Origin of the sequence: Variovorax ginsengisoli (assembly GCF_030811835.1) — a bacterium.
Taxonomy (GTDB): Bacteria; Pseudomonadota; Gammaproteobacteria; order Burkholderiales; family Burkholderiaceae_C; genus Variovorax; species Variovorax ginsengisoli_C.
Genome location: NZ_JAUSRO010000002.1, coordinates 337,502 through 392,494 on the forward strand (window position 1 = coordinate 337,502; position 54,993 = coordinate 392,494).

The 54,993-nt window shown below is 65.8% G+C and carries 59 protein-coding genes, 1 tRNA gene and 1 pseudogene (2 of these 61 only partly in view); 54 read left to right on the forward strand and 7 right to left on the reverse strand.

Annotated features, from left to right (window positions below; translation table 11 throughout):
* Positions 1–612 carry the 3' portion of a protein-methionine-sulfoxide reductase heme-binding subunit MsrQ gene (gene msrQ / locus J2W36_RS03755; RefSeq protein WP_307688324.1) on the forward strand. Its footprint begins 33 nt before the window's first position, so 612 of the gene's 645 nt are visible here — the last part of the coding sequence; its start codon lies beyond the left edge, outside the window; the stop codon is at positions 610–612.
* 55 nt (positions 613–667) lie between these two features.
* Here msrQ and lysA read toward each other — a convergent pair whose 3' ends face one another.
* On the reverse strand, positions 668–1,954 hold the full coding sequence (gene lysA, locus J2W36_RS03760; protein WP_307688325.1) for a diaminopimelate decarboxylase: 1,287 nt from the start codon (positions 1,952–1,954) through the stop codon (positions 668–670).
* Positions 1,951–2,235 (reverse strand): LPS translocon maturation chaperone LptM, encoded by a 285-nt coding sequence (gene lptM / locus J2W36_RS03765; RefSeq protein ID WP_307688326.1) that lies wholly within the window; start codon positions 2,233–2,235, stop codon positions 1,951–1,953. The genes lysA and lptM overlap by 4 nt, the downstream gene beginning before the upstream one ends.
* A gap of 11 nt (positions 2,236–2,246) precedes the next feature.
* Between lptM and cyaY the strand changes: the two genes are divergently transcribed.
* Entirely contained in the window at positions 2,247–2,579 is a 333-nt protein-coding gene (cyaY, locus tag J2W36_RS03770; protein ID WP_307688327.1) for an iron donor protein CyaY, read from the forward strand.
* Positions 2,580–2,603: 24 nt separating this feature from the next.
* Here cyaY and J2W36_RS03775 read toward each other — a convergent pair whose 3' ends face one another.
* Positions 2,604–5,015, reverse strand: a complete 2,412-nt coding sequence (locus J2W36_RS03775; protein WP_307688328.1) for a penicillin-binding protein 1A — start codon at positions 5,013–5,015, stop codon at positions 2,604–2,606.
* A gap of 287 nt (positions 5,016–5,302) precedes the next feature.
* Between J2W36_RS03775 and pilM the strand changes: the two genes are divergently transcribed.
* The 39 genes and pseudogenes from pilM (at position 5,303) to tatC (ending at position 40,207) form a co-directional block, all read left to right on the forward strand.
* Positions 5,303–6,283: a type IV pilus assembly protein PilM gene (gene pilM / locus J2W36_RS03780; RefSeq protein WP_307688329.1), complete on the forward strand. Its 981-nt coding sequence runs from the start codon at positions 5,303–5,305 to the stop codon at positions 6,281–6,283.
* Positions 6,280–6,885 (forward strand): PilN domain-containing protein, encoded by a 606-nt coding sequence (locus J2W36_RS03785; protein ID WP_307688330.1) that lies wholly within the window; start codon positions 6,280–6,282, stop codon positions 6,883–6,885. The genes pilM and J2W36_RS03785 overlap by 4 nt, the downstream gene beginning before the upstream one ends.
* Entirely contained in the window at positions 6,882–7,997 is a 1,116-nt protein-coding gene (locus J2W36_RS03790; protein WP_307688331.1) for a pilus assembly protein PilP, read from the forward strand. The genes J2W36_RS03785 and J2W36_RS03790 overlap by 4 nt, the downstream gene beginning before the upstream one ends.
* Before the next feature lie 188 nt (positions 7,998–8,185).
* A pseudogene (locus J2W36_RS03795) lies at positions 8,186–9,544 on the forward strand (type IV pilus secretin PilQ); the annotation flags it as partial.
* A gap of 22 nt (positions 9,545–9,566) precedes the next feature.
* Positions 9,567–10,115, forward strand: a complete 549-nt coding sequence (locus J2W36_RS03800; RefSeq protein WP_307688332.1) for a shikimate kinase — start codon at positions 9,567–9,569, stop codon at positions 10,113–10,115.
* Between the two features lie 60 nt (positions 10,116–10,175).
* Positions 10,176–11,312 (forward strand): 3-dehydroquinate synthase, encoded by a 1,137-nt coding sequence (gene aroB / locus J2W36_RS03805; protein ID WP_370869248.1) that lies wholly within the window; start codon positions 10,176–10,178, stop codon positions 11,310–11,312.
* Positions 11,313–11,340: 28 nt separating this feature from the next.
* Positions 11,341–12,471 (forward strand): deoxyguanosinetriphosphate triphosphohydrolase, encoded by a 1,131-nt coding sequence (locus J2W36_RS03810; RefSeq protein ID WP_307688334.1) that lies wholly within the window; start codon positions 11,341–11,343, stop codon positions 12,469–12,471.
* Positions 12,468–13,754 carry an MFS transporter gene (locus tag J2W36_RS03815; protein WP_307688335.1) on the forward strand — a complete coding sequence of 429 codons (1,287 nt, stop codon included), beginning with the start codon at positions 12,468–12,470 and terminating at the stop codon, positions 13,752–13,754. The genes J2W36_RS03810 and J2W36_RS03815 overlap by 4 nt, the downstream gene beginning before the upstream one ends.
* Positions 13,755–13,758: 4 nt before the next feature.
* Positions 13,759–14,349: a DUF1415 domain-containing protein gene (locus J2W36_RS03820; protein WP_307688336.1), complete on the forward strand. Its 591-nt coding sequence runs from the start codon at positions 13,759–13,761 to the stop codon at positions 14,347–14,349.
* Positions 14,346–15,203 carry a class I SAM-dependent methyltransferase gene (locus J2W36_RS03825; protein WP_307688337.1) on the forward strand — a complete coding sequence of 286 codons (858 nt, stop codon included), beginning with the start codon at positions 14,346–14,348 and terminating at the stop codon, positions 15,201–15,203. The genes J2W36_RS03820 and J2W36_RS03825 overlap by 4 nt, the downstream gene beginning before the upstream one ends.
* Before the next feature lie 27 nt (positions 15,204–15,230).
* The gene (locus J2W36_RS03830) at positions 15,231–15,926 is read left to right on the forward strand and encodes a transposase (RefSeq protein WP_307688338.1); all 696 of its coding nucleotides are present in this window, start codon (positions 15,231–15,233) and stop codon (positions 15,924–15,926) included.
* 184 nt (positions 15,927–16,110) lie between these two features.
* Positions 16,111–20,850, forward strand: coding sequence for a glutamate synthase-related protein (locus J2W36_RS03835; RefSeq protein WP_307688339.1), 4,740 nt, complete (start codon positions 16,111–16,113; stop codon positions 20,848–20,850).
* A 36-nt stretch (positions 20,851–20,886) separates the two neighbouring features.
* The gene (locus J2W36_RS03840) at positions 20,887–22,380 is read left to right on the forward strand and encodes a glutamate synthase subunit beta (protein ID WP_307688340.1); all 1,494 of its coding nucleotides are present in this window, start codon (positions 20,887–20,889) and stop codon (positions 22,378–22,380) included.
* A 59-nt stretch (positions 22,381–22,439) separates the two neighbouring features.
* A complete protein-coding gene (locus J2W36_RS03845; protein ID WP_307688341.1) occupies positions 22,440–23,294 on the forward strand; it encodes an ABC transporter ATP-binding protein in 855 nt (284 codons plus the stop codon).
* A complete protein-coding gene (gene mlaE / locus J2W36_RS03850; RefSeq protein ID WP_307688342.1) occupies positions 23,291–24,073 on the forward strand; it encodes a lipid asymmetry maintenance ABC transporter permease subunit MlaE in 783 nt (260 codons plus the stop codon). The genes J2W36_RS03845 and mlaE overlap by 4 nt, the downstream gene beginning before the upstream one ends.
* A gap of 11 nt (positions 24,074–24,084) precedes the next feature.
* Entirely contained in the window at positions 24,085–24,579 is a 495-nt protein-coding gene (mlaD, locus tag J2W36_RS03855; protein WP_307688343.1) for an outer membrane lipid asymmetry maintenance protein MlaD, read from the forward strand.
* On the forward strand, positions 24,576–25,319 hold the full coding sequence (locus J2W36_RS03860) for an MlaA family lipoprotein (protein WP_370869249.1): 744 nt from the start codon (positions 24,576–24,578) through the stop codon (positions 25,317–25,319). The genes mlaD and J2W36_RS03860 overlap by 4 nt, the downstream gene beginning before the upstream one ends.
* A 127-nt stretch (positions 25,320–25,446) precedes the next feature.
* Complete coding sequence (locus J2W36_RS03865) at positions 25,447–26,106, forward strand: MlaC/ttg2D family ABC transporter substrate-binding protein (protein WP_307688344.1); 660 nt, start codon at positions 25,447–25,449, stop codon at positions 26,104–26,106.
* A gap of 2 nt (positions 26,107–26,108) precedes the next feature.
* Complete coding sequence (locus tag J2W36_RS03870; protein WP_307688436.1) at positions 26,109–26,381, forward strand: STAS domain-containing protein; 273 nt, start codon at positions 26,109–26,111, stop codon at positions 26,379–26,381.
* A 33-nt stretch (positions 26,382–26,414) separates the two neighbouring features.
* Positions 26,415–27,362, forward strand: coding sequence for an ABC transporter ATP-binding protein (locus J2W36_RS03875; protein WP_307688345.1), 948 nt, complete (start codon positions 26,415–26,417; stop codon positions 27,360–27,362).
* Complete coding sequence (locus J2W36_RS03880) at positions 27,362–28,126, forward strand: ABC transporter permease (protein ID WP_307688437.1); 765 nt, start codon at positions 27,362–27,364, stop codon at positions 28,124–28,126. Before J2W36_RS03875 ends, J2W36_RS03880 begins: the two co-directional genes overlap by 1 nt.
* 13 nt (positions 28,127–28,139) lie before the next feature.
* Positions 28,140–28,382, forward strand: a complete 243-nt coding sequence (locus J2W36_RS03885) for a BolA family protein (protein ID WP_307688346.1) — start codon at positions 28,140–28,142, stop codon at positions 28,380–28,382.
* A gap of 30 nt (positions 28,383–28,412) precedes the next feature.
* Entirely contained in the window at positions 28,413–29,696 is a 1,284-nt protein-coding gene (gene murA / locus J2W36_RS03890; RefSeq protein WP_307688347.1) for a UDP-N-acetylglucosamine 1-carboxyvinyltransferase, read from the forward strand.
* Positions 29,693–30,334 carry an ATP phosphoribosyltransferase gene (hisG, locus tag J2W36_RS03895; protein ID WP_307688348.1) on the forward strand — a complete coding sequence of 214 codons (642 nt, stop codon included), beginning with the start codon at positions 29,693–29,695 and terminating at the stop codon, positions 30,332–30,334. The genes murA and hisG overlap by 4 nt, the downstream gene beginning before the upstream one ends.
* Before the next feature lie 19 nt (positions 30,335–30,353).
* Entirely contained in the window at positions 30,354–31,733 is a 1,380-nt protein-coding gene (gene hisD, locus J2W36_RS03900; RefSeq protein ID WP_307688349.1) for a histidinol dehydrogenase, read from the forward strand.
* Positions 31,734–31,775: 42 nt separating this feature from the next.
* Positions 31,776–32,135: a hypothetical protein gene (locus J2W36_RS03905; protein WP_307688350.1), complete on the forward strand. Its 360-nt coding sequence runs from the start codon at positions 31,776–31,778 to the stop codon at positions 32,133–32,135.
* Positions 32,136–32,183: 48 nt separating this feature from the next.
* Complete coding sequence (gene hisC, locus J2W36_RS03910) at positions 32,184–33,266, forward strand: histidinol-phosphate transaminase (protein ID WP_307688351.1); 1,083 nt, start codon at positions 32,184–32,186, stop codon at positions 33,264–33,266.
* The gene (gene hisB / locus J2W36_RS03915; protein WP_307688352.1) at positions 33,263–33,892 is read left to right on the forward strand and encodes an imidazoleglycerol-phosphate dehydratase HisB; all 630 of its coding nucleotides are present in this window, start codon (positions 33,263–33,265) and stop codon (positions 33,890–33,892) included. Before hisC ends, hisB begins: the two co-directional genes overlap by 4 nt.
* 1 nt (position 33,893) lies before the next feature.
* Positions 33,894–34,541: an imidazole glycerol phosphate synthase subunit HisH gene (gene hisH, locus J2W36_RS03920; RefSeq protein ID WP_307688353.1), complete on the forward strand. Its 648-nt coding sequence runs from the start codon at positions 33,894–33,896 to the stop codon at positions 34,539–34,541.
* Positions 34,542–34,562: 21 nt separating this feature from the next.
* Positions 34,563–35,306: a 1-(5-phosphoribosyl)-5-[(5-phosphoribosylamino)methylideneamino]imidazole-4-carboxamide isomerase gene (gene hisA, locus J2W36_RS03925; RefSeq protein ID WP_307688354.1), complete on the forward strand. Its 744-nt coding sequence runs from the start codon at positions 34,563–34,565 to the stop codon at positions 35,304–35,306.
* Between the two features lie 60 nt (positions 35,307–35,366).
* Entirely contained in the window at positions 35,367–36,218 is an 852-nt protein-coding gene (locus J2W36_RS03930) for a D-hexose-6-phosphate mutarotase (RefSeq protein ID WP_307688355.1), read from the forward strand.
* 15 nt (positions 36,219–36,233) lie between these two features.
* Positions 36,234–37,013: an imidazole glycerol phosphate synthase subunit HisF gene (gene hisF / locus J2W36_RS03935; RefSeq protein ID WP_307688356.1), complete on the forward strand. Its 780-nt coding sequence runs from the start codon at positions 36,234–36,236 to the stop codon at positions 37,011–37,013.
* Positions 37,014–37,059: 46 nt separating this feature from the next.
* Complete coding sequence (hisI, locus tag J2W36_RS03940) at positions 37,060–37,449, forward strand: phosphoribosyl-AMP cyclohydrolase (RefSeq protein WP_307688357.1); 390 nt, start codon at positions 37,060–37,062, stop codon at positions 37,447–37,449.
* Positions 37,449–37,823, forward strand: coding sequence for a phosphoribosyl-ATP diphosphatase (locus tag J2W36_RS03945; RefSeq protein WP_307688358.1), 375 nt, complete (start codon positions 37,449–37,451; stop codon positions 37,821–37,823). Before hisI ends, J2W36_RS03945 begins: the two co-directional genes overlap by 1 nt.
* A 21-nt stretch (positions 37,824–37,844) precedes the next feature.
* Entirely contained in the window at positions 37,845–38,234 is a 390-nt protein-coding gene (locus J2W36_RS03950; RefSeq protein ID WP_307688359.1) for a DUF4870 family protein, read from the forward strand.
* Positions 38,224–38,583, forward strand: a complete 360-nt coding sequence (locus J2W36_RS03955; protein ID WP_307688360.1) for a histidine triad nucleotide-binding protein — start codon at positions 38,224–38,226, stop codon at positions 38,581–38,583. Before J2W36_RS03950 ends, J2W36_RS03955 begins: the two co-directional genes overlap by 11 nt.
* A gap of 45 nt (positions 38,584–38,628) precedes the next feature.
* Positions 38,629–38,862, forward strand: a complete 234-nt coding sequence (tatA, locus tag J2W36_RS03960; protein WP_307688361.1) for a Sec-independent protein translocase subunit TatA — start codon at positions 38,629–38,631, stop codon at positions 38,860–38,862.
* 10 nt (positions 38,863–38,872) lie between these two features.
* Complete coding sequence (gene tatB, locus J2W36_RS03965; protein ID WP_307688363.1) at positions 38,873–39,337, forward strand: Sec-independent protein translocase protein TatB; 465 nt, start codon at positions 38,873–38,875, stop codon at positions 39,335–39,337.
* Positions 39,338–39,406: 69 nt separating this feature from the next.
* Positions 39,407–40,207: a twin-arginine translocase subunit TatC gene (tatC, locus tag J2W36_RS03970; RefSeq protein ID WP_307688364.1), complete on the forward strand. Its 801-nt coding sequence runs from the start codon at positions 39,407–39,409 to the stop codon at positions 40,205–40,207.
* A gap of 20 nt (positions 40,208–40,227) precedes the next feature.
* On the opposite strand, the gene J2W36_RS03975 is transcribed toward tatC, so the two are convergent.
* Positions 40,228–41,388: a trypsin-like peptidase domain-containing protein gene (locus J2W36_RS03975; protein ID WP_307688365.1), complete on the reverse strand. Its 1,161-nt coding sequence runs from the start codon at positions 41,386–41,388 to the stop codon at positions 40,228–40,230.
* Between the two features lie 305 nt (positions 41,389–41,693).
* On the opposite strand from J2W36_RS03975, the gene J2W36_RS03980 reads away from it, so the two are divergent.
* Genes J2W36_RS03980 through pdxA form a run of 3 tightly spaced genes read left to right on the forward strand, consistent with a single transcriptional unit; the run spans position 41,694 to position 44,868 of the window.
* Positions 41,694–43,031 (forward strand): MFS transporter, encoded by a 1,338-nt coding sequence (locus J2W36_RS03980; RefSeq protein ID WP_307688366.1) that lies wholly within the window; start codon positions 41,694–41,696, stop codon positions 43,029–43,031.
* A complete protein-coding gene (locus J2W36_RS03985) occupies positions 43,028–43,801 on the forward strand; it encodes a Nif3-like dinuclear metal center hexameric protein (RefSeq protein ID WP_307688367.1) in 774 nt (257 codons plus the stop codon). The genes J2W36_RS03980 and J2W36_RS03985 overlap by 4 nt, the downstream gene beginning before the upstream one ends.
* Before the next feature lie 14 nt (positions 43,802–43,815).
* Complete coding sequence (gene pdxA / locus J2W36_RS03990; protein ID WP_307688368.1) at positions 43,816–44,868, forward strand: 4-hydroxythreonine-4-phosphate dehydrogenase PdxA; 1,053 nt, start codon at positions 43,816–43,818, stop codon at positions 44,866–44,868.
* On the opposite strand, the gene mscL is transcribed toward pdxA, so the two are convergent.
* A complete protein-coding gene (mscL, locus tag J2W36_RS03995; RefSeq protein ID WP_307688369.1) occupies positions 44,855–45,286 on the reverse strand; it encodes a large conductance mechanosensitive channel protein MscL in 432 nt (143 codons plus the stop codon). The genes pdxA and mscL overlap by 14 nt on opposite strands.
* Before the next feature lie 166 nt (positions 45,287–45,452).
* Here mscL and petA point away from each other — a divergent pair, with 166 nt between their 5' ends.
* The 8 genes from petA (at position 45,453) to J2W36_RS04035 (ending at position 50,770) form a co-directional block, all read left to right on the forward strand.
* Positions 45,453–46,067: a ubiquinol-cytochrome c reductase iron-sulfur subunit gene (gene petA / locus J2W36_RS04000; RefSeq protein ID WP_307688370.1), complete on the forward strand. Its 615-nt coding sequence runs from the start codon at positions 45,453–45,455 to the stop codon at positions 46,065–46,067.
* 11 nt (positions 46,068–46,078) lie between these two features.
* Positions 46,079–47,515 carry a cytochrome b gene (locus tag J2W36_RS04005; protein ID WP_307688438.1) on the forward strand — a complete coding sequence of 479 codons (1,437 nt, stop codon included), beginning with the start codon at positions 46,079–46,081 and terminating at the stop codon, positions 47,513–47,515.
* Positions 47,516–47,531: 16 nt separating this feature from the next.
* Entirely contained in the window at positions 47,532–48,287 is a 756-nt protein-coding gene (locus J2W36_RS04010) for a cytochrome c1 (RefSeq protein ID WP_307688371.1), read from the forward strand.
* Between the two features lie 96 nt (positions 48,288–48,383).
* The gene (locus tag J2W36_RS04015) at positions 48,384–48,995 is read left to right on the forward strand and encodes a glutathione S-transferase N-terminal domain-containing protein (protein ID WP_307688372.1); all 612 of its coding nucleotides are present in this window, start codon (positions 48,384–48,386) and stop codon (positions 48,993–48,995) included.
* 60 nt (positions 48,996–49,055) lie between these two features.
* Positions 49,056–49,613 (forward strand): ClpXP protease specificity-enhancing factor, encoded by a 558-nt coding sequence (locus J2W36_RS04020; protein WP_307688373.1) that lies wholly within the window; start codon positions 49,056–49,058, stop codon positions 49,611–49,613.
* Positions 49,614–49,644: 31 nt separating this feature from the next.
* A tRNA-Thr gene (locus J2W36_RS04025) sits at positions 49,645–49,720 on the forward strand.
* 192 nt (positions 49,721–49,912) lie between these two features.
* Complete coding sequence (locus J2W36_RS04030) at positions 49,913–50,311, forward strand: alpha/beta hydrolase (RefSeq protein WP_307688374.1); 399 nt, start codon at positions 49,913–49,915, stop codon at positions 50,309–50,311.
* 9 nt (positions 50,312–50,320) lie between these two features.
* Positions 50,321–50,770, forward strand: a complete 450-nt coding sequence (locus J2W36_RS04035) for a DoxX family protein (RefSeq protein WP_307688375.1) — start codon at positions 50,321–50,323, stop codon at positions 50,768–50,770.
* On the opposite strand, the gene J2W36_RS04040 is transcribed toward J2W36_RS04035, so the two are convergent.
* The gene (locus J2W36_RS04040; protein WP_307688376.1) at positions 50,763–51,509 is read right to left on the reverse strand and encodes a Crp/Fnr family transcriptional regulator; all 747 of its coding nucleotides are present in this window, start codon (positions 51,507–51,509) and stop codon (positions 50,763–50,765) included. The genes J2W36_RS04035 and J2W36_RS04040 overlap by 8 nt on opposite strands.
* 55 nt (positions 51,510–51,564) lie before the next feature.
* Here J2W36_RS04040 and J2W36_RS04045 point away from each other — a divergent pair, with 55 nt between their 5' ends.
* Positions 51,565–53,229: an adenylate/guanylate cyclase domain-containing protein gene (locus tag J2W36_RS04045; RefSeq protein ID WP_307688377.1), complete on the forward strand. Its 1,665-nt coding sequence runs from the start codon at positions 51,565–51,567 to the stop codon at positions 53,227–53,229.
* Here J2W36_RS04045 and J2W36_RS04050 read toward each other — a convergent pair.
* Positions 53,207–53,512, reverse strand: a complete 306-nt coding sequence (locus tag J2W36_RS04050) for a hypothetical protein (protein ID WP_307688378.1) — start codon at positions 53,510–53,512, stop codon at positions 53,207–53,209. The two genes, J2W36_RS04045 and J2W36_RS04050, sit on opposite strands and share 23 nt — an antisense overlap.
* A 168-nt stretch (positions 53,513–53,680) precedes the next feature.
* Here J2W36_RS04050 and secA point away from each other — a divergent pair, with 168 nt between their 5' ends.
* A protein-coding gene (secA, locus tag J2W36_RS04055; protein ID WP_307688379.1) for a preprotein translocase subunit SecA crosses the window boundary here: on the forward strand, positions 53,681–54,993 show its 5' end (the start). The gene runs 1,465 nt beyond the window's last position; only the first 1,313 of its 2,778 coding nucleotides appear in the window; the start codon lies at positions 53,681–53,683; its stop codon lies off the right edge, out of view.

Sequence of the window (54,993 nt, forward strand, 5' to 3'; positions counted from 1 at the left end):
CCGGCCGTGTTCCTGCTGTGCCTGCTGCCTTTCGCGTGGCTGGTCTATGGCGCGTTCACCGACGGGCTGGGCGCCAATCCTGCGGAATACCTGATCCGCGCGACTGGCGACTGGACGCTGCGCTTCATCTGTATCGTGCTGGCAGTGACGCCCCTGCGCGTGATGACAGGGCTCAATGCGCTGGCCCGCTATCGCCGCATGCTGGGCCTGTTCACGTACTTCTACGTCGTGGTGCACCTGCTGAGCTACAGCTGGTTCGACATGGGCTTCGAGCTGGGCGAAATCGCCAAGGACATCGCCAAGCGCAACTTCATCCTGGTGGGCTTTGCGGCCTTCGTGCTGCTGACGCCGCTGGCTGCCACCTCGTTCAACCGGGCCATCAAGGCCATGGGTGTGCGCCGCTGGCAGCGGCTGCACAAGCTGATCTATGCGATCGCCGGCCTTGGCCTGCTGCACTTCTTCTGGATGCGCGCGGGCAAGAACAACTTCAATGAAGTGTTCGTGTACGCGGGAATCATCGGCCTGCTGCTGGCCTGGCGCGTGTGGAACCACTGGCGCAAGAAGAATGCGCCGACGCGCTCCGCGGCGGCGCGCGTTCAACCGTCCAAGTAAGGGCCGCCTCTGAACGGCACGCTGGCTGCACGTGGCCGCGAAAGCAGGCCAGTGGTCAAGCCTGTTCGCTGCGCAGCTGGTCTTCGATCGATTCCCTGCGACGGATCAGCGTGGCGCGTTCGCCGCTGACCAGCACTTCGGCGGCGCGGCCGCGCGTGTTGTAGTTGCTGGCCATCGACATGCAGTAAGCACCGGCAGACAGCACGGCCAGCAGGTCGCCCGCGCGCACGGCCAGCGCGCGATCGCGGCCGATCCAGTCGCCGCTTTCGCACACCGGGCCGACCACGTCGTAGATCGTTGCGTCGGCCACCCCGCCCACCTCGTTGCGTGCGACAACGGGCACGATCTGGTGGAAGGCCTGGTACATGGCCGGGCGCGGCAGGTCGTTCATGGCCGCATCCACGATGCAGAAGTTCTTGTCTTCGCCCGGCTTGGTGTAGAGCACCTCGGTCACGCAGACGCCGGCATTGCCGACCAGTGAACGGCCCGGTTCCACCACCAGCTTGCGGTCGCCGAAGCCCCGGGCATCCAGGCGCGCGAGCAACTGCTTCCACAGCACATCGGCGGCCGGGGGGGTGTCATGGTTGTAGTCGATGCCCAGGCCACCACCGAAGTCGAGGTGGTGCAGCGCGATGCCTGCATTTTCGATGGCTTCGACCAGGTCCAGCACGCGTTCGAGCGCGTCCAGATAGGGCGAGGCTTCGGTGATCTGCGAACCGATGTGGCAGTCGATGCCCAGCACGCGCAGGCCCGGCAGCGATGCCGCATGCTGGTAGACGGCCAGTGCGCGGTCATGGGCCACACCGAACTTGTTGCCCTTGAGGCCGGTGGAGATATAGGGATGCGTCTTTGGGTCCACATTCGGATTGATGCGGATGCTCACCGCCGCCCGCTGGCCTTCTTCCAGTGCCACTGCGTTGAGCACTTCGAGTTCGGCTTCGCTCTCGACGTTGAAGCAGGCAATGCCCGCGGCGAGGGCCTGACGCATTTCGGCGCGGGTCTTGCCCACGCCCGAGAAGATGACCTTGGCCGGATCGGCGCCAGCCGCCAGCACGCGCGCCAGCTCGCCGCCCGAGACGATGTCGAAGCCGCAGCCGGCTTCGGCGAACACGCGCAGCACGCCCAGCGATGAGTTGGCCTTCATCGCGTAGCAGATGAGCGCGTTGCGGCCTTCGAAGCCGCGCTGGTAGGCTGCGAGCGCGTCCAGCATCCACTGGCGCGAGTAGACGAACAGCGGCGTGCCATGTTCGGCGGCCAGCGCAGCCAGCGACTGGCCTTCGATCTGGAGCGCGTCGCCGTGGCGGGCGATGTGGGGGTGGCCGGGGAGGGCGGGCAAGGTCACTGGTTGGTTCCGGAGCGTGCAGGTGCGCTGCTGGCAGGCGCGGGCACCGGCGCGGCGGCCGGCGAAGAGGTGTCTGGTACTGGTGAGGCGGGAGCCGCGGCCGGCGTTGCCGTCTCTGTCTTGCCGAGCGACGGCAACATCAGGCTGGGCAGTGTGGCGCGGTTTGCAGCGGCCGGATCGGTCGGCAGGTACAGCGGGCCTTTGAGCCCGCAACCGGAGAGTCCGACCCCGAGCGCGGTGAGGCCGGCTGCGGTCACTAGAATTTGACGAACATTCAACATGGTGAAATTGTATGACCGACCCTGAGTACATGGACCGCGCGGAAGCGGCATTGGCCGCCATCGAGCAGGCTTGTGACCGTCTCAACGACGCGCTGGATGTCGATCTCGACAACCAGCGGGTGGGAGGGATGATCACGATCACGTTCGCCAACGGGAGCCAGCTGATCGTGAATCTGCAGAAGCCGCTGCAGGAAATCTGGCTGGCCGCGCGCTCTGGCGGCTACCACTACCGCCATGACGGCACCGCCTGGGTCGACACCAAGACGGGCGAGGAGTTCTTTGGCAACCTCTCGCGCGAGGCGACCCTGCAGGCCGGCCGGCCGCTGGCATTCACGCCGGGCTGACCGCATCCGGCGGTCGCCACCGCGTCAATTGCGAAACAGGTCGAGGATCTTGTTGCGCTCTTCCGGGGGCGGATTCGGGCTCACCGGGGCGCCCGTGAGCGCTTCCACCGGCTGCACGGGTGCCTGGTCCAGGCCCAGCGATGCCACGCCGCGTCCCGGCGCGTAGTCGTCGAAGTACCACTCGCCGCCCACGTTCACGACGCCGGCCGGCGGTGTGGCCGTCAGGTCGGTCACCGGAACACCCTTGAGCGCAGTTTCCATGTAGCTGATCCAGATCGGCAGGCTCAGCCCGCCGCCGGTTTCACGGTCGCCCAACTTGCGCGGCGTGTCGTAGCCCATCCAGGCGATGGCGGCACGTGTGGGCTGAAAGCCGGCGAACCATGCGTCGAGCGAGTCGTTGGTGGTGCCGGTCTTGCCGTAGATGTCGGTGCGCTTGAGCGTGGCCTGCGCCTTGGCGGCGGTTCCGCCGCTGGCTACCGACTGCAGCAGGCTGTCCATGATGAAAGCGTTGCGCTGCGGGATCGCGCGTACCGCTTCACTGAGCAGCGGCGGCTGCGTTTCCACCAGCACCTTGTCCTTGTGGTCGGTGATCTTGGTCACCAGGTAGGGCGTCACCCGGTAGCCACCGTTGGCGAACACCGAATAGGCCGTGGCCATCTGCATCGGCGTGACCGATCCCGCGCCCAGCGCCATGGGCAGGTAGGCCGGGTGCTTGTCCTTGTCGAAGCCGAAATTGGTGATCCAGTCCTGCGCGTAGCGGGTGCCGATCGACTGCAGGATGCGCACCGACACCAGGTTCTTCGACTTCATCAGTGCACGGCGCATCGACATGGGGCCCTCGAAGCCGCCGTCGTAGTTCTTGGGTTCCCACGGTTGGCCACCGGTGGTGCCGGCGTCGAAGAACAGCGGCGCATCGTTGATCACGGTGGCGGGCGAAAAGCCCTTTTCCAGCGCGGCCGAGTAGATGAACGGCTTGAAGCTTGAGCCGGGCTGGCGCCAGGCCTGCGTCACGTGGTTGAACTTGTTCTTGCCGAAGTCGAAGCCACCGACCATGGCCTTGACCGCGCCGTCGCGCGGGTCGACAGCCACGAAGGCCCCTTCGACCTCGGGCAGCTGGGTGATTTCCAGCGTGTTCTTCGGTCCGCTGCGCATCACGCGAATGACTGCGCCGCGGCGGATCTTGATGTTCGGCGGCGCCTTGTCGGAAAGCCCCGATTGCGCTGGCTTGAGGCCTTCGCCGGTGATCGTCAACACCTCGCCGTTGGCGCGCACTGCAGTGATTTCCTTCGGACTCGCCTTGAGCACCACGGCGGCCATCAGGTCGCCGTTGTCGGGATGCTCGCCCAGTACGTCGTCGACCGCGTCATCGATTTCCTTCGGCTCGGTAGGTAAATCGATGAATTTCTCGGGGCCGCGATAGATCTGGCGGCGCTCGTAGTCCATGATGCCGCGACGCAGCGCCTTGTAGGCAGCTGCCTGCTCGGTCGAGACCAGCGAGGTGTAAACCTTCAGGCCGCGCGTGTAGGTGCTGTCGCCGTACTGGGCGTACATCAATTGGCGCACGGTTTCGGCCACGTACTCGGCATGCAGGCGGTTCGGATCGGCGGCATCGCGCAGGTGCAGCTCTTCCTTTTTCGCCTCGGCTGCCTGCTCGGCGGTAATGAAGCCGGCATCCTGCATGCGGTCGATCACATACAGCTGGCGACCGCGCGCGCGCGTCGGATTGTTCACCGGATTGTTGGCTCCCGGCGCCTTGGGCAGACCTGCCAGCATGGCGGCCTCGGCGATCGTGATGTCCTGCAGCGGCTTGCCGAAATAGGCCTCCGACGCTGCGGCGAAGCCGTAGGCGCGGTTGCCCAGGTAGATCTGGTTGAGGTAGATCTCGAAGATCTGGTCCTTGCTCAGCAGGTGTTCCAGCTTGAAGGTCAGGAGGACCTCGTAAATCTTGCGCGTCAGCGTTTTCTCGGAACTCAGATAGACATTGCGCGCCACCTGCATGGTGATGGTCGACGCGCCCTGGCTCTTGACCCGGTTCAGGTTGGCCAGGCCGGCGCGGACCATGCCCTTGTAGTCGACGCCGCCATGGTCGTAGAAGCGCGCGTCTTCCGCGGCAAGCACGGCGTCCTTCATGACCTTGGGAATGGTGGCGATCGGCGTGAGGTTGCGGCGCTCCTCGCCGAATTCGCCGATCTGCACGCCATCCGATGAAAACACGCGCAACGGCAACTTGGGCCGGTAATCCGCGAGTTCGGAGATGTCGGGCAGATTGGGGTAGGCCACTGCCAGCGCAACGGCGAGCACGCAGACCGCTGCCAGCACGGCCGCCGCTGCTAGGCCGGCACCCCAGATGAAGATCCGCAGCACCCATGTCGCCGCCGCGGAGCGTTGGGGAACAGGGGGTCTGTGGGGGGGGGTGGAACGCGGGGATTCAGGCATGGGTGCTTTGAGAGTCAACCGGACATTATAAAAACCGACCCCGATTTCAGGGCCCCTTTCATGTCACCAGTGCTGCCGAATGGGCTAAATCGACGCCGAACTTGCATTGAAATACGTTTATGTCCACTTTTTGGCAGCGGATCGAAGCGCGTTGAGGTCGAAAGCTTCATTTTCGGAGCACGCTGCTAGCATGAATCTGAGCGAGATGTTTCGAATACTTACAAGCGCCTTGGGGAGGCTCTATGGGGCAGTTCAGTTTCTGGAGGAGGCGTTCGTCGGCGCTGCAAATGGGTCTCGATATCGGGTCGTCCAGCGTCAAGCTGGTTGCGCTGGCGCGCCTGAGTGCCGGTGCCTGGTCGCTCGTGCATGCGGCGGTCGAGCCGTTGGAGCCCGGCACGATCGTCGACGGACAGATCGAGCGTTTCGATGACGTGGCGCAGGCGGCCCGGCGTGCGGTCAGCCGCAGCGGCACGCGTGCACGCGATGTCGTGCTGGCGCTCCCTGCCGCGGCGGTCATCCAGCGTACCGTCCGGGTGCATGGCGGCTTGACCGGCGCCGCGTTGGAAGCCCAGGTCGCGCAACTGGCGGCCTCCTTCCTGCCATTCCCGCTTGACGACGTGTGCCTGGATTTCCACGTGGCACCCGAGGCGGTGCCCGATGCAGAGGGGCGCATCGATGTTCACGTCGCGGCGGCTCGGCGCGACCGCGTCCTTGATCGGCAGGCGCTGGCAGAGGCCGCGGGGCTGCGCGCCGTGTGCCTGGACATCGAATCGTGCGCAACGCAGCGTGCGCTCACCGCGTGCGACGACCGGGCATTGACGTCACCATCGACATCGGATGCGATCCAGGGGCTGTTCGACCTGGGCGCCGGCGCGGCCCGGCTGCAGGTGCTGCGAGGCCGGGAGACGCTGTACGAAGGCGAGCAGCCATTCACGCAGATGGACGTCTCGGCGTCGGACGGGCAGATCCCGGGGCCTGACTGCGCCGTCGCCGCGCTGGCTCAGGATATCGCGCAGGCGTTGCAGGTCTTTCGACACAGCACGACGCATCCTGTGCTCGACTGCGTGGTCCTCTGCGGCGGCGCAGCCCTGCTGCCCGGTCTGGCCGACAGGGTGTCGGCTCAGAACGGCCTGCCATGCGCCGTATTGCAGCCGTTCAAGGGCATGGTGCTGGGCAAGGGCCTGGAACGCGGTGGCATTGATGGGGTGCGCGATGCGCCCCACCTGGCCGTTGCATGTGGCCTGGCGCTGCGCGAGGTCCCACCGTGAGGCAGATCAACCTGTTGCCGCACCGAGCGCAGGCCCGGGCCGCGCAGCGCGCGCGATTTCATCGTGCAATGGGTGCGGCGGCGCTGCTGGCTGTGGGCGCTGCCACCGTTCTCTACGCGTTCGTGCACCTGCAGACGGAGCGCCAGCGGGCCAACCAGCGGTTGTTGCAGACGGCGATCGCAGGGCTCGATGCACAGATTCTGGCCGGGGCGACGCAACGCGCCCAGCTGGAACGCCTGATGGCGCGTCAGCGCGCGCTGGAGGCCTGGCAGGCCGAGCGGAATGTGCCGGTGCAACTGCTCGATGAACTCGCGCGGCGCATGCCCGACGGCGTGCAACTCACCCGCCTGGCGCAGTCGTCGCAGCCGGCCGTGCAGCAGGTCGTGCTGCACGGCCGTGCGCTGTCGAGTGAACGGGTGCACGGCCTGCTGCGCCAACTGGACGGCGCAGACCCCTCTACCGGCTGGCGCATGCGCGCGGGTCTGGTCGAGATCACGGGCGCCCCCGTGCCACCAGGTCCGCAGGCCACGCGATCCGCTGCCAGCTTCACCTTGCAGGTGGGTCTGTTGCCGCCGGACGCGTCGCCCGCGGCAGGCCCATGAGACGCGAAGAGTCGACGGGAGCATCGACACGCCATCTGGCGGCGTGGCGTGACGCGTTGGCGGTGATCGACGTGCGCGCGCCGTCCAGTTGGCCGGCGGTGCTGCGCCATGCGCTGTGCGTCGCCGTCTTTCTCGTGGTGCTCGGGTTGCTCGGCATCGTCTGGCTGGCCGAGGCGCTGGACCTCCGGGATGCCCAGCACCAGCGTTCGGTCGAGTTGGGGCGGGAACACGAGCGCAAGCGGGCCGAGGTGAAGCCGCTGGCCGCTCTGGCATCGCAGCGCGCACAGGCCCAACGGCAGGTGAACGCGTTGGAAGGGCAACTCGTGGGTGCGACTGAACTCGACGGGCTGCTGGCCGACATCCACCAGGCCGGCGCCGCCAGAGGTCTGCAATTCGCGTTGCTGCGGCCGGACCCCGTGATGCTGGCGGCAGACCATGCCGAACAGCCCGTGGCCTTGCGTCTGACGGGGCGTTACCACGACATCGGCACCTTCGCCGCCGACCTGGCGCGGCTGCCGCATCTGGTGAACCTGGGGCCGATGGTGCTGGAGCCGCAGCCGGACGGCCTGCTCGCCATGACCGGGACAGTGCGTGTTTTTCGGCGACTCGATGCCGTCGAGCAGGCCGCGCGCAAGCCCGATCCGGCGGCACAGGAGCCTCCGGTGCCCAGACAGGAGAAAGTGCCGAGCCCTGCCTCCCGACGGGCAGCGGTCGTCGTCGCGCCGCTGGCGCTCTTCACCCCTGCGCCCTACCTGGCCGTCGACACACTCGATCCCTTCGATGCCCGCAAACTCGCGCGCGCGCAGGGTGCGCCGGCCTTGTCCAGCGTGCCGTCGCCTGGCCTCGACCCGCTGGAAGCGGTTCCGCTCGACGCCATCGAATGGGTCGGTCGAATGCGGCGCGCCGGACGTACGGTGGCGCTGGTCGAGGTCGAGCGAAAGCTCCATGTCGTGCATGTCGGCCAGCACCTTGGGCCGGACCGGGGGCGCGTGGCGCACATCGGTGACGACACCCTCATCGTGAACGAGCAGGTGCAGGACACCAGTGGCGCCTGGGTCGAGCGGCAGGTCACGCTGCACATGCGCGTGGCGCAGAAAGAAAAAAAGAAATGAAGACCTTCCAGAATGGGTGTGCCCGGAGACGCGCGACGCATGTCGACGTCGGGGGTGGAGCGCGTCAAGCGTGGGCTGTACGCGTGGCGGTGAAGGCACTCGTGGGTCTCGCGCTCGCCTCGGCCTTCGCCTGGAACGCGGCCGCGGCGAACCGCAGCGTGGCGTCTTCTGTGCCCTCGGCGACCGCGGTGCCCTATCAGGGTGACCTGCTCTCGCTCGACTTCCAGAGCATCGAGATCCGCGAGGTACTCAAGGTCATCGCCGACTTCACGCAGATCAACATCGTGACGTCCGATGCCGTCAGCGGCGCGCTGACGCTGCGCCTCAAGGACGTGCCGTGGGACCAGGCGCTCGACATCATCCTTCAGGCCAAGCGTCTGGGCATGCGTCGCGATGGCAACGTGATGTGGATCGCCACGCAGGAAGAACTTCGCGCCCGCGAGAAGCAGGACTTCGAGGCGCTGGCCGCCATCGAGCATCTGGAGCCGTTGCGGACGCAGTCGTTCCAGCTGAACTATGCCAAGGCGGCGGTCATCGCACAGGGGCTGACGGGCGCCGGCATCGGTGCGTGGGCGGGCGGCCCGGTGAGCAACTCTGGCAGACCGGGTCAGCGCGACGCCGGCGGTGACGGTATCGGCGGCGGCCGCGCCGAAGGCATGGCCAGCACTGCGCGCCTGCTGAGCGCGCGCGGCAGCGTGATCGCCGAACTGCGCACCAACCAACTCTTCGTCACCGACATCGCCGCGCGCCTGGCCCAGGTGGCGGACCTGGTGCGCCAGCTCGACATTCCGGTGCGCCAAGTGCTGATCGAGGCGCGCATCGTCGAAGCGGCAGACAGCTTTGGCAAGTCGCTGGGCGTGAAGTTCGGCGGCGGGGCGGTCGATGCACGAAGCGCGATCGGCAACCCGGCCCCGTCTGCCGCAGGCGGCCCGGCGTCTTTTGGGCAGAACAATTTCGTCAACCTGCCCTCGCTGGGCGTGGGTGGCAACACGGCGGGCAGCCTGGCGCTGTCGCTTTTCGACGCCAGTCTCACGCGCATGCTCAACCTGGAGATTTCCGCGCTGGAGGCGGAGGGCAAAGGGCAGGTGGTGTCGAGCCCGCGCGTGGTGACGGCCGACCAGACGCGTGCGCTGATCGAGCAGGGCACCGAGCTGCCCTACCAGGTCGCGACGGCCAGCGGCGCGACCTCGATCGCCTTTCGCAAGGCCAATCTCAAGCTGGAGGTCACGCCGCAGATCACGCCCGAAGGCCGCATCATCCTGTCGCTGGACGTCAACAAGGATTCGGTGGGGCAGGCCACGACGGCCGGTTTTGCGATCAACACGAAGCACATACAGACCGAAGTGCTGGTGGACAACGGCGGCACGGTCGTCATCGGTGGTATCTTCGAGATCACCGAAAATAACGACGAGTCGCGCGTGCCGGTACTGGGTGAAGTGCCTTACCTGGGGGCACTGTTCCGTACGCGCAACCGTAGTTACAACAAGACCGAAATGCTCGTCTTTATCACGCCGAAGATGATTACCGAACGCTACGCCGCGCCCTGACGCGCGGTGTTCACAGGCACGCGTGGCGGTCGCACTCGTCGGATTGCCCGGCGCCGGCAAATCAGCAATAGGCCGGCGTTTGGGGCAGCGTCTCCAGCTCCCTTTCGTTGACAGCGATCACGAGATCGAGTCGCGCATCGGATGTTCCATCCGTGATTTCTTCGAGCGCGAGGGCGAGGCCGCCTTTCGCGATGTCGAACAGGCCGTCATCGCCGACCTGGCCCACACCGAGCAAGGCATCGTTGCCACGGGCGGTGGTGCCGTGCTGCGCGAAGCCAACCGTCAATGCCTGCACACGGGTTTCCATGTGATCTACCTGCGTGCCACGCCGGAAGACCTGTTCCGCCGGTTGCGCCACGATGTCAAGCGGCCGCTGCTGCAGGTCGCCGACCCGCTGGCGCGGCTGCACGACCTGCACGCCGCGCGCGACCCGTTTTATCGCGAGGTGGCGCACGATATCGTCGACACCGGACGACCGTCACTCGCCATGATCGTCAACATCATCGTCATGCAGCTCGAACTCGCGGGCGTCGTGGCGCCGGTGGACGATCCCGACGCTCCGCGCGCCTGAACCCCGGCGCTGCTGTCCTCCTGCGCTCGTACGAGGGTGGGAACCTCTAAACTCGCGGGCATGCCATTGCCCCATCCGTCCGCCGCTGACCGCTTGTCCTTCGTTCCCGGCGCCACCGAGCGCGTCGACATTCACCTTGCTGACCGCAGTTATCCGATCCTGATCGGGACGGGTCTGCTGGACGACCCGGCCAGCTGGGCTGCAGTACCCACCGCCACCAGCGCGCTCATCGTGACCAACACGACGGTGGCGCCGCTCTACGTGGAGACGGTGCGGCGTGCCATCGGCGGGCGCTTCCGGCAGGTGCACGTGCTGGAGTTGCCCGACGGCGAGGCCTACAAGACCTGGGAAACGCTCAACCTGGTATTCGACGCGTTGCTCCGGGAGGGCAGCGACCGCAAGACGGTGCTCTTTGCGCTGGGCGGTGGCGTGGTGGGCGACATGACCGGCTTCGCCGCAGCCAGCTACATGCGCGGCGTGCCCTTCGTGCAGGTGCCGACCACGCTGCTCGCGCAGGTGGATTCGTCGGTCGGCGGCAAGACGGCCATCAACCATCCGCTGGGCAAGAACATGATCGGCGCCTTCTACCAGCCGCAACTCGTGCTGTGCGACCTGGCCACGCTGGCCACGCTGCCGGCGCGCGAGCTGAGCGCCGGCCTGGCCGAGGTCATCAAGTACGGGCCGATCCACGACATGGCTTTCTACGACTGGATTGAAGAGAACATCGACGCGCTGGTGGCGCGCGAGCCCGCCGCGCTCGCGCATGCGGTCAAGCGCAGCTGCGAGATCAAGGCGCTGGTGGTAGGGCAGGACGAGCGCGAGGCGGGGCTGCGCGCCATCCTCAATTTCGGCCATACCTTCGGGCATGCGATCGAGTCGGGCCTGGGATACGGCCAATGGCTGCACGGCGAGGCCGTCGGCTGCGGCATGGTGATGGCGGCCCATCTCTCGCAGCGCCTGGGCGGCGTCGATGCGGCTTTCGTCGCACGGCTGACGCGCTTGGTCGAGCGTGCCGGCCTGCCGGTGGTGGGGCCTGCGCTGGGTGCCGAGCGGTACCTCGAGCTGATGCGCATCGACAAGAAGTCCGAGGGCGGCGACATCCGTTTTGTGGTGATCGACCGACCGGGTTCGGCCGTCATGCGCGGCGCGCCAGAAGCCATGGTGCGCGAGGTGCTGGCGCATTGCTGCGCTGCCTGAGCCTACGTCACGCCCGACTCGTCACGCCATGCGCCTCGCGCCCTACGCCAGCCAGCCCGCCCAGTCGCGCGGTCGTCGCCATCCGGAGCCGCCCGCGCCCACGCGCGACGACTTCCAGCGCGATCGCGACCGCATCGTGCATTCCACCGCATTCCGCCGTCTGGTCTACAAGACGCAGGTGTTTCTCAACCATGAGGGCGACCTGTTCCGCACACGGTTGACGCATTCGCTGGAGGTCGCGCAACTGGGCCGTTCGATTGCGCGTTCGCTCGGTCTCAACGAAGACCTGGTGGAGGCGATCGCACTCGCGCACGACCTGGGGCACACGCCGTTCGGACATGCCGGGCAGGACGCGCTGGACGCGTGCATGGCAGGGCATGGCGGTTTCGAGCACAACCTGCAGAGCCTGCGCGTGGTCGACACGCTGGAGCACCGCTATCCGCAATACGACGGCCTGAACCTGAGCTTCGAGACGCGCGAGGGCATCCTCAAGCATTGCGCGCGCGCGAACGCCGAACGCATCGAGGCCGCCGAGCCCGGTGGCGTGGCCCGGCGCTTCATCGACCGCACGCAGCCAAGCCTGGAAGCGCAACTGTGCAACCTGGCCGACGAAATCGCCTACAACGCGCATGACATCGATGACGGCGTTCGCTCCGGGCTGATCGGGATCGAGCAACTGGCCGAGGTCGAGCTGTTCGAGCGCTACCGCTGCGAGGCGGTGGCGGAACATCCGCAGCTCGACGGTCGGCGCATGCTCTACGAAACCATCCGCCGCATGCTCAGCGCGCAGGTGTACGACGTGATCGACGCCACGCGCTCGGCCCTTGCCGCCGCCGCGCCTGCCGATGCCGATGCGGCACGCCGCGCGCCGCCGCTGGTGGGCTTCAGCCCTGCCATGCGCGCGCAGTCGATCGCACTCAAGCGCGTGCTGTTCCGGGACCTGTACCGCCATCCGCAGGTCATGCAGACCACCGTGCGCGCGCAGGCGGTGGTGCAGGACCTTTTTGCGGCCTACCGGGCCGACACGGGCGAGATGCCCGTGTCCTTTGCCTCGCGTCCGGACGCGTCGCGCGCCGTGGCCGACTACATCGCCGGCATGACCGACCGTTACGCCCTGCGCGAACACGAGCGGCTGACCGGACAGGTCTGGCCGGCATGAGCGCACCGACGGCCGCACGCAGCGTTCGGCCCGCTGCCACGTGGGCGGTGGTGCTGGCCGGCGTGAGCGCATCGCTGCACCTGGGCAAGCTGCCGCCCGCGGTGCCCGCGCTTCAGGCCACGCTGGGCATCACGTGGGTCGAGGCGGGTTTCCTCCTGTCGCTGGTGCAGGTGGCGGGCATGCTGCTGGGCATGGCGGTCGGGCTGACGGCCGATACCCTCGGGTTGCGCCGCAGCATGCTGACCGGGCTGGCGGTGCTGACCGGCGCGAGCGTGCTCGGTGGACTGGCCGGCACGATCGCGGCCGATCCGCATGGCAGCCGTGCGGCCGTGCATGCCTTGCTCGTCCTGCGCGGGATCGAAGGCCTGGGCTTCCTGCTGGTCGTGATGCCGGCGCCGGGGCTGATCCGCGCCTTCGCCACGGCCGGAACCGAAAAAAAGGCGATGGGATGGTGGGGTGCCTACATGCCATTGGGCGTGGCGCTGGCCCTGCTGGTCGGTCCGGCGCTGATCGGCGCCATTGGCTGGCCGGGCTGGTGGTGGGCGCTGTCGCTGGTGTCGGCCGGCGCCGCGGTAGGGGTGCGCACCTGCGTGCCGCCGGATGTGCGCGACGTCGCCCGGCGCGATCAAACCGCTGCTTCCGGCTGGCGCACCCGCCTTCGCGAAACGCTCGGCGCGCCCGGCCCATGGCTGGTGGCGCTGGCGTTTGCGGTCTACTCTTCGCAGTGGATCGCCGTGATTGGTTTCCTGCCCGCCATCTACGCGGGCGTCGGCGTGCCTGCTGGCTGGAGCGCCGTGCTGACGGCGCTGGCCGCAGCGCTGAACATCGGGGGCAATCTGGCCGGCGGACGGCTGCTGCAACGCGGGATTCCGCCCGGCCGACTGCTGCGATGGGGTTACCTCGCGATGGCGTTGGGCAGCGTCGCGGCCTTCGCGCAGGTCGGGCAGGGGGCAGGCGCGCTCGGCCTGCCGCCCGCCCTGCGCTATGGGGCCGTCTGCCTTTTTTCACTGGCGGGCGGCATGATTCCCGCCACGCTGTTCTCGCTGGCGGTGCGCCTGGCCCCCGGGCCCGCCACGGTATCGACCACCGTCGGCCTGGTGCAACAGGCCTCTGCCCTGGGCCAATTCGTGGCGCCACCGGTGGTGGCCTGGCTGGCCCACCGCGTCGGTGGCTGGCAATGGACCTGGGCGCTCACGCTGGCTTGCTCGCTGGCGGGCGCTGCGCTGGCTGCACGGCTGGCGCATGCGTCGGCGCGCGCTTCAACCTCGACGCCTTCAAGGTAAATCCATGACCCTGCATCCGGACGCCATCGCGGCGACAATCGACGCCGTTCAGGCCGAGGCCGACATGCGCCACTGGTTGACGCGTGCGGTGATCGGCCTGAACCTCTGCCCCTTTGCCAAGGCGGTCCATGTGAAAGGGCAGATCCACTACGCAAGCTATCTGCCGGCCGACGAGGCGGGCCTGATCGAGGCACTGCTCGACGAGGCGCAGGCGCTCCTTGCGTGCGACGCTTCGCAGCGCGACACCACCCTTCTGATGGCACCCAACACCTTGGCGGATTTTCTGGACTTCAACGATTTCACCGGCCGCGCCGAGCGACGCCTCGCACGTGCGGGCTACGACGGCGTACTGCAACTGGCGAGCTTCCATCCCCGGTTCCAGTTTGGCGGCAGCGCGCCCGACGACATCGCCAACGCGACCAACCGGGCGCCCTATCCCACGTTGCACCTGTTGCGCGAAGACAGCGTGAGCCGTGCGGTCGATGCCTTCCCCGAGGCCGATGCGATCTTCGAGCGCAACATCGAAGTGCTCGAAGCGCTTGGCGCTGAGGGCTGGACGGCACTGGACGTGGGTCGGGGAGGAGCGTCCCGATGAGCAAGGCACTGAAGGCCGCCAAGGCCGAAGCAGACGTGCTGCAGGAACTGCGGCCGGGCCAGTCGATTGAGCTGCTCAAGAAACTGCACATCCTCACGCGCGAAGGCCGGCTGAACCAGGATTCGCGGCGCAAGCTCAAGCAGGTCTACCACCTGTTCCAGTTCATCGAGAAACTGCTGCGTGAGCTGCCGGGCGAGGGCGCGCAGGCCACGCTGGCCGACCACGGCGCCGGCAAGTCCTACCTCGGCTTCATCCTCTACGACCTGTTCTTCAAGGCGCGCGGCGGCCATGTGTATGGCATCGAGACGCGCAGCGAGCTCATCGAGAAATCGCGTGTGCTGGCCGGCCAGCTCGGTTTCGGCCGCATGTCCTTCCTGAACCTGACGGTGGCCGAGTCGACCCACGCCGACGGGCTGCCCGCGCAGATCGACGTGGTCACCGCACTGCATGCCTGCGACACGGCCACTGATGACGCGATCGCCTTCGGCCTGGCCAAGAAGGCGCGTTACATGGTGCTGGTGCCTTGCTGCCAGGCGGAAGTCGCCGCCTGCCTGCGGGAGACCAAGGTCTTGGCGCTGTCGCGCACGCCGCTGGCCGAGCTCTGGCGCCATCCGCTGCACACGCGAGAAATCGGCAGCCAACTCACCAACGTGCTGCGCTGCCTGTACCTCGAAGCCCATGGCTACCAGGTCACAGTGACCGAGCTGGTCGGCTGGGAACACAGCATGAAGAACGAGTTGATCATCGCGCGCCGCACGGGTCAGGCGAAGGCGGGTGCGGCCGAGCGGTTGAAAAGCCTGCTGGCGGAGTTCGGCCTGTCGTCGCTGCTCGATACCCGCTTCCGTCTGCAATGAAGTTTGAAAACGCGCGGTGACCTCTAGATGGCCCGTTTGCCTCGCCTCACGCTGGCCGGCCGGCTCCACCATGTGATCCAGCGCGGCAACAACCGCCAGGATGTGTTCATCGAGCCGGCCGACCGCGAGCGCATGCTGGCGTTGCTGGGCGAGCAGGCGCCGCGTTTCGGTGTGGCGCTGCATGCCTACGTGCTGATGGACAACCATTTCCACCTGCTCGTCACGCCCGCCACCGACGATGGCCTGCCCCAGTTCATGCAGGCGGTGGGGCGCAGCTACGTGCGCTGGTTCAATGACCGGCACGGCCGCAGCGGCACGCTCTGGGAAGGGCGCTACCGCGCGACGCTGATCCAGCCGGAACGTTATCTGCTCACTTGCATGGCGTACATGGACCTGAATCCGGTGCGTGCGGGGCAGGTGGCCGATCCGCGTGAATTTCGCTGGTCGAGTCACGCGCACTGTGTCGGCCTGCGACATGATCGGCTGGTATCCCCGCATCCGTTGTACTGGGCGCTCGGCAACACGCCCTTTGCGCGGGAGGCGGCCTACGCCGAACTGGTGCATGCCGGTGTGAGCGCACGCGATCAGCGGCTTTTGACCGAATCCACGCTCCAGGGCTGGGCGGCGGGCGATGCGGATTTCATCGCGCAACTCGAAGCCGTCACGCCGCGACGCGTGGTCAAGGGACGTGCGGGCCGACGGCCCAATCCACCGCCTGGCTGACGACCACCGGTCGCTGAAGGAACGCTGCCATAGGCGTTGTGGGGCATTTTGATCTGTCCCTTAATAATCTTGAGCTCACGTGATCGAGAGTTAATTGGAACCTGACCCCATTTAAAATGCTTGGCATTGTTTGTGCAACGCAATATCCTCCGTTTCCCTGCGAAAAAATGAAGGAGTGCGCCACATGACAACGGATGCCGAAATCCGCCACCTGGAAGAACACGGTCTGTATTCTTCCGCCAACGAGCACGACGCCTGCGGCCTCGGCTTCGTGGCGCACATCAAGGGCGAGAAGCGTCACGACATCGTGACGCAGGCGCTCAAGATTCTCGAGAACATCGACCATCGCGGCGCCGTGGGCGCCGACAAGCTGATGGGCGACGGCGCCGGCATCCTGATCCAGATTCCCGATGCGCTGTACCGCGAAGAGATGGGCAAGCAGGGCGTCGAACTCCCGCCCTACGGCGAATACGGCGTCGGCATGATCTTCCTGCCCAAGGAGCATGCCTCGCGCATGGCCTGCGAGCAGGAGATGGAGCGTGCCATCAAGGCCGAGGGCCAGGTGCTGCTGGGCTGGCGCGACGTGCCGGTCAACCGCGACATGCCGATGTCTCCGGCGGTCAAGAAGACCGAACCCATCCTGCGGCAGGTGTTCATCGGCCGCGGCAGCGACGTGATCGTGCAGGACGCGCTCGAGCGCAAGCTCTACGTGATCCGCAAGACCGCCAGCGCGAACATCCAGAACCTGGAGCTCAAGCACAGCAAGGAATATTACGTTCCGAGCATGTCCAGCCGCACCGTGGTCTACAAGGGCCTCCTGCTGGCCGACCAAGTGGGCGTGTACTACCTCGACCTGTCCGATACCCGCTGCGTGTCGGCCATCGGCCTGGTGCACCAGCGCTTTTCCACCAACACCTTCCCCAAGTGGCCGCTGGCCCACCCGTACCGCTACGTCGCCCACAACGGCGAGATCAACACGGTGCGCGGCAACTACAACTGGATGAAGGCGCGCGAAGGCGTGATGTCGTCGCCGGTGCTCGCAGCCGACCTGAAGAAGCTCTACCCGATCAGCTTCGCAGGGCAGTCCGACACCGCTACCTTCGACAACTGCCTCGAACTCATGACCATGGCCGGCTACCCGATCAGCCAGGCCGTGATGATGATGATCCCCGAGCCGTGGGAGCAGCACGACACGATGGACGAGCGCCGCCGCGCGTTCTACGAATACCACGCGGCGATGATGGAGCCGTGGGACGGCCCGGCCTCGATCGTCTTCACCGACGGCCGCCAGATCGGCGCCACGCTCGACCGCAATGGCCTGCGCCCGTCGCGCTACTGCGTGACCGACGATGACCTCGTCATCATGGCGTCCGAATCCGGCGTGCTGCCGGTGCCCGAAGACAAGATCGTGCGCAAGTGGCGCCTGCAGCCCGGCAAGATGTTCCTGATCGACCTGGAACAGGGCCGCATGATCGACGACGACGAACTCAAGGCCTATGTCGTCAACACCAAGCCCTACAAGCAGTGGATCGAGAACCTGCGCATCAAGCTCGACAGCGTCGAGGCGCCGGCCGCCCCCATTCCCGAGAGCACGGTCTCGCTGCTCGATCGGCAGCAGGCCTTCGGCTATACGCAGGAAGACATCAAGTTCCTGATGTCGCCCATGGCGCAAAACGGCGAAGAGGGCATCGGCTCGATGGGCAACGACAGCCCGCTGGCCGTGCTGTCGAGCAAGAACAAGCCGTTGTACAACTACTTCCGGCAGATGTTCGCCCAGGTGACCAACCCGCCGATCGACCCGATCCGCGAGGCGATCGTGATGTCGCTCAACAGCTTCATCGGCCCCAAGCCGAACCTGCTGGACATCAACCAGGTCAACCCGCCGATGCGGCTCGAGGTGGCCCAGCCGATCCTTGACTTTGCCGACATGGCCAAGCTGCGCAACATCGAGCAGCACACGCAGGGCAAGTTCCGCAGCACCACGCTGGACATCACCTATCCGGCCGACTGGGGCCGCGAGGGCGTCGAGGCCAAGCTGGCATCGCTGTGCGCCGAAGCCGTGGATGCCATCAAGGGCGGCAGCAACATCCTGATCGTGAGCGACCGTGCGGTGAGCGCCACACAGGTGGCGATTCCCGCGCTGCTCGCGTCCAGCGCGATCCACCAGCATCTGGTGCGTGAAGGTCTGCGCACGACCGCTGGCCTGGTGGTCGAGACCGGCAGCGCCCGCGAAGTGCATCACTTCGGCGTGCTCGCGGGCTACGGCGCGGAAGCCGTGCACCCCTACCTCGCCATGGAAACCCTGGCGTCGATGCACAAGGACCTGCCCGGCGACCTGTCGGCCGAAAAGGCCATCTACAACTACGTGAAGGCGATCGGCAAGGGCCTGTCGAAGATCATGTCCAAGATGGGCGTGTCGACCTACATGTCCTACTGCGGGGCGCAATTGTTCGAGGCCATCGGTCTGAACAACGACACGATCGGCAAGTACTTCTCGGGCACCGCCAGCCGCGTCGAAGGCATCGGCGTCTTCGAAATCGCTGAAGAGGCGCTGCGCATGCACGCGGCGGCCTTCGGTGACGACCCGGTGCTGGCCAGCATGCTGGATGCCGGCGGCGAGTACGCCTGGCGCACCCGTGGCGAAGACCACATGTGGACGCCCGACGCCATTGCCAAGCTGCAGCACAGCACGCGCGCCAACAACTGGAGCACGTACAAGGAGTACGCCCAGATCATCAACGACCAGAGCCGGCGCCACATGACGCTGCGCGGCCTGTTCGAATTCAAGATCGATCCGACCAAGGCGATCCCTGTGGAGGAGGTCGAACCGGCCGCCGAGATCGTCAAGCGCTTCGCCACCGGCGCGATGTCGCTCGGCTCGATCTCGACCGAAGCGCATGCCACGCTGGCCGTGGCCATGAACCGCATCGGCGGCAAGAGCAACACCGGCGAGGGCGGCGAGGATCCAGCGCGCTACCGCAACGAGCTCAAGGGCATCCCGATCCAGCAGGGCGACACGCTCAAGAGCGTGATCGGCGAGGCGAACGTCGAGGTCGACCTGTCGCTCAACCCCGGCGACTCGCTGCGCTCGAAGATCAAGCAGGTCGCATCGGGCCGCTTCGGCGTCACGGCCGAGTACCTGAGCTCGGCCGACCAGATCCAGATCAAGATGGCGCAGGGCGCCAAGCCCGGCGAAGGCGGCCAGCTGCCCGGCGGCAAGGTCACCGAGTACATCGGCAAGCAGCGCTACTCGGTGCCGGGCGTGGGCCTCATCAGCCCGCCGCCGCACCATGACATCTATTCGATCGAAGACCTGGCGCAGCTCATCCATGATCTGAAGAACGTCGCACCGCACGCCAGTATCAGCACCAAGCTGGTCAGCGAGGTGGGTGTCGGCACGGTGGCCACGGGCGTGACCAAATGCAAGAGCGACCACCTGGTGATCGCCGGCCACGACGGCGGCACAGGCGCTTCACCCTGGTCGTCGATCAAGCATGCCGGCGGCCCCTGGGAGATCGGCCTGGCCGAGACTCAGCAGACGCTGGTGCTCAACCGCCTGCGCGGCCGCGTGCGGGTGCAGGCCGATGGTCAGATGAAGACCGGCCGCGACGTCGCCATCGGCGCGCTGCTGGGCGCCGACGAGTTCGGCTTCGCCACCGCGCCGCTGATCGTCGAGGGCTGCATCATGATGCGCAAGTGCCACCTCAACACCTGCCCGGTGGGCGTGGCCACGCAGGACCCGGTGCTGCGCAAGAAGTTCTCGGGCAAGCCCGAGCACGTCGTCAACTACTTCTTCTTCATCGCTGAAGAAGTGCGCCAGATCATGGCCCAACTGGGCATCCGCAACTTCAACGACATGATCGGTCGCGCCGACCTGCTCGACATGAAGAAGGGGCTGTCGCACTGGAAGGCCAGCGGCCTGGACTTCAGCCGTCTGTTCGCGATGCCGAACGTGCCGGACGACGTGGCGCGCTACCACGTCGAGAACCAGGATCATGGCCTGGAGCACAACCTGGACACGCGCCTCATCGAGAAGTCGCGTGCGGCCATCGAGCGCGGCGAGAAGGTGCAGTTCATCGAGGTCGCGCGCAACGTGAACCGCACCGTGGGCGCCAAGCTGTCGGGCGCGCTGACCCGGGTGCATCCGGAAGGCCTGCCGGACGACTCGATCCGCATCCAGCTCGAAGGCACGGGCGGCCAGTCCTTCGGCGCCTTCCTGGCACGCGGCATCACGCTGTACCTGATCGGCGATGCCAACGACTACACCGGCAAGGGCCTGTCGGGTGGCCGCATCGTGGTGCGCCCGAGCCTGGAGTTCCGCGGCGACGCGGTGCGCAACACCATCGTGGGCAACACGGTGATGTACGGCGCGACCACCGGCGAAGCGTACTTCTGCGGCGTGGCGGGCGAGCGCTTTGCGGTGCGCCTGTCGGGCGCGACCGCGGTCGTCGAAGGCACCGGCGACCACGGTTGTGAATACATGACTGGCGGCACGGTCGCCGTACTGGGCAAGACCGGACGCAATTTCGCGGCCGGCATGAGCGGCGGCGTAGCCTTCGTCTACGATGAGGACGGCCAATTCGCGTCGCGCTGCAACCTGTCGATGGTGTCGCTGGAGAAGGTGCTGACCACGGCCGAGCAGACCGCGAGTGTCTCGCCGGCCATCTGGCACGGCGGCACCACCGACGAGGCGCAACTCAAGAAGCTGCTGGAAGACCATCACCGCTGGACCGGCAGCAAGCGTGCCCGCGCACTGCTCGACGACTGGACCACCGCGCGCACCCGTTTCGTGAAGGTGTTCCCGAACGAATACAAGCGTGCGCTCGCCGAGATCCACGAGCGCAAGGCGCGCGCCGCCGCCAGCGGCAACAACGCGCAGATCGGCGTGGCCGCGGGTGGCGCGCGCACGCCGGCCGCCGTCTGAGCCCGCCCCGACCGACAAAAAACAGAGGACAGCACGATGGGAAAAATCACCGGCTTCATGGAGCATGAGCGCATCGAAGAGGGCTACAAGCCCGTTGACGAGCGTCTCAAGCATTACAAGGAATTCGTGGTCGGGCTCACGCCCGAGCAGGCGAAGGTGCAGGGCGCGCGCTGCATGGACTGCGGCACGCCGTTCTGCAACAGCGGTTGCCCGGTCAACAACATCATTCCGGACTTCAACGACCTGGTCTACCGCGACGACTGGCGCAACGCCTTTGCCGTGCTGGACTCGACCAACAACTTCCCGGAATTCACCGGCCGCATCTGCCCTGCGCCCTGCGAAGCGGCGTGTGTGCTCAACGTGAACGACGACGCGATCGGCATCAAGTCGATCGAGCACGCGATCATCGATCGCGCTTGGGACGAAGGCTGGGTCGCGCCGCGCGTGGCCAAGCACAAGACTGGCAAGAAGGTGGCCGTGGTCGGCTCCGGACCGGCCGGCCTGGCGGCGGCCCAGCAACTGGCACGCGTGGGGCATGACGTGACGCTGTTCGAGAAGAACGACCGTGTGGGCGGCCTGCTGCGCTACGGCATTCCCGACTTCAAGATGGAAAAGACGCACATCGACCGCCGCGTTGCGCAGATGAAGGCCGAAGGCGTCACTTTCCGCACCGGTGTCATGGTCGGCGCAGCCAAGGACCCGCTGGGCAAGGGCTCCAAGGTGACCAACTGGGCTAAGGAAACTGTCACGCCTGAACAGCTCGACAAGGAATTCGACGCGGTGCTGCTGACCGGCGGTGCCGAGCAGTCGCGTGACCTGCCGGTGCCCGGACGGGACCTCGACGGCATCCATTTCGCGATGGAATTCCTGCCCCAGCAGAACAAGATCAATGCGGGCGACAAGCTCAAGGGCCAGCTGCGCGCCGACGGCAAGCACGTCATCGTCATCGGCGGCGGCGACACCGGCTCGGATTGCGTGGGCACCAGCAATCGCCACGGCGCGCTCAGCGTGACCCAGTTCGAGCTGATGCCCCAGCCGCCGGCCGAGGAAAACCGGCCTATGACCTGGCCCTACTGGCCGTACAAGCTGCGCACCAGCTCCAGCCACGTGGAAGGGTGCGAGCGTGAATTCGCCATCTCGACCAAGGAATTCATCGGCGAGGGCAAGGATGGAAAGTCCGGCAAGGTCACTGGCCTGAAGACCGTCCGCGTCGAATGGAAAGACGGCAAGATGGTCGAAGTGCCGGGCAGTGAGCAGATCCTCAAGGCCGACCTGGTGCTGCTGGCGATGGGCTTCGTGAGCCCGGTGGCCAACGTGCTCGACGCCTTCGGCATCGAGAAGGACGCGCGCGGCAATGCCAAGGCGTCGACCGAATTCACCGGCGGCTACGCGACCAACGTGCCCAAGCTGTTCGCGGCGGGCGACATCCGCCGCGGCCAGTCGCTTGTGGTGTGGGCCATTCGCGAGGGCCGCCAGGCTGCACGCGCGGTCGATGAGTTCCTGATGGGCTTCAGCGATCTGCCGCGTTGAAGTCTTTACAGAACGCGGAGTAGCGCTGTCCCTTATCATCCGGGGAAACCCGAGCCGGGATGCCTGTCAGGCGCCCGGCTTTTCTTATTGATATGGACACCTCAGCGCTCCCCTTGGTCGAATTTCGAGACGTACGCTTTGGCTACGGCGAACGCGCCATCCTCGGTGGCGTGTCCTTTTCCGTGCCGCGCGGCAAGGTCACTGCGCTGATGGGCGCATCGGGCGGTGGCAAGACCACCGTGCTGCGCCTGATCGGCGGCCAGGTTCGCGCCCAGGCCGGCGAGGTGCTGCTCGACGGGCAGGACGTCGGCAGGATGAGCCCGCAGGCGCTCTACGCCGCGCGCCGGCGCATGGGCATGCTGTTCCAGTTCGGCGCGCTCTTCACCGACATGAGCGTGTTCGACAACGTGGCCTTTCCGCTGCGCGAGCACACGGCGCTGTCCGAGGCGCTGGTGCGCGACATCGTCCTGATGAAGCTGGACGCGGTGGGGCTGCGCGGTGCGCGCGACCTGCTGCCCAGCGAGGTCTCTGGCGGCATGGCCCGCCGCGTGGCACTGGCGCGGGCCATTGCGCTGGATCCCGACCTGGTGATGTACGACGAGCCCTTCGCCGGCCTCGACCCGATCTCGCTGGGCACGGCTGCGCGGCTGATCCGCCAGCTCAACGACACGCTGGGGCTGACCAGCATCGTGGTATCGCACGACCTCGAGGAAACCTTTCGTATCGCCGACCATGTGGTGATCCTGGCCAACGGCGGGATCGCCGCGCAAGGCAAGCCCGAGGACGTGCGCCTGAGCGACGATCCGCTGGTGCATCAGTTCGTCCATGCGCTGCCCGACGGTCCGGTGCATTTCCATTACCCCGGCGTCAGCGTCGAGGAAGATTTTGGCAGCGCACGGGGAGGCCGGCCATGAGTTTCTGGCGTCCTTCGGACATCGGCTTTGCCGTGCGCCGCAAGCTGGCCGACGTGGGCCACGGCGCCCGCCTGTTCTGGCGGCTGCTGGTGCCGGGCGCCCGCGCACTCGGGCGTTTCAGCCTGGTGCGCGACCAGATCCACTTCCTGGGGAATTATTCCCTGGCGATCATCGCGGTGTCGGGCCTGTTCGTCGGCTTCGTGCTGGGTCTGCAGGGTTACTACACGCTGCAGCGTTACGGCTCGGCGGATGCGCTGGGCTTGCTGGTCGCCCTCTCGCTGGTGCGTGAACTCGGCCCGGTGGTGGCAGCGCTGCTGTTTGCCGGCCGTGCAGGCACGTCGCTGACCGCCGAAATCGGCCTGATGAAGGCCGGCGAACAGCTGAGCGCCATGGAAATGATGGCGGTGGATCCGGTGCGCCGCATCCTGGCGCCGCGATTCTGGGCAGGAGTCATCACGATGCCGCTGCTGGCGGCCGTTTTCAGTGCGGTCGGCATCCTGGGCGGTTACGTCGTCGGGGTGCTGATGCTCGGCCTGGACTCGGGGGCGTTCTGGGGGCAGATGCAAAGCGGCGTCGACGTCTGGAAGGACGTGGGCAACGGATTCATCAAGAGTGTGGTGTTCGGCCTGACGGTCACCTTCGTGGCGCTTCTGCAAGGCTATGAGGCGCAGCCGACGCCCGAGGGCGTGTCGCGCGCGACCACCCGGACCGTGGTCGTGGCGTCGCTGGCGGTGCTGGGACTCGATTTCCTGCTTACCGCCATGATGTTCAGCATCTAGGAAAGAAATTCATGCAACGTTCCAACAAAGATATCTGGGTCGGCCTGTTCGTGCTGATCGGCGCCGCTGCGCTGCTGTTCCTGGCGCTCCAGTCGGCGAACCTGCTGAGCCTGAACTTCCAGAAGACCTACACGGTCAGCGCACGCTTCGACAACATCGGCGGCCTGAAGCCGCAGACGGCCGTCAAGAGTTCGGGCGTGGTGGTCGGGCGTGTCGAATCGATCGTTTTCGATGACAAGCGCTTTCAGGCCACGGTGACACTGGCCCTGCAAAATCGCTACAGTTTCCCGAAGGACAGCTCGATCAAGATCCTCACGAGCGGCTTGCTGGGTGAACAATATGTGGGAATCGAGGCTGGCGCCGATGAGAAGAATCTGGTGCAGGGTGACGTGATCACGGCCACGCAGTCGGCCGTGGTGCTGGAAAACCTGATCAGCCAGTTCCTGTACAGCAAGGCTGCCGATGGCAGCAACCCGTCAGGTTCAGCGCAGGACAATAAGAAATGAATTTCAATTCCCCCAAGATACCCATGCCCAAGATCATCGCGGCGGTACGCTGGATAGGCGCGCTGGGCGTGCTGGCGTTGGTTGCCGGCTGTGCCACCGGACCCAACCGCAACCCGGCGGACCCTTTCGAGCCGCTGAACCGCAGTGTCTATAAGTTCAACGACGCCGTCGACACCGCCGTGCTCGTGCCCGTGGCCACGGTCTATACCAAGGTGCTGCCTTCGCCGGTACGTACCGGCGTGCACAACTTCTTTAGCAACCTGACGGAAGTCTGGAGCTTCGCCAACAGTCTGATGCAATTGCGCATTCAGGACAGTGCCGAGACCTTCATGCGCTTCAACGTGAACACCTTGATGGGCCTGGGCGGCATCATTGACGTGGCGAGCGATCTTGGCATTGACCGCCACAAGGAGGACTTCGGTCAGACGCTGGGTCGCTGGGGCGTGCCAAGCGGACCGTATGTGATGCTGCCGCTGCTGGGCCCTTCGACCCTTCGTGACACGGCGGCCATGCCGGTGGACGTGCGCACTGGCTTGGAGGCGTGGTTCCAGGACGTGCGTGTGCGCAACTCCTTATACGTCTTGAACCTCGTGGATGCTCGCTCGCGGTACCTGCGCGCGACGTCGCTCATCGGCGATGCCGCCCTTGACGAGTACTCGTTCACGCGCGATGCCTATCTGCAGCGCCGGCAGAGCGAGGTGTACAACGGCAATCCGCCCGACGACGACGCAGGGAAGTAGCGCACAACTGCTGCTTGCATCCCGTTGCATTTTCGCCACGCGGTGCGAGGGAACCGGCTGGATGTGTCGGCATCCAAACCAGACGGGGGACGTGTGAACCCCTGCTTCAGACATAGAGGTATCGATCATGAAGACCCAGACTTTGCAACGCCGCACGCTCGGCCGTTTCGCTCTTGCCAGTGCCCTGTTTTTCGGCGCCGCGACGATGTTTGTCGCCCCGGCTGCACGCGCAGCCGATGAAACACCGGACGCCCTGGTCAAACGCCTGTCGACCGACGTTCTTGCCACCATCAAGGCCGACAAGTCGATCAAGGCCGGCGACATCGGCAAGATCATGTTGCTGGTCGACAGCAAGATCATGCCAAATGTCAACTTCCAGCGCATGACCGCTTCGGCGGTGGGCCCGGCTTGGCGTCAGGCGACGCCTGAGCAGCAGAAGCGCCTGCAGGAAGAGTTCAAGACCCTGCTGGTGCGCACCTATGCGGGTGCGCTCGACCAGGTCAGTGACCAGACGGTCACCGTGCGTCCGTTCCGCGGTTCGCCCGATGACAAGGACGTGCTCGTGCGCACCGAGATCCGCGGCAGCGGCGACCCGGTTCAGCTCGACTATCGTCTGGAAAAGACGCCAGGCGAGGGCGGCGGCTGGAAGGTCTACAACCTGAACGTGCTGGGTGTCTGGCTGGTCGATACCTACCGCACCCAGTTTGCGCAGCAGATCAACAGCCAGGGCATCGATGGCCTGATCGAGGCATTGGCCACCCGCAACAAGAGCAACGCAAAGGGCTGATGATGCTGGTCCTGCCCGCCAAGCTGACCCACGACGACGCGCCTGCCTGTATGCGCATGTTGCAGCAGGGCCTGGCGGGGCAAAACGGCTCTGCGGCCGTGGTCGACGCAAGTGCGCTTACCCGCTTCGATTCCTCGGCCATTGCGGTGCTTCTCGAATGCCGGCGCGAAGCAGGTATGCTGGGCCGAGGATTCGCCGTCAAAGGCCTTTCGCCGAGGTTGCGCGAACTCGCCACGCTGTACGGTGTGGCGGGGCTTTTGCCGGCCGCTCCCTAGTTCCATCACGGCCCCGTAAAATCGTGGGTTCTCATGCCCGCGATCTCGTTCCAATCGGTCTGCAAGACCTTTCCCCCTTCCCGCCAGCAGCGCGCCCTAGGCCAACCGGGCCTGCGCGCGGTCGACGACGTCACCTTCCGCATCGAAGAGGGTGAATTCTTCGGCTTGCTCGGCCCCAACGGTGCGGGCAAGACCACCCTGATCAGCATGCTGGCCGGGCTGTCGCGCCCGACGGCAGGCTCCGTCAGCGTGCACGGCTTCGACGTGCAGCGTGACTATGCCCAAGCGCGCCGCCACCTGGGCGTCGTGCCCCAGGAACTGGTGTTCGATCCTTTTTTCAATGTGCGCGAAGCGTTGCGCATCCAGTCGGGCTATTTCGGCATCAAGAACAACGACAGCTGGATCGACGAGTTGCTGCACAGCCTGGGCCTGGCCGACAAGGCCACGGCGAACATGCGCCAGCTGTCTGGTGGCATGAAGCGCCGCGTGCTGGTTGCGCAGGCGCTGGTGCACAAACCGCAGGTGATCGTGCTCGACGAACCCACCGCAGGCGTCGACGTCGAACTGCGTCAGACGCTGTGGCAGTTCGTCGCCAAGCTCAACAAGCAGGGCAGTACCGTGCTGCTGACGACCCATTACCTGGAAGAAGCCGAAGCCCTGTGCAACCGCATCGCCATGCTCAAACAGGGCCGGGTGATTGCGCTGGACCGCACCAGCGAGTTGCTGAAATCGGCGGCGAGCAATGTGCTGCGCTTCAAGACCGACATGAACCTGCCCTGGGCGCTGGCCCAGCATGCGCGCATCACCGGGCGCATCGTGCAGCTGCCGGCCAAGAATGCGCATGAAGTCGAACAACTGCTGGTCTCGCTGCGCGAGGCGGGCGTGACCGTGGAAGACGTTGAAATGCGCAAGGCCGACCTCGAAGACGTTTTCCTCGACCTGATGGCGGGCGAGCAGACGCCGCTGGAGGTGGCACGATGATGCTGTCCCCCACCGGCTGGCGTGCGCTGCTTTACAAGGAAACGCTGCGCTTCTGGAAGGTCGGCTTCCAGACTGTCGGCGCCCCGGTCCTCACCGCCGTGCTTTATCTGATGGTCTTCGGTCATGTGCTTGAAGACCATGTGAAGGTGTATGGCACCGTCAAGTACACGGCCTTCCTGGTGCCCGGGCTGGTGATGATGAGCATCCTGCAGAACGCCTTCGCCAACAGTTCGTCGTCCATCATCCAGAGCAAGATCATGGGCAGCCTGGTGTTCGTGCTGCTCACGCCACTGTCCCACTGGGGCTGGTTTTTTGCCTACGTCGGCTCGTCGCTGATCCGCGGCCTGGCCGTCGGCCTGGGCGTGTTCGTGGTCACGATGTACTTCGCCATGCCCGACTTCGCCGCGCCGGTCTGGATCGTCGTGTTCGCGATATTGGGGGCTGCAATGCTCGGTACGCTGGGCCTGATCGCCGGGCTCTGGGCCGAAAAGTTCGATCAGATGGCGGTGTTCCAGAACTTCCTGATCATGCCCATGACTTTTTTGTCAGGCGTGTTCTATTCGATCGGGTCGCTCCCGCCTTTCTGGCAGACCGTCAGCCACCTGAACCCGTTTTTCTACATGATCGATGGCTTTCGCTATGGCTTCTTCGGCGTGAGCGACGCGTCGCCCTGGCTGAGCTTGGGCATCGTTGGCAGCGCCTGGCTCGTGGTGAGTGCCATCGCCGTCCATCTGCTGCGCATCGGCTACAAGATCCGCGGATGACCGCCCCTTATTTATGACCGCCGAAGAACTCCAAGCCATCATCGCCGCCGGACTGCCCTGCGAGCACATCGCCCTCGAAGGCGATGGCCGTCACTGGTACGCGACCATCGTTTCCTCGCAATTCGACGGCCTGCGCGCCATCCAGCGACACCAGCGCGTCTACAAGACCCTGGGTGAGAAAATGCATACCGACGAGGTGCACGCGCTCTCGATGAAGACCTACACACCGGCCGAATGGGCCGCAGCACCGCGCTGATCCGCGCCCGACCTTCCTGCTGGACTTTTCATGGACAAACTTCTGATTCGCGGCGGGCGCAAGCTCGGCGGCGACGTACTCATTTCCGGCGCCAAGAACGCCGCGCTGCCCGAGCTGTGCGCCGCGCTGTTGACCGACCAGCCTGTCACGCTGCACAACGTGCCGCGCCTGCAGGACGTGTCGACCATGCTCAAGCTCATCCGCAACATGGGGGTGCGCGCCGAGCGCGACGAGCAGGGCACCGTGCGCATCGATGCGGGTGACCTGCACAACCCCGAAGCACCCTACGAGCTGGTCAAGACCATGCGCGCCTCGGTGCTGGCGCTCGGTCCGTTGATCGCGCGTTTCGGCCAGGCCAAGGTGTCGTTGCCGGGCGGCTGTGCCATCGGCTCGCGGCCGGTCGACCAGCACATCAAGGGCCTGCAGGCGATGGGCGCGGAGATCGTGGTCGAGCACGGTTACATGATTGCCCGGCTGCCGGCCGGCCGCACCCGCCTGAAGGGCGCGCGCATCCTGACCGACATGGTCACGGTCACGGGCACCGAGAATTTCCTCATGGCTGCAGCGCTGGCCGAAGGCGAGACGCTGCTCGAAAACGCGGCGCAGGAGCCCGAGATCGTGGACCTGGCCGAAATGCTGATCCGCATGGGCGCGAAGATCGAAGGCCACGGCACGGGCCAGATCCGCGTGCAGGGCGTCGAGCGGCTGCATGGCGGCGAGCACGCGGTGGTGGCCGACCGCATCGAGGCCGGCACTTTCCTGTGCGCGGTCGCGGCCGCGGGCGGCGATGTGACGCTGCGCCACGCGCGCCTGGACCATCTCGATGCGGTGGTCGACAAGCTGCGCGATGCGGGTTGCGAGATCGCGGCGGTCGAAGGCGGTGTCCGTATCGTCTCGCGCGACGCGACGCAGCTCAAGGCGCAAGCCTTCCGCACCACCGAGTACCCGGGTTTCCCGACCGATATGCAGGCGCAGTTCATGGCGCTCAATTGCGTGGCGCAGGGCTCGGCGGCGGTCACCGAGACCATCTTCGAGAACCGCTTCATGCACGTCAACGAACTGGTGCGCCTCGGTGCGGGCATCCACGTCGACGGCAAGGTCGCTGTGGTGGAGGGGGGGGCAAAACTGTCCGGCGCCACGGTCATGGCCACCGACCTGCGTGCCTCGGCGAGCCTGGTGATCGCTGGCCTGGTGGCCGACGGCGAGACGCTGGTCGACCGCATCTACCACCTCGACCGCGGCTATGACCGCATGGAAGCCAAGCTGCGCGGGCTGGGCGCCGACATCGAACGCATTTCGGGAACACCATCATGATCACGCTGGCGCTGTCCAAGGGGCGCATCTTCGAGGAAACGATGCCGCTGCTTGCCGCGGCAGGCATCGAAGTGACAGAAGACCCGGAAAAGTCCCGCAAGCTGATCCTCGAAACCACGCACCCCGACGTGCGCGTGGTGCTGGTGCGCGCCTCCGACGTGCCAACCTACGTCGAGTACGGCGGCGCCGACCTGGGCGTGACCGGTCTGGACGTGCTGCTCGAACACGGCAGCCAGGGCATGTACCAGCCGTTGGACCTCAAGATTGCCGCCTGCCGCCTGAGCGTGGCCGTGCGCGCCGACTACGACTATGCCTCGGCCGTGCGCCAGGGCTCGCGGCTGAAGGTCGCCACCAAGTACGTCGGCCTGTCGCGCGAGTTCTTCGCAAGCAAAGGCGTGCACGTCGACCTGATCAAGCTCTACGGCAGCATGGAACTCGCGCCGCTGACGGGCCTGGCCGACGCCATCGTCGACCTGGTGTCCACCGGCAACACGCTCAAGGCCAATCACCTGGTCGAAGTCGAGCGCATCATGGACATCAGCGCGCGCCTGGTGGTGAACCAGGCCGCGCTCAAGCTCAAGCGCGAACCGATCCGCCGCATCATCGATGCCTTCCAGTCGGCCCTTCCGTCGGCCTGATCCGTTGTTGCGTGACACCATGACTTCATCGACCCTGAAAGCCTCACCCCTTCGCCTGTCCACGGCGTCTGCCAGCTTCGAAGCCGACTTCAAGGCGCGCCTGCACTGGTCGGCCGATGCCGATGCCGCCATCGAACAGCGCGTGGCCGACATCCTGACCGACGTGCAACAGCGCGGCGATGCGGCGGTGCTGGACTACACCCGCCGGTTCGACGGGCTGCAAGCCGCCTCCATGACTGCGCTCGAGCTGTCGCAGGCCGACTTCAAGGAAGCCTTCGACTCGCTGCCCGCCGTGCAGCGCGAAGCCCTGCAGAATGCGGCTGCACGCATCCGCAGCTACCACGAGGCCCAGAAGAAGGCCAGTGGCGAGAGCTGGAGCTACCGCGATGCCGATGGCACGCTGCTGGGCCAGAAAGTCACGCCGCTCGATCGCGTGGGCATCTACGTGCCGGGCGGCAAGGCCGCCTACCCGTCGAGCCTGCTGATGAACGCCATTCCGGCGCACGTGGCCGGCGTGGGCGAGATCATCATGGTCGTGCCGACCCCGGCGAAGGGCAGCGTAGCGACCGGCGGTGCGGGCGGCGACGCCTCAGCCCAGGGCGAGCGCAACGTGCTGGTGCTGGCCGCCGCTTATGTGGCCGGCGTCACGCGTGCCTTCACCATCGGCGGCGCGCAGGCCGTGGCGGCGTTGGCCTACGGCACGGCCACCGTGCCAGCGGTCGACAAGATCACCGGCCCGGGCAACGCCTACGTGGCGGCGGCCAAGCGGCGTGTGTTCGGCACCGTCGGCATCGACATGATCGCCGGCCCGAGCGAGATCCTTGTGCTGGCCGACGGCAGCACGCGTCCCGACTGGATCGCGATGGACCTGTTCAGCCAGGCCGAACACGACGAGTTGGCGCAGAGCATCCTGCTGTGCCCGGACGCCGACTACATCGAGCGCGTGCAGCAGGAGATCGACCGGCTGCTGCCGACCATGCCGCGTGCCGAGATCATCGCTGCGTCGCTCAATGGCCGCGGTGCGCTGATCCACACGCGCAGCATGGAAGAGGCCTGCGCCATCAGCAACCGCATTGCACCCGAGCATCTGGAGGTCAGCAGCAGCGAGCCGCACCGCTGGGAGCCGCTACTCAAGCATGCCGGTGCCATCTTCCTTGGCGCCTACACCAGCGAAAGCCTGGGCGACTACTGCGCCGGGCCGAACCACGTGCTTCCCACCAGCAGCACGGCGCGCTTTTCCAGCCCGCTGGGGGTGTATGACTTCCAGAAGCGCTCCAGCCTGATCGAGGTCAGCCACGCCGGTGCGCAGGTGCTCGGTCCGATCGCCGTGACCCTGGCCGAGGGCGAAGGCTTGCAGGCGCATGCCGAGGCTGCGCGGATGCGCCTGGGCGGCGTCTGAAATCTGAAGCGCCAATCACCCGTTTCAGGGAGGGCATGCCCCATGACTCGACATCTCCTTTTCCCGGCGCTGGTGCTCGCGCTTGCAGCCAGCACGGGGGCGCAGGCCATGAGCATCCGCGAGTTCCATACCCTCGAGGTCAAGGAGAAGAAAGAAGGCAAGGCCTACGCGAATTACTACCTCGTCGGCGTGCTCGAAGGCTTGCGCGAAGCCAGCGATGCGGCGCGGCGCACGGGCCAGAAGCCACTCTTCTGTGTCGATGGCCGACGGCTCGAACCTGCGATGGCGCGTTCGCTTTACGAGGGCGAGCGCAAGCGCAACGCCGAGCTTTACGAGGCCGACATGCCCGTGCAACTGGTGTTGTCGAACGCCTTGCAGAACAGCTTTCGGTGCGCGTCCTGACCTCAGCGCAACGACCACCCGGATTTTTTGCCCCCCGTGACTTCTCCTATGCCTGACTCTCTCCCCGCGCTCCGGCGCATCCGCGCCGATGTCCAGTCCATGCACGCCTATGCGGTACAGGACGCGACCGGCCTCCTCAAGCTCGACGCCATGGAGAATCCGCACGGCCTGGCGCCCGTGCTGCAGGCCGAACTCGGCCAACGTCTGGGTGCGCTGGCGCTCAATCGTTATCCGGGCGCGCGTGGCGACGACCTGAAGCGCGCGCTGGCGGCTTACGCACAGATGCCGGCGGGCTTCTCGCTGATGCTCGGCAACGGCTCCGACGAGCTGATTTCGCTGGTCACGATGGCCTGCGACCTGCCTGGCGCGAGCATCCTGGCGCCGGTGCCGGGTTTCGTGATGTACGCCATCAGCGCACAGCTGCAGGGCTTGAAGTTCGTCGGCGTGCCGCTGACGGCCGACTTCGAACTCGATGGCCCGGCGATGCTGGCGGCCATCGCTGCCGAGAAGCCGGCCATCGTCTATCTCGCGTACCCGAACAATCCGACCGCCAACCTCTGGGACGACGCGACGATCGAGCAGATCGTCGAGGCCCAGGGTGCCCAGGGCGGCCTGGTGATCATCGACGAGGCGTACCAACCGTTCGCCGCCCGCAGCTACATCGACCGCGTGGCGCGTCACGGCCACGTGCTGCTGATGCGAACGTTGAGCAAGTTCGGCCTGGCGGGCGTCCGCCTGGGCTACCTGATGGGGCCGCAGGCGCTGATCGGCGAGATCGACAAGGTGCGCCCGCCCTACAACATCAGCGTGCTGAACTGCGAATGCGCGCTGTTCGCGCTGGAGCACGCCGACGTGTTTGCCGACCAGGCGGCCGACCTGCGCACCCAGCGCGAGCACCTGGTCGCCGGCCTGGCGAAACTGCCTGGCCTGCGGCAATGGCCCAGCGAGGCCAATATGGTCCTCGTGCGGGTGCCCGACGCGACAAAAACCTTCGAGGGCATGAAGGCACGCGGCGTTCTGGTCAAGAACGTTTCTAAAATGCATCCGTTGCTGGCGAATTGCCTGCGCCTGACCGTCGGGACCGCCGACGACAACGCGCGGATGCTCGCGGCGCTCGAATCCTCCCTATGAACACCCCCCTCGCACCCGCCACCCCCGCTGCGGCGGGCGACCGCGTGGCCGAGGTTTCGCGCACCACTGCCGAAACCCGGATCACGGTCAGGATCAACCTCGACGGCACAGGCCGCGCCAAGCTCGCCACGGGCATCGGCTTCTTCGACCACATGCTCGACCAGATCGCTCGGCATGGCCTGATCGACCTGGACATCGACTGCCAGGGCGACCTGCACATCGATGGCCACCATACGGTGGAAGACGTCGGTATCACGCTCGGTCAGGCGGTGGCCCAGGCCGTGGGCGACAAGAAGGGCATCCGCCGCTATGGCCATGCCTACGTGCCACTGGACGAAGCGCTCAGCCGCGTGGTGGTCGATTTTTCCGGCCGCCCAGGCCTGGACATGCACGTGCCGTTCACCAGCGGCATGGTCGGCGGCTTCGACACGCAGCTGGCCTACGAGTTCTTCCAGGGCTTCGTGAACCATGCGCTGGTCACCCTGCACATCGACAACCTCAAGGGCGTGAACGCGCACCACCAGTGCGAGACCGTGTTCAAGGCCTTCGGCCGCACGCTGCGCGCGGCGCTCGAGCGCGACCCGCGTTCGGCTGGCGTTATTCCGTCCACCAAAGGATCGCTCTGAGATGAAGAACACTGTGGCCGTCGTCGACTACGGCATGGGCAACCTGCGTTCGGTGTCGCAGGCCGTCCAGCATGCGGCCGATGCGGTCGGCGTGGAGGTGTTCGTCACCTCAGACCCAGAGGTTGTGCGGCGCGCCACGCGCGTCGTGCTGCCGGGGCAGGGCGCGATGCCCGACTGCATGCGCGAGCTGCGCGAGTCGGGACTGCAGGAGTCGGTGCTCGAAGCCGCTGCAACCAAGCCGCTGTTCGGCGTGTGCGTGGGTATGCAGATGATGCTGTCGCACAGCCACGAGGGGCCGACCGACGGGCTTGGCCTGATCCCAGGAGATGTCGTCAAGTTCGACCTGGCCGGGCGCCTGCAGGCCGACGGCAGCCGTTTCAAGGTGCCGCAGATGGGCTGGAACCAGGTTCGCCAGGCCCAGCCCCATCCGGTGTGGGCTGACGTGCCCGACCAGAGCTACTTCTATTTCGTCCACAGTTTCTATGCGAAGCCGGCCGACGCGCGCCACAGCGTGGGGGAGGCCGATTACGGCGCGCCATTCACGGCTGCAATTGCGCGCGATAATATTTTCGCCACGCAATTCCATCCCGAAAAGAGCGCGGACCACGGTCTGCAGCTCTACCGCAATTTTCTCCACTGGAACCCCTGACCCGTCTCGGGCTGCCTCGCCATGCTGCTGATTCCTGCCATTGATCTGAAAGACGGCCACTGCGTTCGCCTCAAACAAGGCGACATGGACCAATCGACCCTCTTCAGCGAAGACCCGGCCGCCATGGCGCGCAAGTGGGTCCAAGCCGGCGCGCGTCGGCTGCACCTGGTCGACCTCAACGGCGCCTTTGCCGGCAAGCCGCAGAACCATGCGGCGATCAAGGCGATCCTGCGCGAAGTCGGTGACGAGATCCCGGTGCAACTGGGCGGCGGCATCCGCGACCTCGACACCATCGAGCGCTACATTGACGACGGCCTGCGCTACGTGATCATCGGGACTGCCGCAGTCAAGAACCCCGGGTTTCTCAAGGACGCCTGCGTGGCCTTCGGCGGTCACATCATCGTCGGCCTGGACGCCAAGGACGGCAAGGTTGCCACCGATGGCTGGAGCAAGCTCACCGGCCACGAAGTCGCCGACCTCGGCAAGAAGTTCGAGGACTATGGCGTCGAGTCGATCATCTACACCGACATCGGCCGCGACGGCATGCTGTCGGGCATCAACATCGATGCCACGGTGAAGCTCGCGCAGGCGCTCACCATCCCTGTCATCGCCTCGGGGGGACTGTCGAACATGGCCGACATCGACCAGCTCTGCGCGGTCGAGTCCGAAGGCGTCGAGGGCGTTATCTGCGGCCGCGCCATCTATTCGGGCGACCTCGATTTCGCTGCAGCGCAGGCGCGCGCCGACGAACTGGCGATCGGCTGACCGGGTCCAGCGTACCCGCGCTGGCCGCCTGGCCCTCCAGGCCAGACCTAGAATCGGCCCATGCCCTCCTTCGAAACGATCGTCTTTCGCGGCCAGCCCGCCGTGCGCCTCGCACTGCCAGCGGGCGACACGTGCACCGTGGCGGTGCATGGCGCGCACGTGCTCTCCTGGACCACCGCTGATGGCGTCGAGCGCCTCTATCTGAGCCCTGAGGCGCTGTTTGACGGCCGCAGCGCCATCCGTGGCGGCGTGCCGATCTGCTGGCCGCAGTTCAACCAGCGCGGCTCCTTGCCCAAGCATGGCTTCGTCCGCAACGTGCCCTGGCGTGTGGCGCCTGCCGACGCGCAGTCGGTGACATCCGCTGCCGACCTCGTGTTCGTGCTGGAAGATGACGAAGCAACACGCGCGGTCTGGCCCGAGGCATTCCAAGCGCGCCTGACGGTGACGCTCGCGCCGGGCGTGCTGCGCTTGACGCTCGCGGTCACCAACACCGGCACCACGCCCTGGCATTTCACCGGCGCGCTGCACAGCTACCTGGCAGTGGATGACATTGCACAGGCGCAGCTCGAAGGCCTGCAAGGCGCGCAACGCTGGGACGCTGTGCGCGACGAGCGCCAGGTCGAAGCCGCACCCACCCTGCGTTTCGACACCGAATTCGACAGCGTGTACGCGGCCCCTGCCGCGCCCCTGCGCCTGCTGCAGCCGCGCGGCGCGATCGAGATCGCCCAAAGCGCCAGCTGCACCGAGACCGTGGTCTGGAACCCCGGCGCCGCGCTCAGCGCGAAGCTGGCGGACATGCCCGACGACGGTTACCGCCACATGCTGTGCGTCGAGGCCGCGCGCATCGACGAAGCCGTGCTGCTCGCGCCCGCTGCCCAATGGCAGGGCTGGCAGCAACTCACCGTTCTCTGATCTTCCAAAGACCCCATGCTCGCCAAACGCATCATTCCCTGCCTCGACGTGACCGGCGGCCGCGTCGTGAAGGGCGTCAACTTCCTCGAACTGCGCGATGCGGGCGATCCGGTGGAAATCGCCGCGCGCTACAACGCGCAGGGCGCGGATGAGCTGACCTTTCTCGACATCACGGCCACCAGCGATGGCCGCGACCTGATCCTGCCGATCATCGAGGCGGTCGCCTCCCAGGTGTTCATTCCGCTGACCGTGGGTGGCGGCGTGCGCACCGTGGCCGACGTGCGCCGGCTGCTCAACGCAGGTGCCGACAAGACCAGCTTCAATTCCGCGGCCATCGCGCGTCCCCAGGTGATCGACGAGGCGTCACAGAAGTACGGTGCACAGTGCATCGTCGTGGCCATCGATGCCAAGCGCCGCAGCCCCGAAGACGCCGCGAGCCGCGGTGCAGGCTGGGATGTCTACAGCCACGGAGGCCGCCAGAACACCGGCCTGGACGCGGTGCAGTGGGCCACCGAAATGGCACGCCGCGGCGCCGGCGAGATCCTGCTGACCAGCATGGACCGTGACGGCACCAAGAGCGGGTTCGACCTGGCCCTTACACGCGCCGTCAGCGACGCGGTCGGCGTGCCTGTGATTGCTTCGGGCGGCGTGGGCAGCCTGGACCACCTGGCCGACGGCATCCAGAACGGTGGAGCCGATGCCGTGCTGGCCGCGAGCATTTTTCACTATGGCGAATTCACCGTCGGGCAAGCCAAGGCGCAGATGGCTGCGCGCGGTATCCCTGTACGCCTGTGAAGCCTTTCGGGGTGGTGGCGACGGCTTTCTGCCCGACAATGCGGCCATGAACTGGCTCGACGAAGTGAAATGGGACGCGAACGGCCTGGTGCCGGTGATCGCGCAGGAAAACGGCAGCAACGACGTTCTGATGTTCGCCTGGATGAACCGCGAGGCGCTCGCGAAGACCGCCGAACTCGGCCGCGCGGTGTACTTCAGCCGTTCGCGCGCCAAGCTCTGGTTCAAGGGCGAGGAATCGGGCCACGTGCAGACCGTGCATGAGATTCGCCTGGACTGTGACAACGACGTGGTGCTGCTGAAGGTGACGCAGCGCGGCCACGAACCCGGCATTGCTTGCCACACCGGCCGTCACAGTTGTTTCTTCAGCAAGTATGAGAATGGTCGATGGACTGTCACAGAGCCAGTCTTGAAAGACCCGGAAACCATCTACAAATAATGGACACGATGACCACCGACGCGCTCGACCGACTGGCTGCCGTGATCGAAAGCCGCCTGCCTGCGCGCGGCGGCGATCCCGAGAAAAGCTACGTTGCGCGCCTGCTGCACAAGGGGCCGGACGCCTTCCTGAAGAAGATCGGCGAAGAGGCCACCGAGGTCGTGATGGCGGCCAAGGATGCCGACCACGGCGCTGATCCTCAAAAAATAGTGAACGAAGTCGCCGATCTGTGGTTCCACAGCATGGTGGCGCTGGCGCATTACGGTTTGTCGCCGCGGGCGGTGATCGAGGAGCTCGAGCGCCGCGAGGGCACCAGCGGCATCGAGGAAAAGGCCCTGCGCAAGGCGCAGGCCCGTGAAGCATCGAACGACTGATTTTTTGTCCAAAGAAACGCCATGCCCAATGACATCGTGAGCCGGCAACCCGACGAGTCCCTCAAGACCTGGGGCTGGGTGAGCTACATCCTGCACCTGATCGTTGCAGTCGGTGCCGTGCTGCCCGGCGCGCAGGCGTCGATCGTGCTGCTGCTGATCGCGCTGGTCATCGACCTGGTCAAGCGCAGCGATGCGGCGGGTACCTGGCAGGCCTCGCACTTCAGCTGGCGCATCCGTTCGGTGCTCTGGGCCGGGGTGCTGTACCTCCTCACGTCCTGGCTTTGGCTGCTGTTCCTGGTGCCGGGCTGGATTGCCTGGGGCCTGATTTCGCTGTGGTTTCTGTACCGCATCATCAAGGGCATGGTCGCGATGAACGCGGGCCAATCGATGGAGCCGAACCGTGTCGTCTGAGCCGAACTGCATCTTCTGCAAGATCATCGAAGGCAAGATTCCTTCGCGCAAGGTCTATGAGGACGACGACGTTTTCGCCTTTCATGACATCGCGCCGTGGGCGCCGGTGCATTTCATGATCGTGCCCAAGCGCCACATTGCCTCCATGGCCCAGCTGACGCCAGACGATGCGGCACTGATGGGCAAGATCATGACGCTCGCGCCCAAGCTGGCCGCCGAGCAGGGCTGCCGCCCCTATCCGGACGGTGGTTTCCGCGTGGTGGTGAACACCGGCGCCGAGGGCGGCCAGGAAGTGCACCATCTCCATGTACACGTCATGGGCGGTCCGCGCCCCTGGCTCAAGGGCTGACCCCGGCCCCGTCTAAAATTCAACACAATTCTTCAGGAGTAATCCATGGGTTCACTTTCCATCTGGCATTGGCTGATCGTTCTGCTGGTCGTCGTTATGATCTTCGGCACCAAGAAACTCAAGAACATGGGCTCCGACCTCGGCGGTGCCGTCAAGGGCTTCAAAGACGGCATGAAGGACGGTTCGGCCGACGCGCCTGCGGGCCCGAACGCCCAGGTCACGGGCAACCCGGCCGCCGAGAAGTCGACCATCGACGTCGAAGCGCGTCAGAAATCCTAAGCCTGCGCTTGTGATCGACCTTGGCATTTCCAAGATCGCGCTGATCGGCGCGGTCGCACTCATCGTCATCGGTCCCGAGAAGCTGCCGCGCGTTGCCCGCACGGTCGGAATGCTGCTTGGCAAGGCCCAGCGCTACGTCAACGACGTGAAGGCCGAAGTCAACCGGTCGATGGACCTGGACGAACTGCGCAAGATGAAGGACACGGTGCACGATGCCGCACGCGATGTCGAGCAAAGCATCCATTCCGGTGCGAGCGACTTCGAAAAGCAATTCTCCGAAAGCGGCCAGACGTTGTCGGCGCTCTCGGAGACCACCCCCGAGCCGGTTTTTCCTACCTATCGACATCCGCGCAAGAACTGGCGGCTCAAGCAGGGTGCCACGCCGCAGTGGTACAAGGCACGCAACGGCGTGCGCACCAAGGCCCTTTCGGGTGCCGCACGCGTCGCGCGTTTTCGCCCCCACAACCTCAAATAGCCGCAATGCCCGCTCTGGCCGCGTGCCTGCGCGCACGGCTTGAACCCACGCCTCCCGCTGCGACCCCACATGGCCGATTCCCCCGATAAAAACAAAGAAGACGAGCTGGCCGGTACCGAGCAGCCGTTCGTGCAGCACCTCATGGAGCTGCGCGACAGACTGCTTTACTGCTGCTACGGACTGGCCGTTGCTGCGGCGCTGCTGGCGTTCTGGCCCGGCCCGAGTGGTCTGATCGACATGATCGCGATGCCCATTCGCGCCCACATGCCGCACGACGCGAAGCTGATCGCGATCGGCGTGTTTTCCCCCTTCTTCGTGCCGCTCAAGGTGCTGGGCATGACGGCGGTGCTGTTGGCGCTGCCGTGGCTCATGTACCAGATCTGGATGTTCGTTTCGCCGGGCCTCTACAGCCACGAAAAGAAGTTTGCGCTGCCCCTGATTTTCTTCGGCAGCCTGCTGGCCTACTGCGGCATTGCCTTCGTGCAGTTCTTCGTGCTCGACAAGATGTTCGGCTTCATCCAGCGGTTCACCCCTGCATCAGTGGCGGCGACGCCGGACATTTCGTCCTATGTGGAGGCCATCCTGTCGCTCTACATCGCGTTCGGCTGCGCCTTCCAGGTGCCGATCGTCGTGATGCTGTTGGTGCGCTTTCAGATCGTGACGATCGAGAAGCTGCGCGACTTCCGCGGCTATTTCGTGGTGCTGTCCTTCGTCGTGGCCGCCGTGCTCACGCCGCCTGACGTGGTGTCGCAACTCGCGCTGGCCATTCCGATGTGCCTGCTCTACGAGATCGGCATCGTTGCCGCACGCTATTTCGTCAAGCACAGTGCGGCACCCGAAGAGCGTGCCCTGGATACCACGAACCGCTGACCGGGCTGCCCGCTCGCCGGCTACTCCGGCTCCCCTGGGTTGCGCCGCACAGGCGTCTTGGGGCGAAGGCCAGGAACCACGTTCAGTTCCATCCGGTCGCTGCCGCGCTGCAAGGCGAAGCGCGAATCCTGGCCTGGCTTCAAGCCGGCGACTGCGGTCAGCAGCTCCTGCACGTTGCCGATCTGCTGCTCGCCGACGGCCGTGATCACGTCGCCCGGGCGGATGCCGGCGCGCGCTGCGGGGCCGTTCTGAAGGACGCCGGTGATGATCACGCCCTTGTTCGCTTTCACGCCAAACGTTTCGGCCAGTTCGGGCGACAGGTCGTTCGGCTCGACGCCGATCCAGCCTCGCGTGACCTTGCCTTCGGTCACGATGTCGCTGAGGACCTGCTTGGCCATCGACACGGGAATCGCGAAGCCGATGCCCATGCTGCCGCCGGAACGGGAGTAGATGGCGGTGTTGATGCCTTCGAGGTTGCCGTTGACGTCGACCAGCGCACCGCCCGAATTGCCAGGATTGATTGCGGCGTCGGTCTGGATGAAGTTCTCGAACATGTTGATGCCCAGCTGGTTGCGGCCCAGCGCCGAGACGATGCCGCTGGTCACGGTCTGGCCGACGCCGAAGGGGTTGCCGATGGCCAGCACCTGATCGCCGACCTGCAGCGCGTCGGAGTTGCCCAGCACGATCACCGGCAGCTTGTCGAGCTCGATCTTGAGCACGGCCAGGTCGGTATCGGGGTCGGTGCCGATCACCTTGCCGCGCGCATGGCGGCCGTCGTTGAGCGTCACGTCGATCTCGTCGGCGCCGTCGACCACATGGTTGTTGGTCAGCACGTACCCGTCAGGGCTCACGATCACGCCGCTGCCCAGGCCGACCTGCGGCTGGTCGGCGCCCTGGTCACCGAAGAAGAAGCGAAACCAGGGGTCGTTGGCGCGCGGATTGCGCTGCGCCGCCTTGCTGGTGTTGATGCTCACCACGGCCGGCGAGGCCTTCTTGGCCGCCATCGACAGACTGCCCGGTGCGGTCGACGGCACGCCGGTGCCGGGGGCCTCCACCACGGAGACGATGCCGCCGAGCGTGCCGCGCCGGTTGAGCCATTCGGGCTTGAGCGTTGCGACGACAAAATAGGCCGCGAGCAGGACGGTCACGGCTTGGGCGAAGAGCAGCCAGGTGCGTTTCATGAAGAGGACGGGTAGGGCAGGAGCAGGAACAGGCGGGTGCCGCGGCGCGGCAGCCTCGAGGCGACATTGTCCCTCAGCGCGTCTGGCCATGAGGGGCGTGCTGCCACCGTGCGGCGGGGCTTGGGCCGGTGTATCAGGGAAATCCCTGGGAAACCCCTAAAATCGCCGGTCTTGAGGGCGGATTGCCTTCCAGTATCTGTGCTGGTGCGGCGCGCCCCATTCCTGCGCGCCGTCTGCTTCCTCCCGTATCTGCCGTCGGACTCGTTGCCCGAGCCGTCTTCTGCTCTCCGTTTGTTTGTGTTTCCATGACTGCAAAAGCATCGTCTGCCTCCGCGGCAGCGCCCGCCCGCACGCTCGGCACCCGTGACTACAAGACCCTGGCGCTGTCGGCCCTGGGCGGCACGCTCGAGTTCTACGACTTCGTGATCTACGTGTTCTTCGCGACCGTGCTGGGCGCGCTGTTCTTTCCTGCCGACATGCCCGACTGGCTGCGCCAGCTGCAGACCTTCGGCATCTTCGCCGCGGGCTATCTGGCACGCCCCGTGGGCGGGCTGATCATTGCGCATTTCGGCGACATCCTCGGGCGCAAGCGCATGTTCACGCTGTCGATCTTCCTGATGGCTGCCCCGACGCTGGTGATCGGCCTGTTGCCGACCTATTCGACGATCGGCATCGCGGCGCCGCTGCTCCTGCTGGCCATGCGCGTGCTCCAGGGCGCAGCCATCGGCGGCGAAATGCCGGGCGCGTGGGTCTTCGTGGCCGAACACGTGCCAGCGCGCCGTTACGGGTTCGCCGTCGGCACGCTGACCGCGGGCATCACGGGTGGCATCCTGCTGGGCTCGCTCGTCGCGGTGGCCATCAACACGCACTACACGCCGGCCGAAGTCAGCGGCTATGCCTGGCGCATTCCTTTCATCCTGGGCGGCGTGTTCGGGCTGGTGTCGGTCTACCTGCGACGGTTCCTTCATGAGACGCCGGTGTTCCAGGAGCTGGCCGAACGCCGCACCGTGGCCCGCGAACTGCCGCTCAAGACCGTGGTGCGCGACCATCGGGGCGCGAGCCTCTTCGTGGGCCTGCTGACCTGGGTGCTGTCCGCAGCGATCGTGGTGGTGGTCCTGTACACACCGACCTACCTGCAGAAGGTGCACCAGGTGCCGGCCGCCCTCGCACTCGAAGCCAATGCCTTCGCCACGCTGATGCTGACCATCGGCTGCGTGATCGTGGGATGGGCCTGCGACCGTCTCGGCACGCGCCTGGTCATGCTCGTCGGCTGGGCCGGCCTGTTCGGGGCCTCGTACCTGTTCTACACGAGCCTGCCGGGCACGCCAGCGTCGCTGGTCTGGCATTACGGACTGGTCGGCCTGTTCGTCGGGACCATCGCCACGGTGCCGATCGCGGGTGTGCGCGCTTTTCCGGCGCCGGTGCGCTTTTCGGGCCTGTCCTTCGCCTACAACATGTCCTATGCCATCTTCGGCGGCCTGACGCCGGTCATCCTGACCGTGTGGCTGCAGAAAGACCTGATGGCGCCTGCGCATTACGTCGCTGCCTTGTCCTTGCTCGGTTTCCTGCTTGCGTTGTTGCCCATGGCTTCGCGTGGCCACGCGATGCGGCCGGCGCCGGCCGGCCTCAAAATGCGGGGATGAGCACCACCCGCCACGAGCTTCTCCTCGCCTTCGATCTGCTGCTGGCGCCCGAGCGCTTCAAGGATTACGGGCCGAATGGCCTTCAGGTGGAAGGCCGCACCACCGTGCACAAGATCGTCTCGGGGGTGACCGCCAGTCGTGCGCTCATCGAGGCGGCCATCCGCGCCCGGGCCGACGCGATCTTCGTGCACCATGGCCTGTTCTGGCGTGGCCAGGATGGGCGCGTGACCGGCTGGATGCGCCAGCGCCTGGGCCTGTTGCTGGGCGACGACGTCAGCCTTTTCGCCTACCACCTGCCGCTCGATGCCCATCCGGAGCTGGGCAACAACGCCCAGTTGGGGCTCCAGTTGGGCCTGCTGGCAGAGCCGGGTGCCGCGGGCAGGTTCGGCGAGCAGCAACTGGGCTGCATCGGTGGACGCAGCGGCGGCGAGTCCTTCGCGGATGCCGACGCCCTGGCCGGCCACGTCGAAGGCGTGCTCGGCCGCCCGGTCACCCTGGTCGATGGTGCCCGACGACCGATACGACGCATTGCCTGGTGTACAGGCGGTGCACAGGGCTACTTCGAAGCGGCGATTGCCGCCGGTGCAGACGCCTTCCTCACGGGCGAAATCTCCGAGCCCCAAGCCCACTACGCCCGCGAAATGGGCGTGGCTTACCTGGCCTGCGGGCACCACGCGACCGAGCGCTATGGCGCGCCTGCAGTGGCCGGCCATGTGGCTGCCCAGCTTGGCCTGGTGCACGAGTTCATCGACATCGACAACCCGGCCTGAGGTCGGCCCACGGCATGCAAGCACTCCCTATGGCCATCACGCTGGGCGACCCAGCCGGCATCGGTCCGGAAATCATCGTCAAGGCATTCCGCGACGCCCCTGCGCTCACGCGGGGCTGCTTCGTGGCGGGTGATGTCGCCACGATCCGTTTTGCCAGCCAGCAGCTCGGCAGGGCGGGTCGACTCGCGTTGCCCGTGGCGGTCCTGGATGACGTGGCCGACGTGCATGCCGCGCCGCCGCAATGCATCCCGGTGCTGCAGGCGATCGTGCCGCCCGAAGGCGTCGTGGTGGGGGAGGTGGGTGCCAGCGCCGGGCGCGCAGCGGGCGAAGCCGTGGTCTGGGCCGCTCGGGCCGCGCTGGCCGGTGACATCGCCGCCATCGTGACGGCACCACTGCACAAGGCGTCACTGGCTGCAGCCGGCTTCGGCTTTCCGGGCCACACCGAGCTGCTGCAGGCGGAAGCTGCGGCGCATGGCGGCGTGCCGGTGGCTCAAATGCCGGTACGCATGATGCTGGCCAACGACGAATTGCGTACGGTGCTCGTGAGCATCCACATGTCCTTGCGCCAGGCGATCGAGGCAGTGACGTTCGACGGTGTGCTCGCGACGATCCGCATCGCGCACGGCGCGCTGCATGCCGCGCTGGGGCGGGCGCCGCGCATCGGCGTGGCAGGGCTGAACCCGCACGCAGGCGAAGGCGGCCTCTTCGGCACCGAGGAGCGAGACATCATTGCGCCGGCCGTTGCGGCCGCCCGCGGTGAGGGCATGGACGTGCACGGCCCCTATGCGCCCGACACCGTGTTCATGCGGGCGCGGACCACGCCGGCCAGACCGGGCGAGTTCGATGTGGTGATCGCGATGTACCACGACCAGGGGCTCATCCCGGTGAAGTACCTGGGTGTGGACAAGGGCGTCAACGTGACGCTCGGGTTGCCGCTGGTGCGCACGAGCCCCGATCACGGGACTGCATTCGACATCGCCGGGCGTGGCGTTGCAGACGCTTCGAGCCTGATCGAGGCGATCTGCATGGCGCGTGCGCTCGCGCCGCGCGCGCTCAGGAGCGCTTGAGGCTGTCGCGGATCTCGCGCAGCAGCACGATGTCCTCGGCCGGGGCTGCAGGCGCCGCGGGCGCGGCTTCTTCCTTGCGACGCAGTCGGTTGATCTGCTTGACCATCACGAAAATCACGAAGGCAAGGATCACGAAATTCACCGCGATCGTGATGAAGTTGCCATAGGCCAGCACAGGCACGCCGGCCTTCTTCAGGTCGGCCAGGTTGGGGGCCACGCCGGACGGCACGCTGCCCAGCACCAGGAACAGGTTGGAGAAGTCCAGCTTGCCGAACACCAGCCCTACCAAAGGCATGATGATGTCGCCCACCAGGGAATCGACGATCTTGCCGAACGCGCCGCCGATGATCACGCCCACTGCCAGGTCAATGACGTTGCCCTTGACCGCGAATTCGCGGAATTCCTTGATGACGCTCATGTAAAACCCCCTGCATTGACGTTGTTGGACCGGCGGCAGTATAGGACCTGCAGAATCGGGACTTCCGTGCTGTAGCACAGGTGTCTTCCCGCGTTGAAGCGTCTTGTATCGCTCCGGTACAATCCCCTGTTGACCGAAGACCCCAACGAGAAGATTGAGGACACCCATGAGTGAGACCCCCGTCGGAGCCCCCCGAATCGACAGCAGCAAGCGCACATGGCTGATCGCCTCCGGCTGCGCCGGTGCGGTGGGTGGCGTGGCAACTGCCATTCCCTTCGTCAGCACCTTCCAGCCTTCGGAAAAGGCCAAGGCGGCAGGGGCGCCGGTCGAAGTCGATATCGCCTCGCTCAAGGTCGGTGAGAAGATCACGGTCGAGTGGCGTGGCAAGCCGGTCTGGATCCTGCGGCGCTCGCCCGAGCAGGTCGCCTTGCTGCCCAAGCATGACGCACAGCTTGCCGACCCGCAGTCCAAGCGCCATCCTGACGAATTCACGCCCGTCTACGCGCAGAACGAGGGGCGTTCGATCAAGCCCGAGGTGCTGGTCGTCGTAGGCATCTGCACCCACCTGGGCTGCTCGCCGGTCGACCGGCTCCAGTCGGGCCCGCAGCCGTCGCTGCCGGCCGACTGGGAGGGCGGCTTCCTCTGCCCGTGCCACGGCTCCACTTTCGACCTGGCGGGCCGCGTGTACAAGAACAAGCCGGCACCGGACAACCTCCCTGTCCCGCCGCACATGTACCTGTCGGACACGCGCCTGCTCATCGGCGAAGACAAGAAAGCTTGAGGCAGACGACCATGGCCGAATTCAAGGAAATCTCGCCGAACGCGCCTGCGGGCGACAAGCTGCTCAACTGGGTCGACAACCGATTCCCGCTGACCAAGCTCTGGAACGATCAATGGGGCAAGTACTACGCCCCAAAGAATTTCAACTTCTGGTACATCTTCGGTTCGCTGGCCATGCTGGTTCTCGTGATCCAGATCGTGACCGGCATCTTTCTCGTGATGCACTACAAGCCGGACGCCGCGCAGGCCTTCGCGTCGGTCGAGTACATCATGCGCGACGTGCCCTGGGGCTGGCTCATCCGCTACATCCACTCGACGGGGGCTTCGGCGTTCTTCATCGTGGTGTACCTGCACATGTTCCGCGGTCTCATGTACGGCAGCTACCGCAAGCCGCGCGAGCTGATCTGGGTGTTCGGCTGCGCGATCTTCCTGTGCCTGATGGCCGAGGCGTTCATGGGCTACCTGCTGCCATGGGGCCAGATGTCCTACTGGGGCGCCCAGGTCATCGTGAACCTGTTCGCAGCCATTCCATTCATCGGTCCTGACTTGGCGCTGCTGATTCGCGGCGACTACGTGGTGAGCGACGCCACGCTGAATCGCTTCTTCAGCTTCCACGTGATTGCCGTGCCGCTCGTGCTGCTGGGCCTCGTGGTGGCCCACCTGATCGCACTGCACGAAGTGGGCTCCAACAATCCGGACGGTATCGAGATCAAGGCGAATCGCGGCCCGGACGGCCATCCGCTCGACGGCATTCCCTCGCATCCGTACTACACGGTGCATGACATCTTCGGCGTGGTGGTGTTCCTCACGATCTTCTCTGCCGTGATCTTCTTCGCGCCGGAGGCAGGTGGCTATTTCCTGGAGTACAACAACTTCATCCCGGCCGATTCTCTCAAGACACCCAATCACATCGCGCCGGTCTGGTACTTCACGCCCTTCTATTCGATGCTGCGTGCGACCACCGATGACATGGTGAACGTGTTCGCGCTGATCATCGCTGGCGCTGCCATCCTCAACTTCGTCAAGGGCAAGTCGGCGACGTTCCTGAAGGTGGCCGTGGTGGTCGTTGCGGCCATCGCCATCTTGCTGCTCAAGTCCTTCGATGCCAAGTTCTGGGGCGTGGTGGTGATGGGTGGCTCGGTCATCATCCTGTTCTTCCTGCCCTGGCTCGACCACAGCCCGGTGCGGTCGATCCGCTATCGGCCGAGCTGGCACAAGTACGTGTATGGCGTGTTCGTCTTCTTCTTCCTCATCCTCGGTTACCTGGGCATCCAGCCGCCGGGCGTGTGGGGCAATCTGGTCATCGGGTCGTTCGCGCTGGACATTGCCCAGACGGTCTCGCAGATCGGCACGCTGCTGTACTTCGGCTTCTTCCTTCTGATGCCGTGGTGGAGCCAACTGGGCGAGCCCAAGCCTGTGCCCGACCGCGTGGTCTTCGCCGGCCACTGATCGGGAGACGACAAGAATGAAAAAACTCATCCTCACGCTGATCGCTTCGTTGGGTCTGCTGGCGGGCGCCCATGCAGCCGAAGGCGGTATCGCCTGGGACAAGGCGCCCAACAAGACCAACGACGTGGCGGCCTTGCAAAACGGCGCCAAGCTGTTCGTCAACTACTGCCTGGGCTGTCATTCGGCGGCCTTCATGCGCTACAACCGCCTGCAGGACATTGGCATCACCGAGCAGCAGATCAAGGACAACCTGCTTTTCACGACCGACAAGGTCGGGGAGACCATGAAGGCCAACATCGATGCGCGCCAGGCCAAGGACTGGTTCGGCGCGACGCCGCCCGACCTGACGCTGGTCGCACGCTCGCGCGCCGGACATGGTGGCACGGGCGCTGACTACCTCTACACCTACCTGCGCACCTACTACCGCGACGAGACCAAGGCCACCGGCTGGAACAATTTGGCTTTTCCCAGTGTGGCCATGCCGCATGCGCTCTGGGAACTGCAAGGCGAACGCCGTCCCGTCTACACCAAGGTCGAACAACACGGCCATGAAGTGGACGTGTTCAAGGGTTGGGAACAGGTCACGCCGGGTACCATGACGCCACTCCAGTACGATCAGGCCGTCGGCGACCTGGTCGGTTATCTGGAATGGATGGCCGAACCTGCCCAAAACACCCGTGTGCGCATCGGGGTGTGGGTGCTGCTGTTCCTTTCGATGGCGGTGGTCTTCGTTTGGCGGCTGAACGCGGCGTTCTGGAAAGACGTCAAGTAGCCGGTCCGATGCCGATCGGCACACCCTGTGTGCCTGGTCCCTCAGAGTGGGTTGCCAACGCGACCCACTCTTTTTGATTTTTAGGAGTCTCTCGCCATGATGGTTCTGTATTCAGGTACGACCTGCCCTTTTTCCCACCGCTGCCGCTTCGTTCTGTTTGAAAAGGGCATGGACTTCGAGATTCGCGATGTGGATCTCTACAACAAGCCCGAAGACATCAGCGTGATGAATCCGTACGGACAGGTGCCGATCCTGGTCGAGCGCGACCTGATCCTGTACGAGTCGAATATCATCAACGAGTACATCGACGAGCGCTTTCCGCACCCCCAACTGATGCCCGGCGACCCGGTCGACCGTGCGCGCGTGCGCCTGTTCCTGCTCAACTTCGAGAAGGAACTGTTCGTGCACGTTTCGGCGCTGGAGAACCGCACGGCCAAGGGCAACGACAAAGCACTGGAAAAGGCCCGTGCGCACATCCGCGATCGCCTCACGCAGCTCGCTCCCGTGTTCTTGAAGAACAAGTACATGCTGGGCGACAACTTCTCGATGCTCGATGTGGCCATCGCGCCGCTGCTCTGGCGCCTGGACTATTACGGCATTGACCTCAGCAAGAATGCCGCACCGCTGCTCAAGTACGCCGAGCGCATCTTCTCCCGCCCGGCCTACATCGAGGCGCTGACGCCGTCCGAAAAGGTCATGCGCAAATAAAATGGGTTCATTCCCAGGCTGCGCACAGTTCGCGTCGCTTCGCCTATTGCTTTCAATTTCATGATCAACGCGCTCGAATCATCTTCGACCCGCCCGTACCTCATTCGGGCGCTGTATGAATGGTGCACTGACAATGGGTTCACGCCCTATGTCGCTGTGCAGGTCGACGAAACCGTCCTGGTCCCGCGCGAGTACGTGAAGAATGGCGAGATCGTGCTGAACATCAGCTTCGATGCGACCAGTTCGCTCAAGCTGGGCAACGACTTCATCGAGTTCAAGGCCCGTTTTGCGGGCACTGCACGCGAGATCCAGGTGCCGATCGGACGTGTGATCGCCATTTACGCGCGCGAAAACGGGCAGGGCATGGCCTTTCCGGCGCCGCCGCCTGCAGTCTCCGCATCGGGTGATGGCGAGCCGTCGTCGCCCGTTGCGGCAAGTGGGCCGGCGCGCATGCCGCTGCGCGACGCATCCCGTGGAAACGAAGGCGATGCGGCCAAGGTCGTTCATCTGGTCGCCGATGAGGCGACCGACGGCGCGGGCGAGGCCAAGCCGGACGGCGACGAGCCCCCACGCCCTCCGGCAGGTGGGGCCAGGCCGTCGCTCAAGCGCATCAAGTGACACATCGGGTGCGGCTAGAATGCGCACCCACGCCGCTTTAGCTCAGTTGGTAGAGCAACCGCCTTGTAAGCGGTAGGTCGTCAGTTCGATTCCGACAAGCGGCACCATCTTTCATGTCCCGGCGTGGCCGCGGACAGCTCTCAACCCCTTGGTGTACCGCCCAGGGGTTTTTTTGTTGCCTGATGGATGCCGTTGCTGGCGGGCGGCCTTTCTGCGCGAACGTGTGCGTAAACGCACTTTCAGGGCCGTGGTGCGTTTCTAGACTTGCGTCATTCCCACTCTCCTTGAAGGAAATGACCATGAAGAAGTTCACCATCGTTGCTGGCACCGTGGCCTGCGTTCTGTTCGCGGGTTCCGCCTTTGCTGCCGGCGAGGGCGATCAGGCCCCGGAAAAGCAGACCCCGTTCGTGGGCGCCCTGCAGCGCGCCGACGTGCAGGCCCAATTGCTCGCAGCCCAGCGCGGCGGCCAACTGCTGCGTGCCGGCGAGGCCATTGACGGCTCCTACGGTGTGGCCACGCTGCCTGTCGACCGTGCGCGCAACGACGTGCGCGCCGAAGCAGTTGCCACTGCCCATGCACCCAACCAGAACCTCGACCGCAAGGCCTTCGTGAACAGTGTCGTGCCGATGGCCTACACCCAGGGCTCACTCGCCACGTCGCGCCAGGCTTCTGCCGACAATGGCGTCTTGGCGAAATAAGGCGCAAAGATGTCCAATGCGACCCCTCCGATCGGCGTGCTGGCGCCCCACACCGCCGAGCGGCTCGACGACGCAGGCAAGCTGCTGCTGCGTTTGACCATCGGCTTGCTGATCCTGCTGCACGGCATCGCCAAGCTGTCGACCGGACCTGGCTTCGTGGTATCAATGCTCGAGAAGGCCGGGTTGCCGGGCTCCATCGGCTACCTGGTTTACGTGGGCGAGGTGATCGCGCCCCTGCTGATGATCGTCGGGCTGTGGACACGCGCCGCAGCGGCCGTCGTGGCATTCAACATGGTCATTGCCTTTGCGCTGGTGCACATGGGCAGCCTGTTCACCATCGGCAAGCAGGGCGGCTGGGCGCTGGAGTTGCAGGGCCTTTTCCTGTTCGGTGCGCTGGCCGTGGTGCTGCTCGGTGCTGGTCGCCTGAGCATCGGCGGCAAGGCCGGCCGCTTCAACTGAGCTTGTGAGCGCGCAGGACTGCGTCGTCCAGCGTCTCGCCACGAACCAGGGCCACCCGTTCGGCGAGCGTCCGGACGTCGGTGAGCACCAGGGCCTGGTCTTCCTTGCGCAGCAAGCCTTCGCGTGCGAGTACGTTGAGCTCGCGCGTGACCTGTTCCCGGTTGGTGCTGATCTGGCTGGCCAGCACCGCATGCCGCGGCGGAGGTGACAAGCGCGCCTCGTTGTCGACGACACCGGCGAGCCGCGCGATGCGCAGAAGCTCGGCATGCAGCCGGTTCTGAACGCCCAGCGTACTCAGGTCGATCACGCGTTCGGACAACTGGCGTACCAGCGCAGCGAGCCGCAGCATCACGCGCTCGGCCACCAGCGGTTCTTCGCGCAGCAAGGCGCGAAACGCCTCACGGTCCAGGCTGGCCACCACGCTGGGCGCGAGCGTGACCACGTCGGCCGAGCGTGGCAGGCCGTCGACGGCGGCGATGTCGCCGAAATGCTCACCCGCATCACCATCACGAAAGGTCACCTGGCGACCGCTGGCCGAGTAGGTCGTCACCCGTACCTGCCCGGAAACGAGAAAATACACCTCCCCGCCGTCGTCGGCACGCGTCACCAGCCATCGCTCCGCGTCCACGGTGTGCCACAGGCACTGCTGCGCCAGTTGGTCGAGACGTTGATCTGAAAGGCCGTCAAGCAGCGCGATGCGGCGCAGGGCCAGGCTGGAGCGTGGGATCGGTTCGGTCATGCGGGAGGCTGAAAGAGGGCGCGGATTATGCTCGGGTCCCGCTTTGAAGCTTCGCATGGACCGACGTTCCCTCTTTTTCGCCTATCTGCCAACACGTCGCAACCTGCGCTGGACCAGCGGCCTGGTGCTGATGTTCTACGCCGCACTGCATCTGCTCAACCATGCGACGGGCCTGGTCTCGCTGGCCGCCGCCGAGGCGCTGCTCACCGTGTTGCGCGGCTTCTGGCACAGCCTGCCGGGCAGCCTGCTGCTCTATGGCGCGGCGCTGATCCATGGGGGCCTGGCGCTGCTTGCGCTCTGGGAGCGCCGCACGCTGCGCATGCCGTACATCGAGGCGATTCGCATGGCGCTCGGTTTTTCGCTGCCGCTGCTGATGGCCGGCCACCTCGCGGCCATGCGCTGGGCCTACGAAGTCTTCGCACTCGAAGGCTCCTACACCCGCGTCGTACGGGGGCTGTGGAGCGTGGAGGGCGTCAGCTTCCAGTGGGCGCTGATGACGGCAGCCTGGGCACACGGCTGCCTGGGTTTGCACCTGGCGCTGCGTGCGCGGGCCGCATACCGCCGCGGATTTCATCTGTGGTTTGCGCTGGCGGTACTGCTGCCGGTGCTCGCTGCTGCGGGCTTTCTCTCCATGGGACGCGAACTCCAATGGAACGACCTGCACAGCGCCCGCGCGCCGACACCCGCGCAAAGCGTGGCCATTGACGAGGCCGGACAGCGTTTCGAGGTCTTCTATGTGCTGGCGCTGGCTGCTTTGCTGGCCGGCCGGTGGGCGCGGCGGCGTTGGACGTGGCGCACGGGGGCGGCGTGGGTCACCTTGCAGTACCCGGCCCGTGCGCTGCGCGTGCCGCAGGGCTGGTCGGTGCTGGAGGCGAGCCGCGCGCATGGCGTGCCGCATCTGTCGGTCTGTGGTGGCCGTGCCCGATGCTCGACCTGCCGTGTGCGCGTGGTGGGACCGGCCACGCACATGAACGCCCCGGGACGTGACGAGCTGCGCACGCTGGCGCGGGTGCATGCGCCCGATGGCGTGCGACTGGCTTGTCAGTTGCGACCCACCGGCGACCTGCAGGTGACGCCCTTGTTTTCACCACTGCCCGAAGCAACTGGCGGCGTGCCGTTCGGGCGCTTCGGGCGGGAGCGCGATGTGGCCGTGCTGTTCGTGGATCTGCGGCGCTGGTCGGGGCTGGCAGAGCGGCAATGGCCCGCTGACCTCGTCTACGTGCTCGACCGCTACTTCGCCATCGTGGGCGAGGCGGTGCGCGAAAGCGGCGGTCTGCCCAACCAGTTCATCGGCGACAGCGTCATGGCGATCTTCGGGCTGGACGTCGATCTGCCCACGGCCTGCCGCCAGGCCTTGCGCGCGGCCGAATGCATTGGTGACCGCATGGATGCCTGGAGCGCTGGCTTTGAGGCCCAGTTCGGCCATCGGCTCGACTTCGGCATGGGGCTGCACGCCGGACGGACGGCGATCGGCGAAGTCGGGTATCTGGAGACCACCACCTTCACGGCGGTCGGCGAAGTGGTGAACACGGCCAGCCGCCTGCAGGACCATGCCAAGACAGCCGACGCGCGGCTGGTCGTGTCGCTGTTCGTGGCCATGCAGGCGGGCGTGGCCGATCAACTGGGCGCGGTCGAGCACGTGAGTGTGCGTGGCCGGTCGGAGTCGCTCGCCGTGCTGCGGGTGCGGGCACCGGCGCTCAGCGCCGCGCCTGCACCTTGAGGCGGATGGTGGCGACGTCCCAGCCCTTGTTGCGCAGCCGCAGCACCATCGCCGGTGTCAGCTGGCGCAATTTGGCCGCTGCCGCGCTGCCTGTGACCAGCAGGCACCAGACGTCGCCTTCGGCCGGGCCGGCCTGCACGGCTGCGCGCATGGCCTCGGGAATCAGGTCCTGCACGGCCTGCAGCCGCTGGCCCGTGTCGCGCGCCCGGGCAAGCAGCCCTGCCAGGGTCGGGGAGCCGTCGGCGGCCTGCTGCAGGGTGAAGGGTGCGAATCGTCGGTTCATGCGGACAAGGAGGAAGGGTACCAGGTGGCTAAAATGGGCGGTTTGTCGGCTTTCGGGCTGGCCGGGTCCGCTTGCTTTCCGGGGAAGTGCACCCATCTGCTCACACCATATCTTAGGGATTTCGGTCACAGTGCCTGCCTGTAACGGGCGCGCGTCGATCCTCCACACATGGCAACCAACTTCCTGACCCAACTTTTCGGCAGTCGCAACGACCGTCTTCTCAAGCAGTACCGCAAGACGGTCGAACGCATCAATGCGCTCGAGCCCAGTTTCGAGGCGCTCACCGACGATGCGCTGCGCGCCAAGACCGAGGAGTTCAAGGCACGCTTTGCCAAGGGCGAATCGCTCGACGACCTGCTGCCCGAGGCCTTCGCCACGGTGCGCGAAGGCTCCAAGCGCGTCATGAAGATGCGCCACTTCGACGTGCAGATGCTGGGCGGCATGGCTTTGCACAACGGCAAGATCGCCGAAATGCGAACCGGCGAAGGCAAGACGCTCACCTCGACGCTGCCCGTCTACCTCAATGCACTGTCGGGCAACGGTGTGCACGTGGTCACCGTCAACGATTACCTTGCCAGCCGCGACGCGCGCTGGATGGGCCGGCTCTACAACTTCCTGGGCCTGAGCGTGGGCATCAACCTGCCGCAGGCGCCCAAGGACGAGAAGCAGCAGGCCTACGCCAGCGACATCACCTACGGTACCAACAACGAGTACGGCTTCGATTACCTGCGCGACAACATGGTCTACGAAGCGTCGGACCGCGTGCAGCGCAAGCTGAATTTCGCGATCATCGACGAGGTCGACTCCATCCTGATCGACGAGGCGCGCACGCCCCTGATCATCAGTGGCCAGGCCGAGGACCACACCGACACCTACCTGGCGATCAACAAGGTCGTACCGCTGCTGACCAAGCAGATCGGCGAGGCCGACCCGATGACCGGCCAGGGCGTGATCACGCCGGGCGACTTCACGGTCGACGAAAAGACCCACCAGGTCTTTCTGACCGAAGACGGCCACGAGAAGGCTGAACAGCTGCTGTCTGAATTCAAGCTGCTGCCCGAGGGCGCGTCGCTCTACGATCCGGCCAACATCACGCTGATGCACCACCTGAATGCCGCGTTGCGCGCCCGGCATCTGTACCACCGCGACCAGCACTATGTCGTGCAGCAGGGCGAGGTCGTGATCGTCGATGAATTCACCGGACGGCTGATGACGGGCCGCCGCTGGAGCGACGGCCTGCACCAGGCCGTGGAAGCCAAGGAAGGCGTGGAGATCCAGGCCGAGAACCAGACGCTGGCGTCCATCACCTTCCAGAACTACTTCCGTCTGTACAACAAGCTCTCGGGCATGACCGGCACGGCCGACACCGAAGCCTACGAATTCCAGGAGATCTACGGTCTGGAGACCGTGATCATTCCGCCCAACCGCGTGAGCAAGCGCGACGACCAGCTCGACCGCGTCTACAAGACGACGCGCGAGAA

What these genes read in the sequence shown, in the direction of transcription:
- lptM (WP_307688326.1), bottom strand. Translation starts at nt 2,235, where the DNA reads ATGTTGAATGTTCGTCAAATTCTAGTGACCGCAGCCGGCCTCACCGCG.
- cyaY (WP_307688327.1), top strand. Translation starts at nt 2,247, where the DNA reads ATGACCGACCCTGAGTACATGGACCGCGCGGAAGCGGCATTGGCCGCC.
- J2W36_RS03775 (WP_307688328.1), bottom strand. Translation starts at nt 5,015, where the DNA reads ATGCCTGAATCCCCGCGTTCCACCCCCCCCCACAGACCCCCTGTTCCC.
- pilM (WP_307688329.1), top strand. Translation starts at nt 5,303, where the DNA reads ATGGGTCTCGATATCGGGTCGTCCAGCGTCAAGCTGGTTGCGCTGGCG.
- J2W36_RS03790 (WP_307688331.1), top strand. Translation starts at nt 6,882, where the DNA reads ATGAGACGCGAAGAGTCGACGGGAGCATCGACACGCCATCTGGCGGCG.
- aroB (WP_370869248.1), top strand. Translation starts at nt 10,176, where the DNA reads ATGCCATTGCCCCATCCGTCCGCCGCTGACCGCTTGTCCTTCGTTCCC.
- J2W36_RS03810 (WP_307688334.1), top strand. Translation starts at nt 11,341, where the DNA reads ATGCGCCTCGCGCCCTACGCCAGCCAGCCCGCCCAGTCGCGCGGTCGT.
- J2W36_RS03815 (WP_307688335.1), top strand. Translation starts at nt 12,468, where the DNA reads ATGAGCGCACCGACGGCCGCACGCAGCGTTCGGCCCGCTGCCACGTGG.
- J2W36_RS03820 (WP_307688336.1), top strand. Translation starts at nt 13,759, where the DNA reads ATGACCCTGCATCCGGACGCCATCGCGGCGACAATCGACGCCGTTCAG.
- J2W36_RS03825 (WP_307688337.1), top strand. Translation starts at nt 14,346, where the DNA reads ATGAGCAAGGCACTGAAGGCCGCCAAGGCCGAAGCAGACGTGCTGCAG.
- J2W36_RS03830 (WP_307688338.1), top strand. Translation starts at nt 15,231, where the DNA reads ATGGCCCGTTTGCCTCGCCTCACGCTGGCCGGCCGGCTCCACCATGTG.
- J2W36_RS03835 (WP_307688339.1), top strand. Translation starts at nt 16,111, where the DNA reads ATGACAACGGATGCCGAAATCCGCCACCTGGAAGAACACGGTCTGTAT.
- J2W36_RS03840 (WP_307688340.1), top strand. Translation starts at nt 20,887, where the DNA reads ATGGGAAAAATCACCGGCTTCATGGAGCATGAGCGCATCGAAGAGGGC.
- J2W36_RS03845 (WP_307688341.1), top strand. Translation starts at nt 22,440, where the DNA reads ATGCCTGTCAGGCGCCCGGCTTTTCTTATTGATATGGACACCTCAGCG.
- mlaE (WP_307688342.1), top strand. Translation starts at nt 23,291, where the DNA reads ATGAGTTTCTGGCGTCCTTCGGACATCGGCTTTGCCGTGCGCCGCAAG.
- mlaD (WP_307688343.1), top strand. Translation starts at nt 24,085, where the DNA reads ATGCAACGTTCCAACAAAGATATCTGGGTCGGCCTGTTCGTGCTGATC.
- J2W36_RS03860 (WP_370869249.1), top strand. Translation starts at nt 24,576, where the DNA reads ATGAATTTCAATTCCCCCAAGATACCCATGCCCAAGATCATCGCGGCG.
- J2W36_RS03865 (WP_307688344.1), top strand. Translation starts at nt 25,447, where the DNA reads ATGAAGACCCAGACTTTGCAACGCCGCACGCTCGGCCGTTTCGCTCTT.
- J2W36_RS03870 (WP_307688436.1), top strand. Translation starts at nt 26,109, where the DNA reads ATGCTGGTCCTGCCCGCCAAGCTGACCCACGACGACGCGCCTGCCTGT.
- J2W36_RS03875 (WP_307688345.1), top strand. Translation starts at nt 26,415, where the DNA reads ATGCCCGCGATCTCGTTCCAATCGGTCTGCAAGACCTTTCCCCCTTCC.
- J2W36_RS03880 (WP_307688437.1), top strand. Translation starts at nt 27,362, where the DNA reads ATGCTGTCCCCCACCGGCTGGCGTGCGCTGCTTTACAAGGAAACGCTG.
- J2W36_RS03885 (WP_307688346.1), top strand. Translation starts at nt 28,140, where the DNA reads ATGACCGCCGAAGAACTCCAAGCCATCATCGCCGCCGGACTGCCCTGC.
- murA (WP_307688347.1), top strand. Translation starts at nt 28,413, where the DNA reads ATGGACAAACTTCTGATTCGCGGCGGGCGCAAGCTCGGCGGCGACGTA.
- hisG (WP_307688348.1), top strand. Translation starts at nt 29,693, where the DNA reads ATGATCACGCTGGCGCTGTCCAAGGGGCGCATCTTCGAGGAAACGATG.
- hisD (WP_307688349.1), top strand. Translation starts at nt 30,354, where the DNA reads ATGACTTCATCGACCCTGAAAGCCTCACCCCTTCGCCTGTCCACGGCG.
- J2W36_RS03905 (WP_307688350.1), top strand. Translation starts at nt 31,776, where the DNA reads ATGACTCGACATCTCCTTTTCCCGGCGCTGGTGCTCGCGCTTGCAGCC.
- hisC (WP_307688351.1), top strand. Translation starts at nt 32,184, where the DNA reads ATGCCTGACTCTCTCCCCGCGCTCCGGCGCATCCGCGCCGATGTCCAG.
- hisB (WP_307688352.1), top strand. Translation starts at nt 33,263, where the DNA reads ATGAACACCCCCCTCGCACCCGCCACCCCCGCTGCGGCGGGCGACCGC.
- hisH (WP_307688353.1), top strand. Translation starts at nt 33,894, where the DNA reads ATGAAGAACACTGTGGCCGTCGTCGACTACGGCATGGGCAACCTGCGT.
- hisA (WP_307688354.1), top strand. Translation starts at nt 34,563, where the DNA reads ATGCTGCTGATTCCTGCCATTGATCTGAAAGACGGCCACTGCGTTCGC.
- J2W36_RS03930 (WP_307688355.1), top strand. Translation starts at nt 35,367, where the DNA reads ATGCCCTCCTTCGAAACGATCGTCTTTCGCGGCCAGCCCGCCGTGCGC.
- hisF (WP_307688356.1), top strand. Translation starts at nt 36,234, where the DNA reads ATGCTCGCCAAACGCATCATTCCCTGCCTCGACGTGACCGGCGGCCGC.
- hisI (WP_307688357.1), top strand. Translation starts at nt 37,060, where the DNA reads ATGAACTGGCTCGACGAAGTGAAATGGGACGCGAACGGCCTGGTGCCG.
- J2W36_RS03945 (WP_307688358.1), top strand. Translation starts at nt 37,449, where the DNA reads ATGGACACGATGACCACCGACGCGCTCGACCGACTGGCTGCCGTGATC.
- J2W36_RS03950 (WP_307688359.1), top strand. Translation starts at nt 37,845, where the DNA reads ATGCCCAATGACATCGTGAGCCGGCAACCCGACGAGTCCCTCAAGACC.
- tatA (WP_307688361.1), top strand. Translation starts at nt 38,629, where the DNA reads ATGGGTTCACTTTCCATCTGGCATTGGCTGATCGTTCTGCTGGTCGTC.
- tatC (WP_307688364.1), top strand. Translation starts at nt 39,407, where the DNA reads ATGGCCGATTCCCCCGATAAAAACAAAGAAGACGAGCTGGCCGGTACC.
- J2W36_RS03975 (WP_307688365.1), bottom strand. Translation starts at nt 41,388, where the DNA reads ATGAAACGCACCTGGCTGCTCTTCGCCCAAGCCGTGACCGTCCTGCTC.
- J2W36_RS03980 (WP_307688366.1), top strand. Translation starts at nt 41,694, where the DNA reads ATGACTGCAAAAGCATCGTCTGCCTCCGCGGCAGCGCCCGCCCGCACG.
- J2W36_RS03985 (WP_307688367.1), top strand. Translation starts at nt 43,028, where the DNA reads ATGAGCACCACCCGCCACGAGCTTCTCCTCGCCTTCGATCTGCTGCTG.
- pdxA (WP_307688368.1), top strand. Translation starts at nt 43,816, where the DNA reads ATGCAAGCACTCCCTATGGCCATCACGCTGGGCGACCCAGCCGGCATC.
- mscL (WP_307688369.1), bottom strand. Translation starts at nt 45,286, where the DNA reads ATGAGCGTCATCAAGGAATTCCGCGAATTCGCGGTCAAGGGCAACGTC.
- petA (WP_307688370.1), top strand. Translation starts at nt 45,453, where the DNA reads ATGAGTGAGACCCCCGTCGGAGCCCCCCGAATCGACAGCAGCAAGCGC.
- J2W36_RS04005 (WP_307688438.1), top strand. Translation starts at nt 46,079, where the DNA reads ATGGCCGAATTCAAGGAAATCTCGCCGAACGCGCCTGCGGGCGACAAG.
- J2W36_RS04010 (WP_307688371.1), top strand. Translation starts at nt 47,532, where the DNA reads ATGAAAAAACTCATCCTCACGCTGATCGCTTCGTTGGGTCTGCTGGCG.
- J2W36_RS04015 (WP_307688372.1), top strand. Translation starts at nt 48,384, where the DNA reads ATGATGGTTCTGTATTCAGGTACGACCTGCCCTTTTTCCCACCGCTGC.
- J2W36_RS04020 (WP_307688373.1), top strand. Translation starts at nt 49,056, where the DNA reads ATGATCAACGCGCTCGAATCATCTTCGACCCGCCCGTACCTCATTCGG.
- J2W36_RS04030 (WP_307688374.1), top strand. Translation starts at nt 49,913, where the DNA reads ATGAAGAAGTTCACCATCGTTGCTGGCACCGTGGCCTGCGTTCTGTTC.
- J2W36_RS04035 (WP_307688375.1), top strand. Translation starts at nt 50,321, where the DNA reads ATGTCCAATGCGACCCCTCCGATCGGCGTGCTGGCGCCCCACACCGCC.
- J2W36_RS04040 (WP_307688376.1), bottom strand. Translation starts at nt 51,509, where the DNA reads ATGACCGAACCGATCCCACGCTCCAGCCTGGCCCTGCGCCGCATCGCG.
- J2W36_RS04045 (WP_307688377.1), top strand. Translation starts at nt 51,565, where the DNA reads ATGGACCGACGTTCCCTCTTTTTCGCCTATCTGCCAACACGTCGCAAC.
- J2W36_RS04050 (WP_307688378.1), bottom strand. Translation starts at nt 53,512, where the DNA reads ATGAACCGACGATTCGCACCCTTCACCCTGCAGCAGGCCGCCGACGGC.